A 54,984-nucleotide genomic window follows, 5' to 3' on the forward strand; every position below is an offset into this window, starting at 1 on the left:
GCTTCTTGGGGCATGCGGTCTCCAAGCAACTGAGCCCTGGGGCATCCGCCCGAGGACTGGCGAGGGAGACCGCTGTCGGATCGCCGGGTGGTCGGGACGGATGTCTCGGACACCGCGGGCGGACACGCAGATCTGTCGAGCAGGGAGTCTACGTCATTCCGGCGTCCCTGTGCTGACGGAGGCGTAACGCCGCCAGGCGTCTCGGATCGCCTGCTTCACCGAACCCGCGGCAGGGCCCAGATAGTGCCGGTCCACGGTCTCCAGGTACGGGCTGTCGTCCGCGGTCAGATCGGCACCCATCAGCAGAGACGACAGCCAGTCCCGGGTCAGTCCCGTCGCCGCCGTCGAGTCCACCGCGATCACCGTGGAGTCCGGCGGTTCCACGACCAGACTGATCGAGAAGTACGCGGCATGCGCGTGGGTCGTCGACTGGCCGGGCACTTTCGCGTAGCCGAGAACGATCAGGTGACGTCGAGCATCCATCGCACCATTCTTTCGCCCAGGTCGCGGCGTTCCGGACGGAATCAAGGCCCTCGCGGACGCGGGGTCGATTCGGGTGGTGAGGTCTGCGGTGGTGCCGGGCTGGGTAAGGGCGGTCGAGGTCGGCCTAGTGCCCGGGACCAGCAGGCCGGCTCAGGCCGCGGTGGTTCAACCACGAGCTGCCGCGGCCGCCCCGTACCTCAAGGCGTCGGTTCGGCGCCGTCGGCGGGGAGCTCGCGCAGTGCGATGACGTCGTTGGCGAGCGTGTGGAGTTTGGTGTTGGTGTTCTGCGAGTACCGCTTCAGCACACTGGTGGCCTGCTCCTCGTTGAGGTCGTAACGCTGCATGAGGATTCCGATCGCCTCGCCGATCTGGGTCCGGGTCTGGATCGCCTGGGTCAGGTTGTGCGCGTTGACCGCGGACCAGAGCGCGGCGGTGGCGTGCGCGGCGAACAGCCCGAGGACGGTCATGTCGCGGCTGGTGAACTGCTGCCGCGCGTGGCCGTACACGTTCAGGGCGCCGAGCCGGCGGCGGCCGGCCGTGTGCAGGCTGACCGACATGACGCTGCGGAAGCCGAGGTCCACCACGCGCGGTCCCCACACCGGCCATCGGTGGTCGACGGCCAGGTCGTTCGAGAGGCTGTTGGAGTCCTCGGTCGCGGCCTCGACACACGGGCCCTGGCGCAGTTCGTGCTGCAACTTGTCGCTGCGCTTGATCAGCTCCGAATCGCTGAGGCTGTGCAGGCTGCCGCCGGCGCCGATCATGGTCAGCCCGGCACCGTCCGCACCGATCACCGTGCAGGCTGTTGCGGCGATGTGCAGGACCGTCGCGGTCAGGTCGGCATCGTTGCGGGTCGTCTGCCAGGCGAACTCGGCGAACTGCTCGTCCAGGTCGGGTGTGGCCATCGAGTGCCCTCTCGTGTCCTTGCGACGTTTGGGGTTGGTCGTCGGCTCGCACCGGGCAACATCCCAACCCGAGTTCGGCCGCCCCTCGGAGCGGGGCTCTTTCACGGTAGCGCGACGATGCGCCCCACGACGCGTCCGGGAGGTGAGCCGGCGCTGTGAGCACGACAACTTGGTGGGGTGCGATCCATCACCAGCGACGGCCGCCGTGCCCTGGCGCCGACCGGGCCGCGGCCGAGGTCATGATCGGTGACCTCACCGTTCGTTCCGCTCCCGGATCGCGTACGTCAGGTAGGTCACCCCTCTCGGCGACGGTTCTGCACTGATCGGCTCCAGAGCGAGGCGGTCGGCGGCCACGCCTTCGAACAGGCGAACCCCGGAACCGAACAGGACCGGGGAGATCGTGATCATGAACTCGTCGACCAGGCCCGCGTTCAGGTACTCCAAGATCGTCGTGCCGCCACCGGAGATGCGGACGTCCCGGTCGCCGGCGGCCTGGCGGGCCCGTTCGAGTGCCGCCTCGATGCCGTCGTTGACGAAGTGGAACGTGGTCCCGCCGGGCCGTTCCCAGGGTTCGCGCTGCTCGTGCGTCACCACGAACACCGGGGTGTGGAACGGTGCGTCCTCCGGCCAGGACAGCTCGCCGGCGTCGAACATGCGCTTGCCCATGACGTTCGCGCCGATCCGTTCGTGGGTCTTCCGCGCGATGTCGTTGTCGAGCCCCTCCTCGCCGCCCTGGCCGAGCTTGAGGTTCTCCCGGAAGAACCGCTGCGGGAAGGTCGCCTGGTGCAGCTCGGACCACTGCGCCAGCCAACGCCGTACCCTCGGGTCGTCCGGCTTCCGCTTCGGGCCGAAGAGGTCCTCGGCGGGCACCTCCTCGGGAGCCACAAAGCCGTCCAGCGACATCGCCACGCTGAAGAACACCTTGCCGGTCATCGATCTGCCCGTCCCTTCTTCATGATCATGTTCAGGCGAGCGTGGTGGTCAGCAGCTTGCCGATCGCGTCGAGCAGATCGGCGGTTCCGGACTCGCGGCCGGCGGCGGCGTCCGGCCCCGGCCCGTGCACGCCGTCGAGATGGACGCCCTGCTCGGTGAAGGTGAGCCGGGTCCCGTCGTCGAGCGGTTCGAACACGACCGTGGTGATCGACGTCGAGGCGTGCGCCCCGTCGAGCCACATGTCGTAGCTGTAGACGATCCGCTCGTTCGGCGTGATATCCGTGTAGGTGGCCCGGAACTGGGACAGCGGGCCGTCCTCGCCGTGCCGCGCGTCGTCGATCACGAGGCCGCCGACCTGGAAGTCGTCGCTGCGTTCGACGTACACGAAGTCGTCGCTGCCGAACCACTGCTGCTTGATCTCGGGGTCGGCGAACGCGGCCCACACGCGGTCGACCGGAACCGGGTATTCGCGTTCCAGCACGAACGTGGCGTGGGTCTGGGTGCGGTCGGTCATGTCAGTCCTTCTGGTCTGGTGATGGTCGGGTGAGGTAGTCGCCGAGGCGATCGAGCCGGCTCTCCTGCGGCCGGCGCTGAGCCACGATCCAGGCATTGGCCGGGACCAGGGCATCCGGCACGAGTTGGTACGTCCGCACGCGGCCGACCTTCTCGGACGCCACGATCCGCGCCTCCTCGAGCACCCGGAGGTGCTGGACGACGGTGGGCAGCGCCATGGCGAAGGGCTCGGCAAGCTGGCTCACCGAGGCCGGTCCGTGCACCAACCGGGCGACGATCGCCCGCCGCGTGCCGTCGGCCAGCGCGCGGAACATCCGGTCGAGCCCCGCGTCGCCGCCGGTCTCCTCCGAATACTTAGCCATATGACTAAGTATTAGAGCGCACGCCGGGTCGTGTCAAGGCACGGTGGATTCGGCGGCACTCGAGCCGACGCCGAGATGATCTTGTTCCGGTGGCCTCGAACTCAGACCTTGAGCCGTACGACGACGTGGATCCAGGGGTGCTGGCGATCACCGGTGAACTCGTCGAGTGCGGTCGGCCGGAAGCCGAGCTTCTCGTACATCGACAGCATGCCCGAGTGGTCCATGGTCCTGGTCGTGACGGCGCAGCCGTTCACCCGGCCCACGCCGGGGATGTCCTTGGTCGGCCAGTGATCACGGAGATAGGCGGCGACCTCGGGTGATCGCCAGCCGTGCTCCCGGCGCAGCTTCGTCAGCATCGGGTCGCGGTGCGGGAAGGCGGCCGGGGTCGCCTCGATCCAGCCTCCGCCGCGTTGCTTGATCGCTGCGACGGCGGCCGCGAGGGCGGTGCCGGCGACGCCGCGGCGACGATGATCGATGCGGGTGAGCAGGCAGGTGATCCGCCACTGCGAGGACGGGTCGCGGGCGAACCGGCGTGGCGGGATCGAGTCGTCGCGGGGGATCGGGACCTCGTCCGCCCGGCCGAAGTGGCACCAGCCGACCGGCTCCCCCGCCGCGTAGACCAGGATCCCGTGCGCCCGCCCCTCCCGTACCAGCTTCGAGACCGCTGCCAACTCACCGGCCCGCCAGTCCTGACCCGTGAAGCGTCGGCCCTTCTCGGTCGAGGTCTCGGCCGGGCTCAGGTGCCGGCCGAAGAGATACAGCGCACAGGCGCAGCCGTTGACCTGCGAGAAGAACCGCTCGAAGTCGGGCAGTGTGCGCACCGACAGTTCGCGGGTGCTGTAGCGGCCTCCCTGCGTCGTCGCCATGGGGCCAGTCTGCGCCGTCGTACCGGACATCCTGCGTCCGGTACGGAAACGGACGGAGTCTTCGGTCCGGTACAAGACGGGCCGCGCAGCCGGGTGATTGACTCCGGCCCATGCGCAAACTGGTCGAATACGATCACCTCTCCATCGACGGGATGATGTCCGGCGACGCCTGGTGGGCCGGTCAGCAGGGGGTGGTCCCCAACGAGGACCACTTCGCCTATCAACGCGAACTGCTGTCCTCCGCCGTCGGCCTCGTGCTCGGCCGGATCACCTACGAAGGGTTCGCCCAGACCTGGCCGACGATGACCGGCGAGGTGGCCGACAAGATCAACTCGCTGCCCAAGCATGTGGCGTCGACCTCGCTGACCGAGACGACCTGGAACGCCGAGGTGCTGGCCGGCGATCCGGTCGAGGCGGTCGCCAAGCTCAAGGAGGCGGGCGACGGCACCTTGGTGAAGTACGGCAACGGCCCGTTCAGTCGCGCGCTGGTCGAGGCGGGCCTGCTCGACGAACTGCATCTCAGCGTCTCCCCGTTCGTCGCGGGATCGGGTGAGTCGCTGCTGTCCGGACTCGGTACGACCGCGGTGGAGCTGATCCGGGTGACCGATCTCGGCAACGGCACCGTGGTGCTGGCGTACGCCTTCAACCGGTAGCCGGCGCGAAGCCTCGGAACCCACCAGTCGACGAAGGGATTTGATCATGGCCGAAGGCGCGTACGCGTCCGTGAACGGCATCGACCTCTACTACGAAACGCTCGGTGCCGACCGGCCCGGTCCGCCGTTGATCATGCTGCACGGCGGTGCGTACACGTTCCATCTCAGCTTCGATGCCGTGCTGCCGGCCCTGACGGCCGAGCGGAAGGTGATCGGCATCGAGCTGCAGGGGCACGGGCACACCGCCGACAGCGACCGGCCGTTCACCCTGCGGCAGTGTGCCGAGGACGTGATCGCGCTGCTTGATCAACTCGGTATCGAACAGGCGGACTTCTTCGGGTACAGCCTCGGCGGCCTGGCCTCCACCGAGGTGGCCGTCCTGGCGCCGGAGCGGGTCCGCCGGCTGGTGCTGGCCGCCGCGCACTTCGGTGCCACCCGCTCGGTGGCGTACTACTCCGAGATCACCGATCTGCAACTGGACTCGCCGCGGATGCCGACCGAGGAGGAGGGTGCGGCGATGATCCATGGCTACGCCGAGGTGGCCCCGGATCCCGACGGGTTCTTCGCTTTCGCAGCGAAGGCCCAGGCCATGGTGCACGACTTCGAAGGGTGGACCGACGAGCAACTGAGCCGGCTGACCATGCCGGTCCTGATCATCATCGGTGACACGGACTTCGTCCGGCTCGAGCACGCGGTGGCGATGAAACAGCTGCTGCCGGACGCCCGGCTGGCGATCCTGCCGGACACCAAGCACCTGCAGGTCATCCGGCCCGACCTGGTGCTGCCCATGGTGACCCCGTTCCTGCAGCCCTGATCGGTCATCCTCCGTTCTCGTGATCTTCCGGCAGCCGCCCGGATCTCGGCGTAGCGTTGCTGTCAGGGCACGAGAGCTGGGGAGGCAGCGATGGCTGTCACGGTGGGCACGTTCAACCTCAACAACCTCTTCGACCGGTGGAACTTCGACGGTGCGGTCGAGGCGCTGTCCACGGGCAGCAAGGAGATCCCGGCGACGTACGAGTTCGCGAGCGAGTCGGAGCGAAGACTCCGGCTGGACTCGCGGGGAAAGTTGATCTTGGCCAAGAAGCCCGAGGACACGGCCCGGGTCGCCGAGCGGCTGCTGGCGGCCGACGTCGATGTCTGGATCGTGCAGGAGGTCGAGCACGCCGACGCCCTGAAGGAGTTCAATCGTGATCATCTGGATGGCGCCTACCGGCACGTGATGGTGATCGACGGGAACGACTCGGCCCGGTTCATCGATGTCGGGATCCTGTCCCGGCTGCCCATCGGCGGCGTGACCAGCTGGCAGCGGGCGTTCCATCCCGACGACCCGTCCGGGCCGATCTTCTCCCGTGATCTGATCGAGGTCGAGATCCTGGACCCGCGCGGCCGGCGCCTGCTCACCGTCTTCGGCACCCACCTGAAGTCGAAGTTCGTCCCCTTCGACGATCCGGACCCGGTGGCGGCGGACCGGCGCAACGACCTGCTGCGCACTCGGCAGGCGGACATGATCGTCCGGATCGTGGCGGCCAGGACGAACAGCCGGCAGCGATACCTGATCTGCGGCGACATGAACGACACGCCCGACTCCGGCCCGCTGCAGCCGATCGCGTCGGCCGGCCTGGTGAACGCTCTGGCGTCGCCGACCGAGATCGGCACGGTGAAGACCACCGTCGAGCTGCCGGCCAGTCCCGCCTGGACGTCGACCTTCAAGGAGTCCCGCAAGCCGCGTACGTTCGATCTGATCGACCAGATCTGGCTCAGTCCCGCCCTGGCCGGGAAGCTGACCGGCGCCTTCATCGGCCGGCGGCGCAGGCTGAGCCGGGACGGCACCGACCACGATCCCGCCTGGGTGAGTCTCGACCTCTGAGAGGTGCGAGCTGGTTGGCGGCGATCTGCTCCGGGTACGACAGGATCGTCTCGATGTCGACTCTGGAGGTCGTGGCCATGACCATGCACAAGGCTCCGATGATCGTCGCCGGCGTCACGGCGGTGGCGGCCGGCCTGATCGCCTGGAGACTCGGGGCCTCGCCGGGCGGCAAGGAGAACTATCGCCGGTTCCTGGTCCGGATGGACGAGTTGGCGGCGGAAGGCAGGCGGCGGACCGAGGAGGCGCAGCACCTGGTCCAGGAGAAGGCCGACGAACTCGCCGGCGCAGCCAAGGACCTGACGGTGGAGGCGCGGCACCGGTTCGAGCAGCTGGCCGGCCACGCCGGCACCGGCTGAACCGCGGGATCGGCCCGGGTCAGGCCCGCGCCCAGCCCTCGGCGGTGGTGATCGGCCGTTCGTCGTCGCGTCGTTCCACCGGGCGTCCCTCGTACTGCGTGGACAGCACGATGTGGGTCCGCATCTCGCCGTGCGCGCCCAACTTCTCGATCAGGCCCTCGAAATCGCCCAGCGACGAGGCGCGGACCTTGAGCATCGTGCAGTGCTCGCCGGAGAGCTTGTGCACCTCCACCACCTCGGGGTAGTCCTCTGCCGACGTGGTGCGCAACAGGCAGTCGGCGGGCCGGCAGCGTAACTGCAGGAACGCGAGCAACGGTTGCCCGGCCTTGGCGGCGTCCACCTTGGCGCCGTAACCGGCGATCACGCCGGCCGCCTCGAGACGCCGTACCCGCTCGGCGATCGCCGGAGCGGACAGGTGGACCCGGCGTCCGAGTTCCTTGTACGACAGCCGCCCGTCGGCCTGCAGTTCGCCGAGGATGTGCCAGTCCGTTTCGTCGAGTTCGGTCGACTGGAAAGTCTTCACCGCGAATCTCCTTTCGTCTGGAATCTCAGCTGGCCGATACGCCTTTACTGTCTCATTCTCTTTGCTGGTTGACTTTTCTAGCGTAGTTCCATGACGAACTCGAGGGGACGGCTGCGGGGCATCTGGGGGTTCGCCGCCCTCGGCGGCCTGGCCCAATCACTCGCCGGCGCCGCGGGCGGACTGCTGGCGCGCGAGCTGGGCGGCAGCGAGTTGGCGGCCGGGCTGCCGGCCACGATGTTGACGCTCGGCGCCGCCGGCATGGCGGTCCTGCTGTCCCGGATCACCCGGCGCCGGGGCAGGCTGCCGGCCCTCCGGCTGGGCGGCATCCTGGCGGCGGCCGGCTGTGCGGTGGTCGCCGTCGGCGGCATGCCGGGGGTCATGATCGGAAGCCTGCTGGTCGGCTCGGGCAACGCGGCGGTGATGCTGGCGCGCTACGCCGCGGCCGAACTCCGTCCCGGCGTCGCCCGGGCCCGGTCGATCGCGTCCGTGATGATCATGATCACGATCGGCGCGGTGGTCGGTCCCAACCTGCTGGCGCCCAGCGCGGTGATCGGAACCGTGATCGGCAGCTCGGGCCTGACCGGCGGGTACGTGGTCGCCGGCGTGATCTTCGTCGTCGCCGCCGTCGTGCTGGGCCGGGCCGCGCCTGGGTCGGTGATCTCGGTCGAGGCGCCGCTGCGGCGGGCCGGCCGGTGGTCGGCGTCGGCCCGGATCGGCCTGGTCGTGCTGGCCGTCGGCAACCTGGTGATGGTCGCGGTGATGACCATGGCGCCGTTGCACCTGCAGCACGGTGGCAGTGGACTCGCCGCGATCGGGCTGGTGGTGAGCCTGCACATCGCGGGCATGTTCGCGCCGGCCGTCGTCAGCGGCCGGATCACCGAGCGCCTGGGTGCGCGGGCGGCCGCACTCTCGGCCCTCGTCCTGCTCGCGGCGGCGAGCGTCTGGGCTGCGTTGGCCGGCACGGAGCCGGTCGCGCTCGGCGGGGCCATGATCGTTCTCGGGGTGGGCTGGAATCTCGCCACCGTGGCCGGGAGCGACCTGCTCACCGCCGACGTACCGGCGCCGGAGCGGCCGCACCGTGAAGGTCTGGGCGAACTGGGGATGGGGCTCGCCGCCGCGGTCGGTGGCGTCGGCTCGGGCGTGATCATGCACCTGCTGGGCTACCCCGCACTCGCCTGGGTCGGCGCCGCGCTACCGGCCCTGCTGGCCGTACTCGTCGTGTTCTCACGCATTTTCTGGACATCATCCACTGAGGAGATTGATCATGTTCGAACCACCGATGAGCCCGGACCTGCCCGGCCGGCTGTACGCCGAGCTGGTGCAGCGACGGGAGCAGGAACGCCTCGCCCGCCGGGTGGCCCGGCAGCGTAGGGCCGTCCAGGATCGGCCGACGGCCCAGGCAGCCGAGTCGTGCAGCCTGGAGGACTGCCGGGGGCGCGACCTGGCCGAAGCCTGACCGCCGGGGACGACCTTGGTTGCCGGCGTGGTGGTGGTCAGAAGGCGGGGTGCGGCGTCGCGGTGCCGGGCTGGACCAGCGGCTCCCGTCGGAGAACCCGACGGGCGAGGCGAGCGGCCAGCCGGGCGGCCTTCCGCTCCCGACGGACGCTGCGGCCGAGCCGGTCCTGCTGCGCGATCTCGATCAACTCGGCGTGCCGGTGCTGCTGCACCGCGGATCCCAGCAGGGCTTCGGTGCCGGTCATCGGTGCGAACATGATCAATCTCCTCGGTTCGGGGCCTGCGTTTGCTGTTACCCCTATCGACCGAGCTCGCGGCCAGGACTCATCGGCCAAGGCGCTACTTCATTCGAGGATCTTCGGTCGGGTCGTCGTACCGGGCCGGACAGCCGCGGTCGTCGGCGTCGTCCCGCAGCTCGTAGTGCCAGGGTTCGTTGTCGTAGATCTGGCAGAGGCCGTAGGCGGCGCCGTGCTCGGCCAGCCACTTCGTGGTCTTCGTCGGACCAAGATCAACAGCGTCGCCGGACACGTGCAGCGACTTGTCCGGTGCGGCCACCCAGCGCCTGGCCTCCTCCTCCGACCCGTACTTCTCGATCGCCTCCCGGAGCAGCTTGTCCTGGTACGCCGCCGACCGCCAGCCGCTGTTGACGACGAACTCGATCCCGTCCTCCTCGGCGTCACCGGCGGCCTCGTGGAGTGCCTCGAGCAGGTCCGGGTCGAGCTTGCCGACAGCCGGGATCTCGTCGTCGAAGACCGTCGTACCGTCCGGTACGGCACCGTCGGCGGTGCCGAGTTTCCCCTGCCCCTGGGCCTGGCCGCGGGGTTGGCGCTGGTTCTTGCTCTCCCGGGGCGGCGCCTTCGGCGGGACCTTGGTCTCGGTCCGATCGCCTTCCGGATCCGCCGAGGTGGTCCGGGCCGCCGGAGCCGCGGGCGGGGTGGACCGGGTCGCCGGAGCCTGACAGCCGAGGGCGCCCAGGAGGGCGACGCAGGCGAAGGAAAGCGCGGCGACGGCGATGGAGCGGGAACGGCGGTCTGCGGGTCTGCTGGAGAGCATGCCCTCGAGTCAAGGCAGTCTCCTGTTGCCGGTCCGTATGCGGTTTTCGATACGCCGGCGATAGGTCAGGCCCGCGGCGGACCGGCCCGGACCAGGGAACGCACCGCCAGCAGGTCGAGCGGGTGCGGGTCCTGGTCGGTGAGGATCCAGGTCGCGCCGGCGTCGACGTACGGCGCGGGGTCGGTGCCGGACTCGAGCGCCACCACGAAGTCGTACGGTCTCGTCGGCTCGTCGCGCAGCGCGGTGATGGCGGCGACAGCCTGGGCGAGCTCGTCCGGATGTTGCAGGTTGACCGGGAAGAACCCCTCGTGCCGGGCCGCCCGGCGCCGTGGCCGGAGCTTGCCGGGAAAGCCGGCGACCCAGACCGGGACCGTGTCCTGGACCGGCCTCGGCAGGAAGTCCAGATCGTCCACCGTGTAGTGATCACCGCGGTGGACCACCCGCTCGCCGGACCAGGCCCGGCGCAGCACCGCCAGCGATTCGTCGAGCATCGCGGCCCGGGTCGGCTCGTCGTCCACCTCTCCGGTCCGGGAGTACTCGTCGCCGAAGCGATCACTGCCGACCCCGACGCCGAGGACCAGCCGGCCGTCGCTGAGCAGATCGAGCGCCGCGGTCTCCCGGGCCACCAGGGTCGGCCGCCGCCGGGCCAGCGGGGTCACCATCGGGCCGATCCGGACCCGCTCGGTCGCGGTGGCGACGGCCGCCATGGTGATCCAGGGATCGAGGGCCGCCCGCACCGGTGCCCGCCAGTGGGTGTGGTCCCAGACGAAGAACCCGTCCCAGCCCGCCTGCTCGGCCTCGACCGCGAGCTCGACGACCAGCTTGGGGTCGGCCAGGGCATCGAAGAGCGGCAGCCAGATCCCGAAGTTGATCTTGGACGGAGTCGTCATACGGCGCAGATTACCTCAGCGGCCTGCGGAAATCCGGTTGCGCGAGCGGGGACGACTTGCCACCGTGACCTCATGATCACGCTCCGCCCGGCGACGCGGACCGATCTGCCCGTCATCGCCGACATCCTGGCGAACGTCCAGGTGCAGGCCGACCCCGCGCTCGACCTCGAGCAGCAGCGGACCGCGCTCGCCACGGACCTGGAGACCTGGTTCGGCCAGGACGAGCCGGAGAGCCTGCTGTCGATCATCGAACTCGACGGTGTCCCGGTCGGGCGGGTCCGGGTGGTCCGCTGGCCGGACCGGATCTTCCTCGGCGGGATCCAGGTGCATCCGGACCATCAGGGCCGGGGGATCGGCACCCGGTTGATCACCGAGTTGATCGAGGAGGCCCGGGCGACCGGGCGGCCGCTGCGCCTCAACGTCGACAAGATCAACACCGGTGCCCGCCGGCTGTACCAGCGGCTCGGCTTCGTCCTGGAGGCCGAGGAGGAGCACGAGCTGCGCCTCGTGATCAGGCCGGCTCCCGTACCGTCCGGCTAGGCCGGGATCGCGTCCCAGCCGGAGGCGAACCAGGTCACCTCACCCGTCGCCGGGTCGTAGCGCCGGCGCTGGATCGTCCCGATGTTGCCGCCGTACACGTGGATCCCGATGGTCGGCTCGTCGCCCTCGGCCACGACCGCGTGCACGTCGTCGTCGGTGGTGCAGCAGACCGTGACCTGGCCGGCCCGCCAGCGCGCCTCGCCGGCCGGCGTCAACGGCGCGCTGGGCGCCGAGTCGGAGGGCTTGAGGTAGCGGACCTCGTGCTCGATGCCGGAGTAGATGCCGACGACGCCCCAGGTCTCGTGGCCGTGCACCGGCGTTCGTTGATCAAGATCCCAGACCACCGACGCCAGCGACCAGCTGTCGTCCGGTGCGATGTAGAGCGGGTAGGTCATGTTGTGGTCCGGCGACGGCCGGGTGAACTCGTCCGGCAGCCGGTACCCGTCGGTCAACAGTTCGGCCATCAGCGGGGAGATCCGCTCCGTGAGTTCGTACTGATCATCGGTGTCGGCCACCACTCGGTCGACGTCCTCGATGAACCGCTGCAGTCGCTCGGTGATCATGATCCGCTCCTCGTCACGCGATACTTCAGGTGGGTCACGCCGGGTGCCTCGACGGCCCGGACCTGTTCCAGTTCGACGTCGCGGACGTCGGCGTCGAAGATCCGGGAACCGCCGCCCAGCAGGCGCGGGACGACGTGGAGCTCGAGCTCGTCGAGCAGGCCGGCGGCCAGGTAGGCGCCGATGATCCGGCCGCCGCCCCAGAGCTTGACGTCCTTGCCGCTGGCGGACTGCTTCGCCTGCTCCAGGGCGGCTTCGATGCCGTCGGTGACGAAGTGGTACGTCGTCCCGCCGGCCATCTCGACCGGCTGACGAGGGTGATGCGTGACCACGTACACGTCGTGGTGGTAGGGCGGGTTGTCGCCCCACCAGCCGGTCCAGGCGTCGTCCCAGGGCCCGCCGCCGATCGGGCCGAACATGTTCCGGCCCATGATGCTGGCGCCGATGTTCGCCTGCGACTCCTCCATCACCGGTGTGCTGGCGTTCACGTCGCCGCCTTCCTTGTCGTGCCCCTCCCGGAACGCGGCCAGCGGCACGACCCAGTCGTGCAGCTCCTCACCACCCACCCCGAGCGGGTCCTGCTCGCTCTGATCCGGACCGGCGACGTAGCCGTCCAGCGAGATCGAGATGTCGCACCTGAGCTTGCTCATCGTTGTCCCCTCACGCTTCGGCGCCGTCCTTCGGTGCCCTTGCCAACGAGCATGAACCGGATCCAAGATGACGTCTAATGCCAATTCGGCGACGAACTCATCAAGGTATTTGATCTATGTTCAACCTGACTCATCTCAAGGTGCTGGCGGCGGTGGCGCGGAACGGTTCGGTCACCGAGGCGGCCCGCGAACTGCACTACTCCCAGCCCTCGGCCAGCCATCATCTGTCCCGGCTGGAAGCGGCCACCGGGGTCAAGCTGGTCCAGCGGGTCGGCCGCGGGATCCGGCTGACCCCGGAGGGGCAGCTGCTGGCGAACCGCGCGATCGAGATTATCGGGCGGATCGACGCCGCCGCGACCGAGCTCGCTGCCCAGGCCGAGCTGCGCACCGGTCGGGTCCGGCTGGCCGCCAACGCCTCGGTGCTGAGCACCATCGTGCCGAAGGCGGCGGCCGTGCTCGCCGAATCCCATCCAGGGCTCGAACTTCAGGTGATCGAACGGCATCCGCTCGAGGCGCTGCAGGACCTGCGGCAGGGCGAGGTCGACGCGGCGCTGATCTTCCGTCACGCACACGCACCGCTCGCCGACGAGGAGTTCCGGCTGGTCCAGGTCGGCCGTGATCAGCTCCATCTGCTCAGCCGGCAGCCCGACGACAGCATCGACCACCATCGCGATTCGGCCTGGATCGGAGGCTGCGAACGCTGCCGGAGCGAGCTGACCGCGATCTGCGCGCAGCGCGGTTTCGCGCCGCGGATCCAGTCGATGAGCGACGACATCGTGGTGGTCCAGGCCCTGGTGGCGGCCGGCGTCGGCGTCGCGATCATTCCGGGGTACGCCCTCCAGGCACACCACCGGACCGGCGTGCAGGCGACCGCGATCCCGGAGGCGATCCGGCAGATCCACGTCGCCACCTACGGCGATCCGCCCGACCCGCCCGCGACCACCGCGCTGATCGAGGCGATCCGGACGTCGGTCCGGTCCTGATCCGGGCCTCTCCCCGGATCCGGACCAAGGATGTCCGGTACGGCTTGCCACACTGGCCCGATGGGACAGCGCAGCTCACCGAACGTCGAGGTCGTCGATCTTGCTCCGGGGCTCTGGCTCTGGCGGCTGGAGCACCCGTCCTGGAGCGCGGGACACGACTGGCCGGAGGTGGTGACGAGCGTCTGCGTCGATGCGGGCGAGGAACGCTGGTTGATCGATCCGCTGCTTCCACCGGACGACGCGCGGCCGGTCTGGGATCGCCTGACCGAACGCCCGCCGACGGCCGTCGCCGTTCTGCTCGGTGATCATCTGCGGGAGACCTGGGACGACCGGAAGGTGTGGGGCAGCGACGCGCTGGCCGAGCGGTTCGGCTGCCGGGTCTTCGGCCCGAATGCGTACGACACCGACATGCTGGACAACGTCGGACCGGTTCGGGCCGCGGTGAACAAGATCGTTCCGGGCCGAGAACTGCCGGGCGGCCTGCTCCCGTTCCGGGACGTTCGCGGTTGGCACGAGACTCCGCTCTTCCTTCCACGGCAGGAAACCCTGGTGTTCGGCGACGGGATGACCGAGCGCGACGGAACGCTGCGTGTCTGGATGTCGCCGACCCACGAGGAGCGTGCCGTGCCCGAGCTGCGCGCCATGCTCGACCTGCCGTTCGAGCGGGTGATCATCTCCCATGGCGAACCCGTACACACCAGGGCCGAGTTCGAGCGGGCACTGCAGTTGCCGCCGTGGCCAGCCTCGTCGCTGCACATCGCCGCCTGGCGCGGTGATCTTGATCAGGTACGCAGGTTGGTCGAGCGTGGCGCCGACCTGGCGGCCCGTTCCGACACCGGACACGAGACCCCGCTGGAATGGGCGATCAAGGCGACCCGGAACGACTGGTCCCGCCAACCGGGACACGACGACGTGATCGCCTACCTGCGGGCGGCAGCCGCGGCGAGGAGTCCGCGCTAGGAGCGGGCGTGGCCCTCGACCTGGCCGCGAAGGGCCGGTATAAAGGGAAGGACAACTGCACAGCACCATGTTCAGGGACTGAGGCGGGCGAACTCAGGTGAGGTCTGCCCATGATCAACTCGTCCCGAACGGCTGCTGTCCCGCCCCGACGCAACGTCAACCGGCTGTGGTTCGCCCAGTCGGTGTCGCTGGTCGGGCTCCAGACCGGATCGGTCGCGGTTCCCTTACTGGCGGTGGATGTGCTCCACGCCGATGCCTCGCAGGTGGCGCTGATCGGGACGCTGTCGAGCGTTCCGTGGCTCGTCGCCCCGGTGATCGGAACGATCGCCGACCGGACTGATCGGAAACGCCTGCTCGTCGTCTCCCACCTGGCCCGCGGCCTGCTCTGGCTCAGTATCCCGGTGGCGTTCCTGCTCGGTGTCCTGACGCTGCACCAGGTGTGGCTGGTCGCCGCGCTGGTCGGCCTGCTGGGGGTCGTCTTCGGCGTCGGCTACCGCACCTTCCTGCCGACGATCGTCAGCACGGAGGAACTCGGTGCGGCGAACGGGAGGATGGCGGGCACCGACGCCGTGGCCCGGGCGACCGGACCTGCTCTGGCCGGCGCGCTGGTGCAACTGCTGGGCGCCGTCGCCACGATCGTGGTCCAGGCCGTGACCTCCCTGCTGGCCGGAGTCTCTACGGCCACCATCCGCACCGGGCCGACCCGGCGCCCCGTTCCTCGTCGGCGGCGGCGCGTGGCGCGGCTGGGTGAGTGGTGGCGGAGCATGATCGCGGGGTTCCGCTGCCTGTACGGGATCAAGCCGTTGCGGTGGCTCACCGTCGGCGACACGGCGTACCTGTTCTGTTTCGATCTCTGCTTCGCCCTGGTCGTCGTGTTCTTCCGCGAGCGGCTCGGCCTCAGCTCTGTCATGATCGGAGTGATCTTCTCGGTCGGCAGTTTGGGCGGCATCGTGGGCGCCGCCCTGGCCGACCGGCTGCGTACGCGCGCCGGCTTCGAACCGACCATCAGGTCGGCGGCCGTCCTGCGCGGGGTCGGCCTGATCGCCTTCCCGCTGAGTCTGCTGGTGCCCGGTGGTGTCGTCGTCGCCGTGCTCGTTGCCGGCCGGGCGATCAACGCCTGCGCCTGGAGTGTGTACGAAGTCCTGTCCGACACGTACCAGCAGACGATTCTGCCGGATGATCATCGGGGCAGTGCCACGGCCGCGAGCCTGTGGCTGGGCAACGGGGCGGCGACCCTGGGGGCCGCGACCGCGGCGGTGTTCGCCACCGTCGTCGACACCGCCGCGCTGCTCGCTGTCGCCGGGGTCGGAGCCGTGGCCGCCGGCTTGATCAGCCTCCTGGTCGACGCCGGCCGCCGCGACGAACGACTCAAGGCCGGGCGACGATGATCAACTCGTTCCCCTCCGGATCGGCGACGACCTGCCGGCCGTCGTCGCTGCTCAGGATCCGCCCGCCGGCATCGACGGCCGTCGCGACGCGGGCGGCGGCCCGGTCGTGCGGCACCAGCAGTTCGAACCGGATCCGGTTGCGCTGTCGCCGCCGGTCATGATCATCGGGATCGAGCTCCTGGAAGAAGATCACCGGGAGCAACCGGTACGGGTCGTAGAGGTCGGTCAGGAAGTCACGCGGGTCCCGGAGCAGCCCGAGCGCAGAGATCCAGAAGTGTTGCAGGGCGGGGATGTCGACCGCGTCGACACCGAACTGGACGAACCGGGGCCGGGCCGGATCGGCCGTCAGTCCGGCTCGGCGCGCCTCGGCCTGCACCCGGCCGGCGAGCGCGGCGAACCGCTCGGGCTGCTCCTCCCAGCGGTCCTTGCCGCTGTCGATGGTGACGCCGCCGGGACCCAGGTCCACCAGCAGCGGAATCCCGGTGGCCTCGCCGAGCGTGGCGACCGTCGCAGCGAACTCTGCGGCGGCCGGCGCCGAGGTGACCGGGTAGCACGCCATCGCCCCGAACACCGTCTGCCAGTCGGTGGTGTCCGGGCCGTCCGGCAGCCGCCCGCCGGGCACCAGGTCGAGCTCGTTGCCCTCGGGATCGGCGAGGGTGACCCCGAAGGCGCCGAACGGCTCGCGGCGCAGCTCGGCCCGGACGGCCGCGACGGCGTCGGGCGGCCGGACCACGTCGACGTGGATCCGGTTCCGCAGCGGCCGGGGCTCGGGCAGATCGTCCACGATGATCATCGGGTCGCGCCGGGACGGGTCGACCAGGCCGACGCCCTCCGCCCGGTAGCCGAAGGTCGTTCGCCAGAACGCCTGCACGGCCGGCGGGTCTGCCGCGGCGACCCGGACCCGCAGCACGGACAGCCCGGTCGGGTCGGCGGCCAGGCCGAGTTCGCCGGCGAGGGCCGAGATCGCCTCGGCGAGGCCAGGCTCGGCGACCGTGACCCGTACCCCTGCGGTCCGGAGCCGGACGTCCGGCAGGGTGTCGCCGAGCGCGGCGAGCCGCCGGACGAACTCGGCTGCGGCGTCCGGGGCCGGCGCGTCGAACCAGGCGGTGAGTCCGGCGTCGAGCAGCCGCCAGTCACGCGTGATCATGGTCATGGCCCGACGATAGTCCTGGTTCCGGACGCTCGCCGTCCTGAACAGGAGGAGCGCGGTACGGGCCACGACCAGGAGGCCCGTACCGCACGACTCAGGGGATCAGTCCCGACTGACGCGACCCTGACGCGTCACTGACCCGCCGCGAGGGCAGCGACGACCAGCTCGAGCACCTCGTCGGGATGGGTCGCCACAAGATCATGTCCGGCCGGCACCCGGTGCACCGTGATCGACGGCCGAGCCGAGGCCAGGGCGTCGACGGCGTCCCGCCAGGCCTGATTGAGCTCCAGGGCTCGCTCACCCTCGGTCCCGGCCATGGACTCGGACATGATCATGGTGATCGGACCGTCGATCCGGTCGAACCGCGAGGCCGCGGTCCGGCGGTGCTGGTCGATCTGGTCCTGCAGCCGGAAGATGTCATCGCCGGAGAGCGCCACCTGGTGCGGCGTTCCGGCCTGGGAACGCTGCAGCTCGAGCGCCTCCTCGCTGCCCATCGCCTGCCGCATCCCCTCCAGCTCCTCCGGCGTGAGCAGCGACGCCGACAACGGGGTACCGCCGTCGATCAAGATCAACCCGCGTGGCGCCTGCGGCAACATGGCGGCCTGGTCCACCAGCAGATCGGCACCCATCGAATGCCCGATCAGCACCAACGAGTCCGCCCCGCCGAGCGCCGCCAGGACGGCGGCGGTGTCGGCACCGAACGTCGCGTAGTCGTACGGCTCGCCTTCGCCGCTCAGCCCGTGCCCGCGATGATCGAACGTGGCCAGCCGAAGATGGCGGCGCAACCCGGCGAACAGCGGCCCGAGTTGAGCCTGGGTCCCGCTGAGCCCCGGCACGAACACCGCCGCCGGCCCCTCCCCGGCCACCGTCACCGGAATCGTCGCTCCATCACGCCGGACCGTCAGGCTCTCCATACCGACGAAGTCTTTCACGCCCACCCGGCCGTGATCATGACGGTCTGACATGATGTTGATCATGCTCAGCGAGGACGGGGTGCGGCCCAAGGTCTCGGCCTTCGTGACCCGGTCCGACGGGCGGCTGCTGGTGTTCGCCCACCCGGATTCGCCCGACGCCGGTATCCAGGTGCCGGCCGGAGGCATCGATCCGGGCGAGGAACCGGCCGCCGCCGCGGTCCGCGAGACCGAGGAGGAAACGGGCTTCACCGGGTTCGTGGTCGAACGGCTCATCGATCGTCAGCAGCTGCAGGAGCGGCGCCGGGGTCGGCTGGAACGGCACGACCGCTGGTTCTTCCATCTCCTCGCGCCGGACGGCCTGCCTGATCGGTGGCGGCACGGCGAGGGCTCCGATCCCGCGGCCGACGACTGGATCCCGTTCGACTTCTTCTGGATCGACCCGGACTCCGAGCCGCTGCCACTCACTCCTGATCATGCAGCGGTGTTCCGCCGTCTCCGGGACGACCTGGCGGCCCGATGAACCGACGCCTCTGGGACGCCACCTAGCCGCGGTCGGCCGGATCCGCCGTCAGCGGCCGGCTGCTGTCGATCTTGACGTCGGTCAGCCAGTACGTGCTGTCGGGATCCCAGCCGCCGATCAAGGAGTCCGACCCGTCGGGCAGCTCGAGCGCCCGGCCGGCCGCGCTCAGGTAGCCCGCGACGGTGAGGTGCACGGCGTCGACCTCGGCGGCGACGGCCGCCCAGTCGGGCAGGCACCAGCGGCCGGTCCGGCCGGTCGCCCGATACCAGTCGTGCCGTCGATCGGCGGAGACGTCGATCGGGTGCCGGACGCACAGGGCGATCCAGTCCGTCGCGCCGCGGAGCTCGAGGATCTTGGGGGCCGGACCGGCGGCGACGGAGCGCGCCGTCGCGGTGTCCGGCTGAACCTCGTCCTCGGCCAGCCACCAGGTCGCCGGGCCGCCGGCCGGCAGCCACCGGCTGGTCCGCGGCAGGTCGTTCGGTGGCGTGGACCACCAGGTGCCGCTGATCGGCTCGCGCGGATCGGCCGGCCGCTCCCGTACCGCACGGGCCTCGTCGGCGAGCGTCTCCGAACGCCAACGACGCAACCGTTCCGCCGCCCTCGTGCCGCTGATCGACGGACGGCCCGGGCGGTCGACCAGCCATTGGTCCGTCAGGTCGATCGGCGCCGCCCACCACGCTGAGTGCGGGGACGCGAGCACCGTCGTCGCGACGCGGATCAACGCCTGGCGGACCGCGGGCTCGGCGGCGACCACGTCCGCCCCCTCCAGCTCCTGCCAGGGCCGGGCGCTCGCCACCGTATCGGCGAGGGCGGTCCGGACGACCGGCTCCGCAAGATCGTCGAGCGGCACTGCCTCGATCAGACCCGCGATCTGCTCCGGCGTCGCCGCAGTCCGGGCGCCCGCGTGGGTCAGCCGAGCGCCGTCGGGCTCCCGGGCGGCCGCGGCGAAGAACAGCGCCGTGGTCAGGTCCTCCCCGTCCGGACGACTGCTCGCGATCTGGCGTACCAGTTCCAGGCAGAACCGTCGCCCGCGCGGGCCGGCCAGCAGATCCTCCGCAGTGATCACCACGGCCTCACTGTAGGTCACCGTTCCGCCTCGCGGATCCCGTCCGGCGTCGTCGCGGGCCGGGTGGGATGATCATGAACCGGGAGGCACCGTGATCAGCAGGACGGAACGCCGGGTCGCCGCGGCGGACACGATCGAGCAGTTGCGCCGGATCGCCAGGCGCCGGACGCCGCGTGCGGTGTTCGACTACACCGACGGCGCGGCCGAGGAGGAGCTCACGTTGCGCCGGGCCGAGGCGGCGCTGCGGGCGGTCGAGCTGCGGCCCCGCGCCTTCGGCTCGACGGCCGGGATCGACACCAGTACAGAGATTCTGGGCCGCAGGGCCGCACTGCCGCTGGTGCTGGCACCGACCGGTTACACCCGGATGATGCACCACGAGGGCGAGTTGGCGGTGGCCCGGGCGGCCCGGACCGCCGGGCTGCCGTACACGCTGTCGACGATGGGGACCCGGTCGATCGAGGAGGTGGCCGCCGCGTGCCCGGACGTCGATCGCTGGTTCCAGCTGTATCTCTGGCGGGACCGGGCCGCCAGCGAGGACCTGGTCGACCGGGCCCGCCGGGCCGGCTACCGGACCCTGATGCTCACCGTCGACACCGCGGTCGGCGGGTTGCGGCTGCGTGACGTCCGCAACGGGCTCACCATCCCGCCGGCGCTGACCGCGCGGACCCTGTTCGACGGCGCCCGGCATCCGCACTGGTGGTTCAACTTCCTCACCACCGAGCCGCTCAGTTTCGCGTCGATGAAGGCCTGGACCGGGACGACCGAGGAGCTGCCCAATCTGTTGTTCGACCCGACGGTCACCCTGACCGACCTGGCCTGGCTCCGCAGCGCCTGGGACGGCCCGTTGTTGATCAAGGGCATCCAGCACGCCGACGACGCCCGCGCGGTGATCGACGCCGGCGCCGACGGCGTGATCATCAGCAATCACGGCGGCCGCCAGCTGGACCGGGCCGCGACGACGATCGACCTGTTGCCGGGGATCCGGGCCGCGCTCGGCCCGGAGGCGACGATCTTGATCGACGGCGGCTTCCGGTCCGGCGCCGATCTTGCGGTCGCCCTGGCCCGCGGCGCCGACGCGGTGATGATCGGGCGCCCGTACCTCTACGGACTGATGGCCGGCGGCGAGGCGGGCGTACGGCGAGCGCTGGAGATCTTCGACTCGGGCCTGCGGGACACCATGCGCCGCCTCGGCACCGGCACGGTCGCCGAGCTCAGCTCGGCAGCGACGGGTCGGTGAGCGAGGCGAGGTAGGCGAGACTGCGCGGCACCTGGGTGGCGATCGACGGACTCTCGTCCTCGATGTAGTAGTGGCTGATCGCCGACGCGCCGGCCGCCCGCAGGATCTCCGGGAGATCCAACTGCCCGTCGCCCAGCGCGACGTCGTTCTCCCGCGCCGTCTGGCCGGTCAGGTCGCCGACCACGCCGCGGCGCAGGTCCTTCAGATGCATCAGACGGAATCGCTCGGGGTAGCTGCGGAGGAGCTCCGCCGGATCCGCGCCCGGGAAGTGGGCCCACAGGATGTCCAACTCGAAGGCCACCGCCGCCGGGTCGGTCTCCTGGACGATCAGATCGAACAGCGTTCCGTTGCCGTGCGGGGCGAACTCGTAGCCGTGGTTGTGATAGCAGAACGTGAGTCCGTGATCTCGCAGTGCGGAGCCGACCCGGTTGAAGGTCTCGGCCGCCGCCTCGGCGTCGGCCAGGTCGAACGGCGCCTCGTGGGGGATCCAGGCGATCCGGACGAAGGAGGCGCCCAGGACCTCGGCCTCCTCGGCGACCTCGTCGATCCGGTTCAGCAGGTCGGCATGTCCGACGCCGTACGAGGAGCACCGCATCCCGCGGTCGTCCAAGAGGCGCCGAAGATCCGCGGCCGTCCGGTCGAAGAGGCTGGAGAACTCCAGGTCGGTGATCCCGAGTTCCCGGATCTGGTCCAGCGTCGCGCTCACACTCTGCTGGAACTCGTTCCGGTACGTGTACGAGACCATGCCCGGCGGCATCGAGAACTGTCGCGAGCCTGCTGCCGACGCCGCCATAGCTGCTCCCCAAGATCATCGTGACGCTGGGCCTGTCCGACGGCCCAGTCTGCCGCATCATGATCGAGGGCCCGCAGCCACCCCGGCGCCGGCATCGGCTCGGTCAGGCGAATTCGGGCATGATCTTGTCGTGGATCAGCCGCAGCTGGGTGTTCACGTCGGCGACACCCTCGATGTCGCGGCCCATGAACGTCTTCACGAGCGTGGCGTCGGTGATCGCCAGGATCAGGTGGTTCACGCCGGCGGCGGCGATCTCCTTGAGCTTGGCGACACATTCCTCCGGTGTCCCGGCGACCGACAGCGTGTCGCCGATCTCGGGGGTGGTGGCCTCGATCGATCCGGCCAGGTCGCCCGCGCCGAGCTTGGAGATGATCGGCGCCATCGCCTCCGGCGCGATCCCGTTGCGCTCCAGCTGCTCGGCCGGCATCGCCGACGCGTACAGGCCGACCATGGACCGGGCGGCGTCCTTCGCGATGCCTGAGTCCTCGCCGGTCGCGAACACCACCCAGGCGCCGATGTCGAGACTGTCGACGTCCTTGCCAGCCCGGTCGGCGCCGATCTTCATGTTCTCGTACATGTACTCGTACGCCTCGCGGGTGTAGCTGAGCGCGTGATGGCAGCCGTCGCTGAACTCGGCGGCGACCTGGAACGACTTCGGACCGCGCATCGCGCCCAGCTTCACCGGAAGATGATCTTGCACCGGCCGGGCGAACGAGAACAGCCCCTGGTAGTGGTAGAAGTCGCCGTCGAACGAGATCGCGCCGTCGTCCAACAGGGTCCGCACCACGTGCGCCCCCTCCTTGGTCCTGGACAGCGGCTTCTGGGTCGACCAGTCGATCCCGTACTGCGCGAGCAGGCCGAAGTTGCCCGACGACAGCACCACCTCGGCCCGCCCGCCGGTGAGCTCGTCCAGGGTGGCCGCGGCCTGGGCGATCAGGGTCGGTTCGCGCAGCGCGACGGTCGAGACGCTCGGGCCCATCCTGATCTGCTTCGTCTTGTCCGCGGCGGCGGCGAAGATCAACCAGAGATCCTTGTGCCAGGTCTCGTCGGCGGCATAGACCGCGTGGAAGCCGAGCTCGTCGGCGAGCTTGATCGACTCGAGCGACTCGGCGACCGGATAGTCGGGCAGGGTGACGTAACTGAACTTCATCGGGTGACCTCCTGATCGTTCACGGGTGGTGCGGGTTGCGGGAACAGGGCCGAGTCGGTGGTCGCGTCGCCGTACGGCGTGCTGCCGCTGCGGTACGGTCGCCCGGCGAACAGGTAGACGGCGCCGAGGCCGACCACGATCGCCGCGCCGAGCACGACGATCCAGTTGTCGTACCAGGGCGCGTCGGGGGTGCGCGGCCAGGCGATGTTGATCATGGCCAGCACTCCGTACGCCAGCGCGCCGATGGTCACCGGCAGGCCCCAACCGCCGAGCCGGAACGCGCCGGCCGGCCGCCAGCCCTTGAGCCGGGCCCGCAACGCGGCGAAGACGACCATGTGGAAGCCGAGGTAGATGCCCAGCGTGGCGAACGAGATGATCTTGGTCAGGGCCTCGGCGGAGGCGATCGAGACCAGGATGATCAAGGCCGGCACGGCGGCGGCGACCAGCATCGCGTACGGCGGTACGTGCCGCTTCGGCAGCACGACCCGGAGAGCCCGGGAGCCGACGATCATGTCGTCGCGGGCGTACGAGTACATCAGCCGGGACGCCGCCGCCATCAGGCTCAGCGTGCAGGACAGGAACGAGATCAACACCACGGCGAGGACGATCTTGCTGCCGACCGGGCCGAACGCGGTGGTCAGGATGGTGCCGATCGGATCGGGGTCGGTGCCGCCGATCACCGCCGCGTAGTCCTGCACGGCCAGGATGAGCGACAGGCAGACGAACATCGCCGCCGCGCCGCCGACGTAGATCGTCATCCGCATCGCCTTGGGGATCCGGCGGGTCGGGTCCGGGACCTCCTCGGCGACGTCGCCGCACGCTTCGAACCCGTAGTACTGGAAGATGCCGATCAGCCCCGCCGCGAGGAAGGCGCCGACGTAGGAGCCGCCGGAGCCGGCGCCGAACGAGTCGAACAGCACCTCGAGGCCGTGGTGCCGCTGGCTGATCAACAACCAGCCGCCGACCACCAGGGCACCGAGCAACTCCGCGACGAAGCCGATGATCGCCGCGTAGGCGAGCCACTTGGTGCCGCCGAGGTTGATCACCAGCGCGGCCGCGATCAAGATCAGCGCGCACAGCACGGTCGTACCGGTGCCGGCCTCGAAGTCGAAGAGGGCCCCCAGGTAGGGCCCGGCGCCATAGGCGACGCCGGCGATCGTGGCCAGTAGGGCGAACAGGTAGACCCAGCCGGTCATCCAGGCCCACTTGCGGCCCCAGAGCCGACGCGCCCAGGGATAGATGCCGCCGGCCACCGGATACTGCGAGACGATCTCGCCGAACACCAGTGCCACCAGCAACTGGCCGAGCCCGACGATCACCAGCGACCAGAACATCGGCGGCCCGCCGGTGGCCAGCGACACCGCGAACAGGGTGTAGATGCCGACGACGGGGGACAGGTACGTGAAGCCGAGGGCGAAGTTCGCCCAGAGGCTCATGTCCCGCTTGAACTCCGACCGGTAACCGAGCGCCGCCAGCTGCGCGTCATCGTCAGTGACGCCGATCCCCGAGCCGCTGGTTCCCCCGTTCCCTGAGCCGCTGGTTCCCCCGTTCCCTGAGCCTGTCGAAGGGCCGAAGGAGGTGTCGCCCTTCGACAGACTCAGGTCGTCCGTGGCGCGGCGAGGCTGTGGCTCATCGGTGGGGGTGGTCATCGTCCACCTCGGCCAGCAGCTCGGAGCCGGTGATCACGCGTTCGGCGAAGTGCCGGTGCATCCAGTCCAGATGATCATGGCGGGCGTTCATGATCCGCAGCGAATCCCAGTTGGGGAAGGTCTGCTGCAGGACCCAGCGTTCCATCAGCCGTGGATCGACCTCGTAGAGGTGCGGGTGGGTGGTCACGGCGACCTCGCTGACCCGCTCGGCCGGTGGTGGGGTGGACTGCTCGGCGTACCGGTAGCCGAGGTCCCGGGGATCGAGTCTGGCCATGATCAACCACGCCCTCTCAGCGCGTCCAGGGCGGCCAGCGGATCGCCGGCGTAGGCCGCGTCCAGCAGGTACTTGCCCGGGTTCATGATGTTGTTCGGGTCGAGGGTCCGCTTCAGGTCGAGCATCACCTGGTAGCCGCGACCGAGCTCGTCCGGCACCAGGTCGACCTCGCCCTCCCGGCAGGAGCCGTGGCAGGCGCTGATCGAGCCGTGGTTGGCGAGCGCCACGGCGGCGATGTCCCGCTTCGCCTTGACCCATTCGGCCCAGGCGGCGTCGCCCAGCTGCTGCTCCCAGATGCCGATGTCGATCTCGGTCAGGTAGTCGACGCCGGTGTCGGCAGACGTGTAGGCGAACATGCCCCAGTCGTCGAACACGTCGGTCTTGCGGCGCAACTCGGCGACGATCTCGTGCCAGGCCTTCGTCACCGCCGGCAGCCGGGTGTAGTTGATCGCGGCGTCCTCGCAGTGCCAGCTCATCGGCACCACCTGTCCGGTCCGGGTCCGGCCGTGCAGCGGGGTCGCGTAGCGATCATGGCGGGCCGCCCAGTCACCCTCGGAGATCTCGTCACCGAGATAGCGGGCTCCGTGTTCCTTGGCGATCTTGAACAGCCGTCGCCCGGCCGGCCGGACCTCGTCCTCGTAGCCGTACATCACGGCGCAGACCAGCGCCCGGACGTCGTTCGGCTGCGGGATGTAGGCCTCGTCGTCCCGCCTGAGGTACGCCACCTTCCACTCGTCGAACAGCACGGCGCCGGCGAAGGTGGCGACACCGGCCCGGGCCAGCGCGCCGACGCAGCGGTACGCGTCGTCGTAGTTGTCGAAGGACCAGAAGGGCGACAGCTCCGCCTCCGGCTTCGGATAGAGCTTCAGCGTCGCCCGGGTGGCCACGCCGAGGGTGCCCTGGTGCCCCATGAACAGGTGCTTCAGCTGGTAGCCGGACGAGGACTTGCTGATCTTGTGGCCGAACCCGTCGCCGACATGCAGCACCTCGCCGGTCGGCAGCACATGATCGAACGAGAGCACCAGGTCCCGGCTGTGGCCGTACCGGGCACCGATCAAGGACCAGCCCGAGGTGCCGATCCGACCGCCGACCAGCGAGCACGGATAGGACGCCGGGTCGTCGGGATAGATCAGCCCGTGCCGGCCGAGTTCCTCGTTGAGCTTGAGCATGTTGATCCCGGTGCCCACCGTGACCGTGCGATTCTCCAGGTCCAGTTCATGGATCTGGTTCATCCGCTTCACGTCGAGGACGATGCCGCCACGCAACGGCACCGCGCCGTCGGTCAGCCCGGTGCCGCCGTCCCGCGGCACCACCGGCACCTTCAGCTCGTTGGCGATCGTGATCACCTGGGCGACCTGTTCGGTCGAGGTCGGCAGCACGGCCAGATCGGGCACCCGCTCGGCCCACCGGTGCACCGGGAACGGCGCCGGCACCCGGGCCCGGTTGAACCGGTCGGTGCGGCTGGTCAGGATCTGGTCCTCGGCCAGTACGGCGCGCAGTCGCTGCACCACCTGATCGAGTTGATCTTGACCGGGACGCTCGGCGACGACGGTCATGATCACTCCTTCCCGCAACCGCAGGTGCCGCCGCCGCAACCGCCCGCCCGCCGGTCGCCGACCTCGCCGCGGCTGCCGCCGACCTCGATCCCGACCGACTCCGCCAGCAGCTCGTGGATGTCGATCACGTCGATGTCCTTGGCGTCACCGGCGGCGGACAGCGGCCGCTCCGACCACGGGCAGGCGCTGACCAGCAGGTCGGCCCCGGTCTCGGCGGCCTTGGTCAGGCGGCGTTCGCTGATCGCGGCGGTGAGCTCCGGCTTCTCCACCGGCAGGCCGCCACCGCCACCCGAGCAGTACGACCACTGGGTGACCCGGTCCACGTCGTTGAACGTCAGGCCGGGGATCGAGCGCAGGATCTCCCTGGGCTCCTGCCAGATCCCCTTGCGCTTGTTCAGCCGACAAGGATCGTGGTACGTGATCGTCCGCTCGATCGGCACCGTCGGGGTGAGCCGGCCGTCCTTGATCAACTCGGCCAGCAGCTCGACCACCAGCACCACTTCGATGTCGTACGCATCCCCGAAATACTTGGGATAGTCCTCGGTGAACGTGATGTAGTCGTGCGGGTCGAGCACCAGCACCCGCTTCGTCCCGGTGCCGCGCCAGTTGTCCAGGTTGTGCTGGGCGAACCGCTTCGCCTGGTCCACATACCCCATCTCCGCGGCCGGCCCGCCGCAGCACCACTGCTCGCCCATCAGCCCGAACTCGTACCCGGCCTTGATCAGCAACTGCGCCACCGCGCGCGGCACCGAGGTGCGGTAGAAGGCGGCCTCACAGTCGACGAAGAGCACCGTCTCGCCGCCGATCGGCAGGTCGAGCCCGTCGGCCCAGTCGCGCACGGTCTCCTGGCTGACATCGACCTCGCCGAGCACCGGCTCATGGGTCTGCGTGTTGGTCCGGGCGTTCCAGGTCTGCCAGCCGGGCTGGTGGATGCCCTGGTCCACGGCGAGGGCCCGGACCGCCTTGACGACATCCACGGTGCGAGTCCGGAAACGGTAGAAATCCCCGGTGAACAAGGTGTTCGGGCAGCGCAGCTCACAGGCGCCGCACTGGGTGCAGTTCACGTAGTCCGCCGCGATGTCGGCGACCTCGAGCTGTCCCTGCTCGAGCGCGATCACGTTGGCGTGGAAGGCGGTCGGCGTCCAGGACTCGTTCCGGGTCACCTGCATCACGGGGCAGACCTCGCGGCAGAACTTGTGGCCCGACGAATAGCAGTTGTACGAGGCGTTGCGCCACTGCTCGACGAACTCGCGGGTGGTCGGATCGGGCAGCGGAACCGGCTCCGGACGGGCCAGCGTCTCCGGGAACTCGGCGAGCCCCGGGTCGTTCGTCGGCGCTCCCGGTGTGAACGGCCGGGCCAGCGCATCGTCGCGCACGGGAATCTCCGGGGGCTTCGTTCTTGGGTCGGTCTGGGTCACGAGGCCTCCTCGTCGACTGTGACGTGTACCACGGGGTTCCGCTAAAACATATAAGATCATAGGATTAACGGACTCTCAAGGGCGCGGAGCCGAGGAGGACACATGTCTGGTGCCGAATCCCCCTACGCGGTGATCAACCCGGCGACCGGTGAGCGGGTCGCCGACTATCCGACCATCTCCGACGCGGACCTGCGGGCCGCGATCGATGCCGCGGCGGCGGCACATCGGGCCTGGTCGGCGACGCCGGTGGCCGAGCGGGCGGCAGTGATCGGTCGGGTCGCGGACCTGCACGAGGAACGCCGTGATCGGCTGGCGGCGATCATCGTGCGGGAGATGGGCAAGCCGGTCGGCCAGGCGCTCGGCGAGGTCGACTTCTGCGCCGCGATCTATCGCTACTACGCCGACAACGGGGAGAAGTTCCTCGCCGACGAGCCGATCGAGTTGCTCGACGGGGACGGCTCGGCGCTGGTCCGCCACTCGTCGGTCGGCGTGCTGCTCGGGATCATGCCGTGGAACTTCCCGTACTACCAGGTGGCTCGGTTCGCCGGCCCGAATCTCGTTGCCGGCAACACGATCCTGCTCAAGCATGCGCCGCAGTGCCCCGAGTCGGCGGCGGCGCTGCAGCAGCTGTTCGACGACGCCGGGCTGCCGAGCGGGGGCTATGTCAGCATCCTGGCCAGCAACGACCAGGTGACGACGGTGATCGCCGATCCGCGCGTGGAAGGCGTCTCGGTCACCGGCTCGGCCCGGGCCGGCGCAGCCGTCGCCGCGACCGCCGGCCGGTACCTGAAGAAGGTGGTGCTGGAACTCGGCGGATCGGACCCGTTCCTGCTGCTGTCCACCGATGATCTTGACGCGGCGGTGCAGGCCGCGGTCGACGCGCGGCTGGAGAACAGCGGTCAGTCCTGCAACGCCGCCAAACGGTTCATCGTGCTGGATCCCTTGTACGACGAGTTCCTGGAGAAGTTCACCGAGCGCTTCACCGCGGTCCGGCCGGGCGATCCGGCCGATCCCGAGACCGCGCTCGGTCCGCTCTCCTCGGCCGCCGCCACCGAGCGGTTGCAGCATCAGGTCGCCCGGGCCGTGGAGCAGGGCGCCGAGCTGGCCTCCGGCGGCGAACGGAACGGCAACTTCTTCCCGCCCACGGTGCTGACCAAGATCACGCCGGAGTCGGAGGCGTTCACCGAGGAGTTCTTCGGACCGGTCGCCTCGGTCTACCGGGCAGCCTCGGAGGACGAGGCGGTGGAGATCGCCAACGGCACCCCGTACGGCCTCGGTTCCTACGTCTACTCCAGCGACGAGGAGCAGGCGCTCCGGGTGGCCGATCGGCTGCAGGCCGGGATGGTCTTCGTCAACGTGGTCGGCGCGGACAGCGCGGAGCTGAGCTTCGGCGGCGTCAAGCGCTCCGGCTTCGGCCGTGAACTGGGCCGGCTCGGCATCGGCGAGTTCGTCAACAAGAAGTTGATCAGAGTCGTGCCCACGAGCCCTGAGCCCGATTCCCCCACGAGCCCTGAGCCTGTCGAAGGGCCAAGATCATGACCGCGACCCCGCTGGTCGGCGGCCCGGCCCTCCCGCAACGCCGAGAGCTCCGCACCGAGCTGCCCGGCCCGAACTCTCGGGCCCTGCTCGACCGCAAGGCCGCCGCCGTCGCACCCGGAGTCGGGCTGAGCCTTCCGGTGTTCGTCGCTGCGGCCGGCGGCGGCGTGCTGGTCGACGTCGACGACAACGTCCTGATCGATCTCGGCTCAGGCATCGCGGTGACGACCATCGGCAACTCCGAGCCGGCCGTGGTGCAGGCGGTCACCGAGCAGGTGGCCCGGTTCACCCACACCTGCTTCATGATCACCGGGTACGCGTCGTACGTCGAGGTGGCCGAGGAACTCAACCGGCTCACTCCTGGTGATCATGTCAAGACGACTGCCCTGTTCAACTCCGGTGCCGAGGCGGTGGAGAACGCGATCAAGATCGCCCGGCGGCACACCCGCCGCCCGGCGGTGGTGGCGTTCGACCACGGCTACCACGGCCGGACCAACCTGACCATGGCCTTGACGGCGAAGGTGATGCCGTACAAGGACGGCTTCGGCCCGTTCGCGCCGGAGGTCTACCGGGCGCCGGCTTCGTACCCGTTCCGGGACGGGCTGTCCGGCGAACAGGCGGCGGCCCGGGCGATCGGGCAGATCGAGAAGCAGGTCGGGGTCGACAACCTTGCCGCGATGATCATCGAGCCGATCCAGGGCGAGGGCGGGTTCGTCGTACCGGCACCGGGATTCCTGCCCACGCTGGCCTCCTGGGCCAAGGAGCACGGCGTCGTCCTCATCGCCGACGAGATCCAGACCGGCTTCGCCCGGACCGGGGACCTGTTCGCCTGTGAGCACGAGGACGTCGTGCCGGACCTGATCACCACGGCCAAGGGCATCGCCGGCGGTCTGCCGCTGTCCGCCGTCACCGGCCGGGCCGAGATGATGGCGGCGGCCCATCCGGGTGGTCTCGGCGGGACGTACGGCGGCAGCCCGGTGGCCTGTGCGGCCGCGTTGGCGGCGCTGCGCTGCTACACCGAGCAGGATCTGGCCGGCCGGGCCCGGGCGGTCGAGGCGATCATCCTCGACGGGCTGTCCGTACTGCGAGACGACCCGCGGATCGGCGAGATCCGGGGTCGCGGAGCCATGATCGGTATCGAACTCGTCGGGGCTGACGGCCGGCCCGATGCCGACCTCACCGCCCGGATCGCGGCCGCGGTGCACGCCCAGGGTGTGGTGTTGCTGACCTGCGGAACCTACGGCAACGTGATCAGGCTGCTGCCGCCGCTCTCGATCCCGGACGAACTGCTGCGGGAAGGCCTCGCGGTCCTCCGCGAAGCCGTCCGTTCGGTCTAGGTCGGTCTGGTCGGTCTAGGCGGGTCGGGACCTCCGATCGTGGTGGACAATGACGCCGTGAGCACGACGCATGCGCGCGGCTTGGTGCCGTCCCGGATGCGCAGCGCCATCTTGTTGCCGGTCGGCGACGAGGGCAGGGTCGAGCAGGTGGAGCAGCGGCTGATCCAGGCCGTGACCGGAGGAGTGCTGCGGACCGGAGAACGGCTGCCGTCGGAGTCCGAGCTGGCCCGGGTGCTGCGCGTCTCGCCGGTCACGGTGCGCGAGGCCCTGGGCTTGTTGCGCGACCGTGGCCTGATCACGACGAAGCGGGGCCGGTCCGGGGGCAGCTTCCTCACCGAGGCTGCCGATCCGGTGGTCTTCGCGCGGGACCGGCTGCGCGGGCTGACCCGGCTCGCACTGCGTGATCTCGGCCAGCACTACGCCGCGATCGGCTCGGCCTGTGTCGGGTTGGCGGCCCGGCGAGCGCGGGCCGAGGAGGTGGACGCGATCCGCCGCCGGCTCGCGGCCGCGACCGCCCATGATGATCATGAATGGTCCCGGCACCTGGACGAGGCGGTGCTCGAACTGACCGCCCTCGGCCAGTCGGCCCGGCTGACCCGTGAGCAGATGCGGTTGCAGGCGGAGTTCTCGCCGCTGCTGGCGTTGATCGACGGTGATCGCCGGAAGGAACGGGAGAAGGCGTTCCGGCGGGTGTTGACCGCGGTGGAACGGGGCGAGGCGCGGGCCGCCGCCGATCGGTTCGCCGGCGCGACCGAGGCGGACCTGGTCAGCCTGATCGAGATCCAGCAAGATCTACAACGGTGATCACGCAGGAGTGATCATGGAAGGGGAACCGTACCGTGGGGAATCGCACTGAGCGCCGTCCCGCCGTGGCACGGCTGGTCTGTGACTTCTTCGACACCGCCTTCGACGTCCTGGAGCGCTGGAAACCCGCTCTGGCCGGCGAGTTGGCGACGGCCACCGCCGACGACACCCGGCTGACGTCGGCCCGGCTGGACGACCTGGTCCGCCCGTACGCGGCGGAGACGCTCAGCGAGACCAGGATCCCGGTGTACGGAGCCGGCTTCATCGCCGCGATCGGCCTGCTCCGGGACGCCCGCGGCCACCTGTCCTGGTGGCAGGGCCCGGACCGCGAGCAGCTCTCCCTGGCCTGGTCGATCATCAACAAGGAGCACCTCGACTACAGCGAGTTCGAGTGGTACCGGGTGCCGATGATCACCGGCAAGGCGCACCTCAGTGGGCCGAGCGTCGACTACCTGTGCAGCGACGAGTACACGATGACGATCGCGACGCCGGTCACCGTCCGGGACCGGTTCGTCGGCGTCGCCGCCCTTGACCTGTTGGTGGACAGCGTGGAACGGCACCTGGTGCCCCGGCTGCGCAAGGAGGCCGAACGGGCGACCTTGATCAACAGCGCTGACCGGATCATCGTCTCCACCGACCCCGGCCTCGCCGCCGGCGACCCGCTCAGCCGAGCCGGCGTCGACTCCGCCATCCGCCACTCCTGCGGCTCCCTCGCCCTGCTGATCGGCTGACCCGGATCGACGCGCCGCTCTGACGGGGCCGATTTCAGCGGCTGGCGCGCCGGTGCGCTCCCGGTGCTCCCCGCCGACGCCGTGATCACCGGCGTGACGGCACTCTGGCTGCACGGGGTCGAGCTCCGCTCGCCGAGCCGATCCGGGGGCGACCGCGACCAGGGCTCAGACCGTCCGACGAGAGATCCGGCTGAGCCGCGTCGGGCAACTCCCCCCGAGTCCCGACAGCGCGTCGCGACGCCGTCGGCCGCCTGCACGGAGGTCGATCTGGTCGATGCGATGGCGACGGCTGCAGTCCGGAACTGTCGGTTGGCGCGGCGAGCCTGGCGCGGTCGGAGGTCGATCACCGAAGAGTCCGAGCTTCGGCTGCTGCTGGTCCTGGCCGGACTGCCGGAGCCCCGTTGCAATCGGCATCGGCACCGCCAAGTCACCAACGGCCGGATGCTGCATCCCCGCGAGATCGCCGAGTGTGAGGTTGCGTACCCGGAATCCGCCCGAATCGTGGTCTCGAACTCGCACTCGATGAACGCGCACTGGAGTCAGACGAGGTCCTCGGCGGCGCGGCAGAGGGCTGGGGTCCAGGACGGTACGTCGTTGTCGACGCTCCAGCAGGCGTTGAACAGGTGGTTGATCATCCGGTAGAGGCGGACTCGCTGCTGGTCGATCTCGCCCGGGTAGGCGGCGAGCATCCTCGGTTGCAAGACGGGGTGGATGGGGTCATCGGCCGGGCCGCCCATCGAGAACGTCGCGACGTCGAACAGCGGGTCGCCGACGATCGCCGCAGCCCAGTCGAGCAACCCGGTCACGGCGCCGGTCGCCGGATCCACGAGGACGTGGGACAGGCCGAGATCACCGTTCAGGATGCTGCCCGGCAACCGCTCCGGCACGGCCTCGTCGATCGCCGCGTGGGCCGTCGCGACGAAGTCCGCGGACAGCCGTGTGCCGAGCTTGCCCGAGGTCTCGGTCACCTGCTGCCGCAGCCACGCGCGCCACGAGGTGGACGTACCGCGGCCGTCGTCGCCGATCCAGCCCCACCCCGGCGCGGAGACGGTCGCCAAGATCGACAACAGCCGGGCGACCTGGCCGACGACGGCGTCCAGCCGTTCCGGTGATGCGTTGCTGGCATCGAAGCCGAGGCCGGGCAGTCGGCGCATCACCAGCCAGCTGCCGCCGGGTAGCCGATCATCGACGCCCTCGCCGACGATCTCCGGCGCCGGAACTCCGGCGGCGCGAACCCGCCGGGCGACCATCGCCTCGGCGACCGTGCTGCGATCACCGTTGGCCTTGAGCAGCAGGCCGTCCCGCTCGACCACGACCGAGGCGCCCCAGGTCTCGTGCACCCGGACCGCGCCACGAGCTCCGTACTGCTCCCGCAGGATTCCGGCTGCGATGTCGGTGATCATGGTCGTCGAGTCTCGTCCGAACACTGAGACGGATCAACCGGATTTCGGGTCAGAGCAACTGGCGTTCCAACGAGTCGGCGACGAACTGCTCGAACTCGGCCGGCTTCCAGCCGGACTCCGCCACCAGCTCCTGGTATACGCCAGGCGCGGCCAGGGCCCGGTAGACGGCCTGCGCGCGGCGGAGCGGGATCTGGAGCTGATCTTGGAGCGAGGCGATGATCTTGTCCATCACCTGGTTCCGGCCGGCCAGCTTCGAGCGCAGCAGGGCCCTGGTCTCCGCGCTCTCGTCGGTTGCGGCCTCGAAGATCAGCACCACGTCGAACCCGGCCGAGTACAGCGTGGTCAGCCAGCCGGCAGCGCCGCGCAGCCGTTCTCGGGGGTCGTCGAGCGCGAGCACCTGCTGGGCCAGTTCGATCGCATTCGCGTCGCTGAGCCACCGGTCGCAGATCAGGGACAGGATCTCCCGCTTGGCGCCGAAGGCCGAGTAGACCGTCCGGGTCGCGACGCCCGCCTCCTGGGCGATCGCCTCGATGCTTGTCGCGCCATAGCCATGCTCGGCGAAGAGCCGCCGGGCGGCGTCGGCGATCCGGAACCGCGTCGCCTCCGCCTGCTCCTGGCGGTAGGTCTTGACAACCTTGGGCACGGAGTCACACTATCAATGCGTTGAGTGCAGAGATACTGCATCGAGTGCATGAGTAGTGCGCTCAGCTGGAAGGAAGTGATCACCATGTCCGATCCCAGCCCTTCGGCCGTGCTGGAACGGATCCTGATCGAGGGCTTCGGCACCGGCAACGCTGATCTCGTCGACGAGGTGTGCGCGCCGGACCTGGTCGAGCACCAGTTCGGCCTCGCCGGTGTCGGTGAGCAGGCCCGGAGCAATGTGAAGGCGGCCATCCGCCAGGTCCACGCGATGATGCCGGACGTCGTCTACACGGTCGAGGACTCGGTCACCGTCGGCGACGTCGTCTGGGTCCGCGGCAGCGCCCGAGGTACCGCGACGGGAGGATTCTTCGGGCCGCCCAGCAATGCCATGATCGACATCGCGGTCTTCGAGCAAGCCCGGGTGGTCGACGGCTGGATCGTCGAGCACTGGGGCTGCCCGGACCGCTTCGCCCTGCTCGCCCAGACCGGAGTCCTGGACCAGTTGCAGCAAGCGGCTCCGGCTTGAGGGCGCCCGTCGATCCTTGCTTGATATCGATTTCGCGTCGAGACTCCCGGAACCGGGCTTCTAGGCAATAGGGTCCTGCGTGGACCAGGGTCGGTCCGGACACCGTCCGCACCAGGTCGTGCGGCCTTCCCGAGGAGCACCTCATGAAGCGACGCAGCTTCGTCGGCCTGGCACTCGCCGCGCCGCTGGCGGCCTGCAGCACCGGCACGCCCACAGGTACGGTCAGCAGCCCGGCGCCGAGCAGCGCGCCCTCCACGCCGGTCGCCCAGAGCGCGAAGCTGGTCGTCTGGGCGGACGGGTCGCGGGCGCCGGCCGTGAAGGAGATCGGCAAGCAGTTCTCCACCGACAATCCCGGCGTCACGATCGAGGTGGTGACCAAGAACTTCGCCGACATCGGCCCGCAGTTCTCCACCCAGGTGCCGTCCGGCAAGGGCCCGGACATCGCCGTCACCCCGCACGACGGGATCGGCAACTTCATCAAGTCGGGCGTCGTCGCGCCGATCGAGCTCGGTGATCTTGCCACCAGGCTGACCCCGCTGGCGGTGTCGGCGTTCAGCCAGGACGGTCAGTGCTACGGGCTGCCGTACTCGATCGAGAACATCGGGCTGGTCCGGAACAACGCGCTGAGCAAGGAGATCCCGCAGACCTGGGAGGACTTGATCACGGCCGGCAAGGAGGCCGGGAAGAAGTACCCGCTGCTGCTCGGGGTCGGGGAGGGCGGCGATCCGTACCACACGTTCCCGTTGCAGTCCTCGTTCGGCAACACGGTGTTCAAGATGAACGACGACGGCACCTTCTCCGACACCCTGACCATCGGCGACGAGGCCGGGCTGAAGTTCGCCACCTGGCTGGGAAGTCAAGGAAAGAAGGGGAACAAGGTCCTGGACACGTCGCTGACCGGCGACATCGCCAAGGAGCAGTTCCTCAACCAGAACTCGCCGTTCTTCATCACGGGGCCGTGGAACACGCCCGACTTCGAGAAGAAGAAGCTGGACGTGACGGTGCTGCCGATCCCGTCCGCGGGCGGCCAGCCGGCCCGGCCGTTCGTGGGCGTGCAGGGGTTCATCCTGTCGGCACGGAGCAAGAACGCCTTGCTGGCCACGGAATTCCTGGTCAACTACCTGGGCACCAAGGAGGTCCAGCTCAAGCTGTTCGAGCAGGGCGACCGGGTGCCGGCCCTCACCGAGGCGGCCGAAGACGCGACCGTGACCGGCAACCCGCTGGTGCAGGGTTACGCGGAGGCGGGCCAGGACGGCCTGCCGATGCCGTCGATCCCGCCGATGGCCCAGGTCTGGACGTTCTGGGGCGGTGCCGAGGCGGCGATCGTCGGCGGCGCCGATCCGGAGAAGACGTGGACCACGATGGCCAAGAACATCGAGGCGGCGATCAAGAAGGCCGGCTGATGCCCGGGTTCCTGATCAAGCTGCTGCTGATCGCGCTGGTCAACGCGTTCGGCATCTTCCTGGTGGCCCGCGCGGTCGCCACCGATCACCTGGTGATCGCCGGCGTCTGCGTCGTGCTGGTGATCATCGCCGACGTCGTCTACTTCGCCCGCCGGGCGTTGCCGCTGCGCTACCTGCTGCCCGGGTTGATCTTCCTGCTGGTGTTCCAGGTGTTCAGTATGGGCTACACCGGCTACGTCGCGTTCACCAACTACGGCGACGGTCACCTGGTCACCAAGACCGAGGCGATCGACTCACTGCTGGCCCAGAACGAGAAGCGGGTGGAGGGTTCGGCGCAGCTGCCGGCCTCGGTGATCCGCAATCTGCAGAACCCCGCCGAGTACGGGCTCGCGGTGATCATCGACGGGCAGGTGCGGTCGGGCACGGCCGGCCAACCGCTGCGCGCCGAGCCGGCCGCCACGATCACCGGATCCAAGATCACCGCCGTACCGGGCTGGCAGGTGCTGACCCTGACCGACCTGCTGCCGATCCAGGACCAGATCAACGCGCTGCGGGTGCCGGCCTCGGCGGACGCGGAGGACGGCGCCTATCGGACCACCGACGGGTCGCACGCCTATCTCTACAAGTCGTTCCTGATCTACGACCCGGCCGCCGACACCCTCACCGACACCGAATCGGGCACCGTCTATCGGCCGAACGACCGGGGCTCCTTCGCCGCGGCCGACGGCCGGGAGCTCGGCACCGGCTGGGCCGTCCCGGTCGGCACCGAGAACTTCACCCGGCCGTTCACCGACGCCCGCTACTCGACGATCATGGGCCAGGTCCTGCTCTGGACCGTGGTCTTCTCGATCTTGTCCGTGGTGACCACGTTCCTGGTCGGGCTGGCGCTGGCGATCACCATGAACGACCGCCGGGTCCGCGGCCAGCGCCTCTACCGGTCGTTCTTCATCGTCCCGTACGCGTTCCCGGCCTTCATGTCGGCGCTGCTCTGGTCCGGCATGCTCAACACCGACTTCGGGTTCATCAACCAGACCTTCTTCGGCGGCGCGTCGATCCCGTGGCTGACCGATCCCTGGCTGGCCAAGCTGTCCGTGGTGCTGGTCAACCTGTGGCTCGGCTTCCCGTACATGTTCCTGATCTGCACCGGCGCGCTGCAGTCGATCCCGGCTGAGCTGATCGAGTCGGCCCGGATCGACGGCGCCTCCTCGTTCCAGATCTGGCGGCTGGTCACGCTGCCGCTGTTGCTGGTGTCGGTGGCGCCGCTGCTGATCGCCTCGTTCGCGTTCAACTTCAACAACTTCAACATCATCTACCTGTTGACCCGGGGCGGTCCGCCGTTCCCGGGCGCGCCGGTCGCGGTCGGCCAGACCGACATCCTGATCTCGATGGTGTACCAGATCTCCGGCCTGGCCGGGCAGGGCGGCACCCGCCAGTACGGCCTGGCCAGCGCGCTGTCGATCATCATCTTCCTGATCGTCGGGGCGATCTCCTTGATCAGCTTTCGGCAGACCCGGCGGCTCGAGGAGATCAACTGAGATGGTGCAACTCCAGGAACGGCCCCTGAGCCTGTCGAAGGGCAAGGAGTTCGACAAGCTGTCCGGGATCCGCTGGTGGCGGGAGATCGGCTGGCGGCACATCATCGGCGTGATCGTGATCGGGTACGCGATCTTCCCTGTCGTCTTCGTGATCTCCGCGTCGTTCAACGCGACCGGCAGCCTGGTCGGCAGCAGCCGGCTGTTCAGCTCGTTCTCGCTGGCCAACTTCCAGGCCCTGAACGAGACCCAGTTCTGGTCCTGGATCGTCAACAGCCTCTGGATCGGCGCGGTGACCAGCGTCGGCTCGGTGCTGATGGGCGCCGCCGCCGCGTACGCCTTCTCCCGGTTCCGGTTCACCGGCCGGCGGGCCGGCCTGATGACGCTGCTGATCGTGCAGATGTTCCCGCAGCTGCTGACGTTCGTCGCGATCTTCCTGCTGCTCACCGCGCTCGGCGACCTGCATCCGCTGCTCGGCCTGAACAGCCGGATCGCGCTGATCATGGTCTACCTCGGCGGCGCGCTCGGGATGAACACGTTCCTGATGTACGGCTTCTTCAACACCGTGCCGAAGGAACTGGACGAGGCCGCCAAGGTGGACGGAGCGAGCCACCTGCAGATCTTCTTCGTGATCATCCTGCGCCTGGTCGCGCCGATCCTCGCCGTGGTGGGCCTGCTCGGCTTCATCGGCACCTTCTCCGACTACCTGCTGGCCGGGATCATCCTCACCGACGAGAGCAGGTGGACCGTCGCCGTCGGCCTGTTCCAGTTCGTCTCCGAGCAGAACTCGGCCCGCTGGGGCCTGTTCGCCGCCGGCGCCGTGATCACCGCGATCCCCGTCGTGGTGCTGTTCCTGGTGCTGCAGCGCTACATCGTCTCCGGCCTCACCGCCGGCGCGGTCAAGGGCTGACCGTCACGGGGTCCGCCCGAGGACAGGGTCGGTCTCCGGTGGCGCGGCGGTCCGGTCGGGCGCGAGGGAGCGGTCGGGTAGCCAGAGCACGAAGGTGCTGCCGGCACCCGGCCGGCTGAACAGCACCAGCCGGCCCTCATGGCTCTCGGCGATCTGCCGTGCGATGGCCAGACCGAGGCCGGAGCCCGGCGTGGACCGGGTGGACGGATCGCTGCCCCGGTGGAACCGGTCGAAGACGCGGTCCTGTTCCTCCGCGGCGATCCCCGGCCCCTCGTCGCGGACGGCGATCCAGGCCCAGCCCTCCCGGCTGCCGGTCGCGATCATGATCGTGCTGCCCTCCGGCGCGAGCCGGACGGCGTTGGACAGCAGGTTGGACACGGCACGTTCCAGCGACTCCGAGTCGCCGTACACGGTCGGTCCGTCGTGTCCGCGAACCTCGAGACGGATCGAACGGTCCTCGGCGACCAGCCGGTACGCGTCGGCGACGTTGCGGCCCAGCCGGGCAAGATCAAGTTCCCGGTCGACGAACGCTGCCGAGCGCTTCCGCGCGGTGGCCAGCAGATCCTCCAGCAGTCGGGTCATCCGGGCCGTCGCGTGGGTCACGACGGCGGTCGCCTCGCGGCGCTCCTGCAGCGTCGCGGATTCGTTGCCCAGCACGGCTTCCACGTTCGCCTGGACCACGGCGACCGGGTTGCGCAGCTCGTGCGAGACGTCCTCGACCAGCGTGCGCTCGGCCCGGAACGCGGTGTCCAGCCGGTTCAGCATGTCGTCGATCGTGTCGGCGAGTGTCCGCAGCTCGTCCGGCGGTCCGCTCGCGCCGATCCGGCGGGACAGGTCGGTCGCGGTGATCTCCCGCGCCGTCGTGGTGATCAACTTCACCGGGCGCAGTGCGCGGCCGGCCACCCACCAGCCGATCACCAGACTGAGCCCGAACATGATCACCAACGCCAGCACCGAGTAGTCGCGCACCGTCTGCAGCACGGCGAAGTTGACCGCCTTCTGGACGCTGGCCAGGTCCGCGGCCTGGAACTGCTCGCCGGGCCGGTACACGATCGTGCCGTCCGGATTCTTCTCGAACCGCTTCACCGTCACCGGATCCAGCGGCTCGGCGACGATCGTCTGGGACAGCGCAACGTACAGGCAGACCAAGATCAACGCGGTGATCCCGAACAACAGTGCCGAGTACGTCAGCGTGAGCCGGACCCGGATCGTGCGCGCCCCGTCCGGCAGCCGCAGCCAGGCCCGACGGAGCAGTCGTCCGGCCGTGGTCCGCGGCACGACGAGCTGATCGGCCATGATCACTCCCCGGAATCGTGATCACGGAGCCGGTAGCCGCGCCCGACCAGCGTCTCCAGCAGTTGCGGCTCGCCGTCCACGGTGAGCTTGCGCCGCAGGGTGCCGACGGTGACCCGTACCGTCTGACTGAACGGGTCCGCGTTCTCGTCCCAGACGTGCTGCAACAGCTCCTCGGCCGAGACGACCGCCTCCGGCTTTGTCAGCAGATAGCGGAGGACGCCGAACTCCTTGCGGGTCAGCCGCAGTTCGCGCTCGCCGCGGTGCGCCAGCTGCCGGGCCGTGTCCAGCCGGACCGGTCCATGGCTGAGCACCGCCGTGACACCGCGGACCTCGCGGCGGAACAGCGCCCGGATCCGCGCGGTCAGCTCGGCCAGCGCGAACGGCTTCACCAGGTAGTCGTCCGCGCCGACGTCGAGGCCACGGACCCGGTCCTGCAGCTGGGTCCGCGCGGTCAGCATCAGGATCCGGACGTCAGGCCCGGACATGCACTCGACCCGGCCGTGCCGGATCGCCTCGGCCAGCGAGAAGCCGTCGCCGTCCGGGAGGTTCGCGTCGAGCACCAGCAGGTCGTACTCGGCGGTGCCCAGCTTGAACCGCGCCTCCGCGCAGGTCAGGGCGACGTCGACCGCGTACCCCTGATGGGCGAGGCCGACCTTGAGGGCGCTGGCCAACCCCGCTTCATCTTCCACGATCAGCACACGCATGCGTCAAAGCTAGACGTACCGCGAAAATCCCGCCTCCCCTTCTTTCGCTCGATTTTCGGCTGCACTTCCGAGGGCTTTCGGCCCTGCGTGCTGATCTTGGAACAGGCCCGCACCACCGCGGAGCCGTACGACGGAAGGACATCGAGACCTCATGACTGCACCCGCCAAGCGCCGCCTGACCATCGCTGCCGTCATCGCCGGAGCCGGGATCGCCATCGCGACCGCGTCCGGCGTGGCCTTCGCCGCGTCCGAGTCGGCCGAACCGATCTGGGCGACCGTCGTCGACGGCACCGGCACGCCCGACCCGTCCGCAGCGCCGGACGACGGCACCGGGGCCGCCGCCGACACCGGCAAGAACTGCCCCGACGGACCCACCTCGGGCTCCGCCGGTGCGAATCCGCAGAACGAGAACGGCGGCGACCTGTGAGGGCCGACCAGACCTCGGCCGACACCCTGACCGAGACGGTCGGCGACCGCCGGCTGGCCCCCGTCGGGATCCTCGAACGTGCCCTGTTCGAGATCAAGCGCGTCGTGGTCGGCCAGGACCAGATGGTCGAGCGGATCCTGGTCGGGCTGCTGGCCCGCGGCCACGTCCTGATCGAAGGCGTGCCCGGCGTGGCCAAGACGCTGGCCGTCCGGACGCTCGCGGACGTGGTCGGCGGCCAGTTCGCCCGGCTCCAGTTCACCCCCGATCTGATGCCCGCCGACATCGTCGGCTCCCAGGTGTGGCGGCCGGCCGACCAGAGATTCGGTACGGAGCTCGGCCCGATCTTCGCCAACATCGTGCTGGCGGACGAGATCAACCGGGCCCCCGCCAAAGTCCAGTCCGCACTGTTGGAGGCGATGGCGGAGGGCCAGGTCAGCATCGGCGGCGCGACGTACCGGCTGCCGGAGCCGTTCCTGGTGCTGGCCACCCAGAACCCGATCGAGACCGAGGGCGTGTACGCGTTGCCCGAGGCACAGCGGGACCGGTTCCTGCTCAAGGTCGACGTCCGGCACGCCGGCGAACTGGAGGAGCTCACGATCGTGCAGCGGATGAGCGTCGCGCCGCCGCGGGCCCAAGCCGTGCTCAGTCTGGCCGAACTGCAGGCCCTGCAACAGGAGGCCGACCAGGTGTTCGTCCACCACGCCGTCGCGCTCTACGCGGTGCAGCTGGTGATGGCGACCCGGCAGCCGCACCGGTTCGGGCTCGGCCAGCTGGACCAGGTGCTGGACTACGGGATCAGCGCGCGCGGGACGCTCGGCCTGGTGGCGGCGGCCCGGGCGATGGCCCTGTTGCGCGGCCGGGACTACGTGCTGCCGGCCGACGTCGCCGACGTGGCCGCGGATGTGCTGGCGCACCGGCTGGTGCTCAGCTACGAGGCGATCGCCGAAGGCGTCGACCCGCGGCAGGTGATCGGCGCGGTGCTGGCCGCGGTGCCGAGTCCTCGGGTCGCACCCGACGACGAGTCTGCGGAGCGGGCCGCGTGACGAAACGGAACGCCCGAGGGCGAACGCGCACTGAGCTCGTCGAAGTGCCGAGCCGGATCGGGCTTGGCCCCCTTCGACAGGCTCAGGACGACGCTTCGACAAGCTCAGGGAACGTGCCCAGCGGCTTGGGCCGCTTCCGTCGGCTGGATCTGACCGTTCAGCGGCGACTCGACGGGCTGCTGCACGGTGATCATCAAGGCTCGCGACTCGGCCCGGGCGACGACCCGGAGGAGCTGGTCCGCTACCAGCCCGGTCATGACGTGCGGCGGATCGATCAGCACGTGACGGCGCGGGCCCGGGAGCCGTACGTCTGGCTGACCAGGGCCCAGCATCCCTTGGACAGTTGGGTTCTGCTCGATCGCTCGGCGAGCATGGCGTTCGGTACGGCCGCCGACGAGAAGGACGACCTGGCCCAGAATCTGTCGGCGGCGATCGGCCTGCTCACCGATGCACCCGGCAACCGGTTCGGGCTCGCGGAACTCACCGCGGACGGATTGCGCTGGCGGCGTCCGGCCCCAGCCCGGATCGGCGCCCAGCTGGCACTGCGGACCGAGCCGCCGCCGCGGTCCGGTGCGGCACCGGTCGGGCTGGCCGAGGCCCTCCGCCAGTTGTCGGTACGCCATCGGCGGCCCGGACTGCGGGTCGTCGTGTCCGACCTGGTCGACCCGGACGGCCGCAGCGAGCGGCCGTTCGACTGGGAGGCGCCACTGCGCCGGCTCGCCGCCCGGCACGAGGTGATCATGATCGAGATCGTCGACCCGCGGGAACTGCAGCTGCCCGAGGTCGGGCTGCTCGTCCTGGTCGATCCCGAGTCCGGGCGGCAGCGCGAGGTGGACAGCAGTGATCGCCGACTGCGCGACTCCTATGCCGAGGCCGCCGCCGCTCATCGGCGGGCGACAGCGGCGGCCGTCGCCGAGGCCGGCGTTGATCATCTTCTGGTCCGGACCGACGGCGACTGGGTCGCCGAGCTCTCCCGCTTCGTTCAGCTCCGCCGGCATCGGCCGGCCCGTCGTCGGAGGACGCAATGACCTTCCTGTCACCCCTGTGGTTGTTGATCTTGGTCCCGGTGGCCGGTATCGCGGTCGGGTACGTGCTGATGCAGAGACGCCGGCGCCGCTATGCGGTCCGGTTCGCCGCGCTGCCGATGCTGGACAAGGTGGTGCCGCGACGCCCGGGCTGGCGGCGCCACGTGCCGGCGATGTTGATCTTGGTCGGCCTGGTGGCCCTCGGCCTGGCCGCGGCCCGCCCCGAGCTGGCCCTCCGGGTGCCGTACGACCGGGCCACCGTGATCGTGGCGGTCGACATCTCCGGCTCGATGGCGGCGACCGACGTCAGCCCGAATCGCTTGTCGGCAGCCAAGTCCGCGGCAGCCGCGTTCGTCGCCGACCTGCCCGAGACCGTGAACGTCGGCGTGGTGACCTTCGCCGGCAACAGCACCGTCGTCGCGGCGCCGACCACCGATCACGAGAGCGCGCGCCGGCAGATCGAGTCGTTGACGACGGCCGGCGGCGGTACGGCGATCGGTGAGGCCGTGTTCTCCTCGATCGACCAGGTCGCCCGGCTGGCCGAGGAGGGAGCCGAGGGCGTACCGGCCCGGGTGGTGCTGCTGTCCGACGGCGACAACTCGGCCGGTCGCGATCCCGGTCAGGCGGCGCGCGCCGCGGCCGAGAGCGGGCTGCCGGTCTCGACGATCGCGTACGGGACCCCGGATGGGGTGCTGACGAACGGCCGCGGCGTCAGCCAGGCGGTCCCGGTCGACGAGGAGGCGTTGCGCGCACTGGCGCAGCAGACCGGCGGCACGGCCTACACGGCGGCCAGCGGCGAGGAACTGGCCGCGGTCTACTCCGACATCGGCTCGTCGATCGGCTGGCGCGTCGAGCCGCGCGAGATCACCCCGTACCTGGCCGCGGGGGCCTTGATCATCGTGCTCGTCGCCGGCGCCTTCTCGCTGCGCTGGTTCGCCCGGATCGTCTGACCGGCCAGGGAAGGAGAACGACCCATGACGTACCCGAACCATGATCAGAACCAAGGACCGGCGGCCGGCTGGGCGGGCCTCGGCCGGCCCGCCGGACCGCCGATGGAATCGCGCCGGCCGGATCCGGCGGTGCCGGTCACCCCGCCGCCTCCGGTCGGTCCGCCGCTCGCCGTTGCCCCGCCCCGGCGCGGTCGCTCCGGCACGGTCGCGGTCGCCGCGACGATCGCTCTCGTGGTCGGCGGCCTGTCCGGGATCGGCGCAACGCAGCTGATCGATCGGGCTGCGCCGGTCACCCAGCTGGTCCAGGGCCAGCGGCCCGCCCCGCGCTCGGTCGGGGAGACCGCGGCCGAGCAGGCAGCGGACGTGATCCTGCCCAGTGTGGTCCAGGTCCGGGCCGGCCGCGGCAGCGGTTCCGGCGTGGTGAGCGACGACGCCGGCCACGTGATCACCAATCACCATGTCGTCGACGGCTCGTCGACGGTCCGGCTGGTCCTCGCAGGAGGCCGCTCGGTCGAGGCGCGCGTGGTCGGCTCGGACGCCGCCAACGACATCGCCGTCCTCCGGGCCGACAACGCCGACGCCCTGCCGGCCGCCGAACTCGGCGACAGCGACGAGTTGCGGATCGGCCAGTCGGTCCTCGCCGTCGGCTCCCCGCTCGGCCTGAACGGCACCGTCACCGCGGGCATCGTCAGCGCCATCCAGGGCCGCGGCACGCCGCGCGCGATGATCCAGACCGATGCGTCGATCAATCCCGGCAACTCCGGCGGCCCGCTGGTCGACCTGGACGGCCGGGTGGTCGGCATCAACACCTCGATCGCGACCCTCGGCGGCCGGACCTCGGGCAACATCGGCATCGGCTTCGCCGTCCCGATCGACCGCGCGATCGCCGTCGCCGAACGGATCCTGGCCGGCTGACCTGTCGCCATTCCTCCACGTACGGACTGGTCAAACGTTGAGATCGCGTCCAGCGTTCGACTGGTGGAGGTTGAGCGACATCAACCGGTCTCGACCCGAGCCAGTAGCCTGGTCTGGGTGAGCGACGAAGCCGTCGAGTGGCTGCTCGCCTCGGACGAGCCGGCGATCCGGGCGCTGACGCGGCGTGAACTTCTCGGCCTGGACCCCGGCGAGGACGACGCAGCCGTGATGGCCGGGGCGAAGGTGTCGGCGCTGCTGGAGACGATCGTGCCGGCCGGGTCCCGCGGCGGCTGGACCGGAGCGCTGTGGGGCCTGCTCGCCCTGATCGATCTCGGCGTGCCGCTCGGCGACGACCCGCGCGCCGAGGCCGGCTATCAGCACTACCTCGGCCGCATCCTGGAACGCCCGCAGCACAACGGTCATCCGACGGTGATCAACGGGCTGCATCGGTTCTGCGCCAACGTCGAGGGGCACGCGTTGATCATCGGGTGTCGGCTGGGCCGGGCCCGTACCGATCCACGGCTGACGGACCTGGCCGAGAAGTTGATCGAATGGCAGTGGCCGGATGGCGGCTGGAACTGTCACCGGAACGCGTCCGGGCGGCGCTCCTCATTCCACGAGTCCATCGCCCCGATGCTCGGCCTCCATGAGTACGCGCGAGCCACTGGTGATCATGATGCCGCGGCCGCCGCCGACCGTACCGCGGAGTTGTTCCTCGAGCACCGGCTGATCTTCAGTCTCGGCACCGGCCAGCCGAGCCGGTTCCGGCCCAAGCCGCTGGGCCGCCGACCGCCAGTGGTGGGTGCCGCCGGGCCATCGTTTCGCTGAGAATCAGGGCGAGGCGGTGGACTGGGGCGCTGCGCGACAGCCGAGCGCGATGATCACCTTCCACGCCTCGCGGATCCTCAGGCTGGCCGGCCGCCAGACTCCCACGGATTGATGACTTCCAGGCCCAGACCTTCGAAGTGGCGAACGTTGCGGGTTGCGACAGCCGCTCCTGTCGATGAGCAGATTCCGGCGATCATTCCATCTTCGGACGAGAACTGTCGGCCCGTGCCTCATGTTCGGCCCGTTCGGGGATCGGAAGCGGATCGCCGCGAAGGAATTCGGCCGCGTCGAGCCACTCCTCGACCCAGTTGCGTCCCCCGTCGTTGACGGCGTCCTCGAGAATGCTGTGAGCCTCGGCCTCCATCGAACGGTTGTTGCGAGCAGCGGGCCTATGGTGACGGTCAACCAATCTCGACCCGGGACAGGTGGGTCTCCGGGTCGTAGAGGATCGTGACCCGGCCGCCGGGGGTTGTGTACTTCAGGTTGGGGCCGTCGCGGACGCCGCCCTCGCCGTAGTTCTCCTCCCAGGAGTAGTTCAGCGCGATCTTGTACTCGTAGGTCCCGGCCGGGATGCCGGTGAAGGTCTTGGACCAGAGGCCGTCGTCGCCGAGCTCGAGGCGGGCGGCGGCGCAGTCGACCTGCCAGTCCGAGGCGCAGCCCATCGCGGCGTTGTGAGTGCCCGGTACGGTGACGATCCCGTCGCCGGGGTCCGGGACGGAGAGATCGACGGCGAAGCCGACCGAGCCGTACGACGAGGCGGCGGACCGGTGGCCGGCCACGTCGACGGTGACGGCGCGGTACTCGATCAAGGTGCCCGGAGCAAGATCGGCGACGTCGTGCCGTACGGAGGGTGCCGTCAGGTCGCTGGTGCCGAGCGGCCGCCAGTGCTTCGCGCCGGCCACCCGCCAACCGAACGAGGTCTCCTGCCAGCGGGTCGCGTCGACCGCGGCCGTCACCGGGGCGAGCCCGGTCAGCGCTGCCCCGGGGGTCGGCCCGCCGACCTTGATCGACTGCGCCGCGGCCGGGGCGGCGACCTCACGGTCGGCCTTGAGGACCACCGTCGCCAGCGCCGGTACGGTGAGCGTCACGGACCCGTCCGCGTCGGCGGTCACCGGCTCGGCATCGCCGTACAGCAAGGAGAATCGCGCGCCCGGTGTCAGCGTCGCGAAGGTCACCGTGCGCGGCTCGGGCGCGTTGTTGAGCGCGACCAGGTGCTCGATCCGCTGATCACGATCGACCCGGCTGAACGCGTACACGCCGGGACCGTCGTCGGCGAACCGCTCCCGTTGCGCGCCGGTGGCCAGGGCCGGATGCTCGGCCCGGAGCCGGCCCAATGCGGCCAGCTCGGCATAGAGCGCGCCGTCGGTGTCGTAGCGATCCCGCTGGCCGACCGGTTCCCCGGTGATCAACTTCTGCTGCGCGTACCCTTCGACCTGGGTGGCGAACATGTCCTGCCGGCCGGCCACGTCGGTCCACAGGTCGCCGCCGCCGGTGAAGCCCTGCTCGTCGCCGTAGTAGAGCACGGGTTGGCCGCGGCTGAGCAGCATGAGCTCGTGGGCCAGCCGGTCCCGCTCCGGCAGCCGGTCCACGTCGCCGAGCAGCCGGCCGATCCGGCCGATGTCGTGGTTGGAGACGAACGTCTCCAGATCGGACGCCGACGAGTGCGGTGTGGTGTAGAGATCGTCGGTGGCGAAGAACGCGGCCAGGCCGCGCGCTGTCGTACCCTTCGCGAAGTTCACCGCGTTGCCGGCGAAGGCGAAGTCGAGCACACCGCCCAGCTCGGTGTCGCGGACATACGGTGCGAGGTTCTTCGGGTCGCCGTCGAACACCTCGCCGAACATGAAGAAGTCGTCGTTGCCGATCTCGCGGGCGTGCTTCATGATCGCGGTCGACCACTGCTGCCAGAACTCGAAGTTCACGTGCTTGACGGTGTCGATCCGGAACCCGTCGACACCGAAGTCGACCCACTGCTTGTACACGTCGATGTAGCCGCGAACCACCTTCGGGTGCTCGGTCATCAGGTCGTCCAGGCCGAAGAAGTCGCCGTAGGTGACCGATTCGCCGGTGAAGGTGGAGTCACCGCGGTTGTGATAGAGCCGCGGATCGTTGAGCCAGTGCGGCTTCTTCGCGTTGCGCTGCGCGGCCGGCACCTCCGGCACGTACGGGAACGACGTCTTCGGGTCCAGCGGCGGGAAGTCGGCTTCGCCGGCGATCGCCGCGATGTCGATCACCTTGCCGTGCCGGTCCGTGTACGGGTGGTCGGCGATCGGGACGTAGTCGGACGTGCCGCCGGCATACCTGATCACGTCGGCCGTCGTGTTGATCTCGATGTCGAAGTAGATCTTGATCCCGCGCCGGTGGGCGGACTTGATCAACCGGCGCATGCCCTGTTCGGTGCCTAGATGGGCGTCGATCGTGGTCAGGTCGAGGGTCCAGTAGCCGTGGTAGCTGCCCAGACTGAGCTCGCCGACGGTCTGCACCGGAAGATTGCCGAACGGAGGCGTGATCCAGATCGCCGTCGTCCCCAGGCCGGCGATGTAGTCGAGCTTGGCTTCCAGCCCGGCCAGATCACCGCCGTGGTAGAAGTTCGCGTCGGTCGGGTCGTAGCCGGAGCTCAGTTTGTCCGGCTTCCGGCCGCCGGTGTTGTTGGTCGGGTCGCCGTCCGCGAACCGGTCGGTCAGCGCGAAGTAGAACTGCTGGCCGGTGCCGGGCGCCCGGGCCGGCTCGCCGATCAGGCCGGCGTCGCCGGGATCATGATCACCGGGCAGGTCCAGCGGCGTCAGCCCGATCCGGTGCACGGCGTCGTCGTAGCGAACCGTCAGCCGGATCTCGCCCGCGATCGTCAGGGGTACGTTCTCCGGCCCGCCGTTCAGTCCCCAGCTGACCTCCCAGCCATGATCGATCGCCACCTTGTACGCGTACGTCCCGGCCGGCAGCGTGAACGTCGCCGCCCAGCGACCCGGCTCGCCGGTGGGCCGCAGCTCGGTCTGCGGACACGCCGGGTCCCAGTCCGTGGCACAGCCGAGCTCGGTCTGCAGGTCGCCGACCAGCGTGACGGCTCGCGGAGCCTCCGCCGCGGCCGGCGCGGCACCGAACCAGCCCGCCACCAGCGCCAAGATCAACAACAAGCCCCAACCGCGTCGCCGCATGGGCACACCACCTCACTGTGGGGAACTTCCGGCCGCGATATCCCGGCTCGAGCTTCCCCAATCTTGTCACGGAGAACCGGGTAGCGTTCCGATCATGACGCATGCCGTGGGGCGACCGCTGCCCGCCGGGTCGACGGTGCCGGAGGGCTGGATCGCCCGTCAGGCCAGGCAGAACCTCGACGGCTTCGTCGGCGCCCTGCCGCGGATCAGCGCCGAGGTGGGCGGCGAGGTGTTCGCGGCGGGCCGGCTCGGCCCGGACTCCGCGGCCGCCGGCGAGAACGTCGGCGCCGTGCAGTGGTGGAACGGCGAGAGCGAGGGCAACTGGCTGCTCGGCTATGCGGGCCAGGTCCGGATGGTCGGTAGCGATCGGGAGCGGGCCGACGTGGCGGCGCGGATCGCGGCCGCGGTCGGGCACCAGGACCCGGACGGCTACCTCGGCATGTTCACTGCCGCGGCGCGACAGGCGAGTCCGTGGCTGCCCGGCGACTGCTGGACGGCGAGCCGGCTGTTGCTGACCATCGAGGAGTGGGCCCGGGCGCACGATGATCATGACCTGCTGATGGCTGTGGACCGGGCCGTCGCCTGGCTGGGCGCCCGGTTCGATGCGGCGGGGCCGGCCGCCTTCGCCGATGCCGAACCCGAGACGGCTGTCCGCGGCCATGATCTCCAGCTGGTCGATCTGCTGCTCGACGTGGCCCGGCGGACCGGCCGCCCCGAGCCGGTCGAGTTGGCCGGACGGCTGTATCGCCGGTTCAGCCTGGCGCCGCTGAGCTGGGTGGAGGACGACGGCCAGCTCGATCAGCTGCGGTCCGACGACCCGTTCCACGGCCACGGGCCGCATGTCGCGGAGAACCTCAGGATCCCGCTCCGGCTGTACGAGTTCACCGGTGATCAGGAGCTGCTCGCCGCGGCGCAGGCCGGCTGGGCCAAGCTGCTGGCCGCGGTCGGCGTCACCGGCGCACTGCGCAGCGACGAGACCGTCGGTGCGCCCGGCCAACGGCCCTGGTCGGTACCCGAGGCCGGGTACGAGTACTGCGCGATCACCGAGTTGGCGATCACCGCCTCCGAGTTCGCCCGGATCCTCGACCGGCCGGACGCCGCCGACCTGGCCGAGTCCCTCTGGCTGAACGCCGCCCAGGCCGCGCGGGCCGGCGACGGGACCGGCGCGGCGTACTTCTTCGCCGAGAATCAGCCCGCGGCAACCAGGGCCATGGGCGCCCGCTGGGACATCTCGCCGACCCACGACGACGCCGCCGTCTGTTGCGTGCCGAACGCCGGCCGGATCCTGCCGGCCATGATCGACCGTGCCGTGATCATGATCGACGGCGGGCTGCGGATCGTCCAGTACGGCCCGATGATCACCACGGTACGGCTCGGTGATCACCAGGTCACGTTGCGGCAGCGGACCGAGTTCCCGTTCTCCGACACGATCGCCCTGGAGCTGGACGGGCTGCCGCCGGACTTCGTCCTGGAACTCAGGGTTCCCGGCTGGTGCGAGAACCTGGAGTTCGTCGCACCCGCCATCGAGACGCCGGACGCGGGCACGGTGGTCCGGATCGCCGCCACCTGGCCCGAGCAGGCGCGGCTGGCGATCCGGCTCCCGATGCGGGTCAGCACCAAGCGCTCCGTCGACGGCCGGGTCGCGCTGATGGGCGGCCCGTTGATCATGGCCCGGGAGATCGAGCACCGGGCCGAGCCGACCCGGACCTACCCGGGCAGCGACCTGGCCGACCGTGATCTCACCCCGGCCGACCCGCGGTCGCTGCACGCCCCGTACCTGCTGCAGTCGGGGATCGACACCGCGACGGTGATCATGAAGGAGCCGGGCGAGGACCCGTGGGCAGAACCGAGCCTCACGATCGAGGTCGAAGGACTGGACCCGAATCCGCGCGCCGAGGCCCTCGGCGGGGCCGGCACCGGCATGCTCCGGCTGGTCCCGATCGGCTGCACTATGCTCCGACACACCTGCCTGACGGTGCTGGAGGGATGATGGCGCAGAACGTTCCCGAGCGGACCATGACGGCGCTCCGTTGGTGGGGTCCGCGCGACGTCCGGGTGGACACGATTCCGGTGCCGGCCGACCTTCCGGACGGCTGGGTGTTGATCGAGATCGAGGCCTGCGGCATCTGCGGCACCGATGTCGAGGAGTACCTCAACGGCCCGATCGTGGTGCCGCTCACCGAGCACCCGCTGACCGGTGCGAAGTCGCCGCTCACCTTCGGCCACGAATCCGTCGGCACCATCCGCGAGTCCCGGGATCCGGCCGCGCCGCCGGTCGGCACCCGGGTCGTCGTCGAGGGCAATCGCTTCTGCGGGCAGTGTTTCTGGTGCCGGCGCGGCGAGTACCCGCTCTGTGCGCAGGTCGCCTCGCTGGGCCAGATGGACCACGGCGGGCTGGCCGACTTCATGATCGCTCCGGGCTTCATGTGCCTGCCGCTGGACGCCGAGCTGCCGCCCACCGAGGCCGTCCTGGTGGAGCCGCTCTCGGTGGGCGTCCGGGCGCTCAGCCGGCAGCCGGAGGTCGCCGGCTCGTCGGTGGTGATCTTCGGCGCCGGTACGGTCGGCCTGCTGGCCGGCCAGGCCGCCCGGGCGATGGGCGCCGCCGACGTGATCATGGTCGACGCCAACCCGGCCAAGCGCGAGGTGTCGCTGGCCTGCGGTGCCAGCACCTTCCTGACCCCGGACGAGCTCGGCGTCATTCCGCAGCGGTACGAGGCGGGCGGGCCGGACCTGGCCATCGAGTGCGCGGGGTCGACGGCCGCGGCCCGCAGCGCGATCGACGTGATCCGGCGCGGCGGCACGGCGATCCTGCTCGGCGTGCACGACGACGCGTTCGAGGTGCCGATGCTGCCGTTCGTGCTGGACGAGAAGACCGTCACGTCGAGCCGTTCGCACGCCTGGGACACGGACTTCCCGCGCGCCCTGGACCTGCTCCGCTCCGGCGCGATCGTCACCGCGCCGCTGATCACCCGAGTGATCCCGCTGAGCCGCACGGTGGAGGACGGCTTCGTCCCGCTGTCCAGACCCGGCCACAGCGAGATCAAGATCGTCGTCGTACCCGATCATCTGTACCCGACCGGAAGTTGATCATGATGGACCTGGCTACCGCGAGCGACACCGAGATCCGGCACTACCTGACCGACCGCGGCGTGCACGCGGGCGGACTGGCCCGGGTCGAGCGATTGCCCGGTGGGGTGTCCGGGATCGTGGTGCGGGTGGACGTCACCGACGGGCCGGTGGTCTGCAAGCAGGCCCTGGAGCGACTCGCCGTGCCCGGGCCCTGGCAGGCCGACCGCCGCCGGATCCTGACCGAGGCCCGGGCTCTCGAGGTGTACGGGAAGCTGACCCCGGAGCTGGTGCCGCAACTGATCGACGTCGACGCCGACCAGTTGATCTTGACCATGTCCTGCGCCCCGGCCGAGTGGTGGCCGTGGAAGGAGCGGCTGCTGGCCGGCGAGCAGGCGAAGGTGGCGACCGAGGTGGCCGACCGGCTCGGCCGCGGGCTGGCCCGGTGGCATGCGGGCACGGCCGGCGACGCGGCGCTGCTCGCCTCGTTCGATGATCAGGAGACCTACCGGCTGCTGCGCACCGATCCGTTCTACCGGGCGCTGGCCGACGTTCATCCCGATCTCGGGGACCGGCTCCACGGGCTGGCCGACGACCTGCACCGCGACCACGTCTGCCTGGTGCACGGCGACTTCTCACCGAAGAACGTGCTGGTCGGCGACGGCGGCCTGTGGGTCGTCGACCACGAGGTGGCGGTGGCCGGCCGCCCCGTCTTCGATCTCGCCTTCCTGATCACGCATCTGACCCTGAAGGCCGTGGAACGGGAGCGGCGCTTCCTGCTCGAAGCGGCCGCCGCCTTCTGGAGCACGTACCGGCAGGCCTGGCCCGAGTCCGGCGTCACAGCCGAGGCGCTCGGTGATCATGTCGCGGCGCTGATGCTGGCCCGGGTCGACGGGGTGTCGACGGTGCACTACCTGTCCGAGCGGCAGGAGGGCCTGGTCCGCGAGGTGGCTCGTGATCACCTGGCCGGCGGCGGCACGATCGAGGACCTGTGGCAGCGGGTTCGTGAGCTGAACGGGGCCTCATGATCAGGACCACGATCGAGCAGGTCCAGGCCTGGGAGGCGCTGGATTCCCGTGGTCGGCCGACCGTCGCGGCCCGGGTCCGGCTGACCGGCGGGGCGACCGGAACGACCCGGGTGCCGTCCGGCGCGTCGGCCGGTTCGCACGAGGCGCGTGAGCTGCGTGACGGCGGGGATCGCTACCAGGGTCACGGAGTACGGGCCGCGGTCGCCGGCGTGGTCGAGGCGCTCGAGCCGGCCGTCCGGGGTCTCGACGCGAACGATCAGGCGGCCGTCGACGCAGCCATCGAGGAGGCCGCGGCCGGTGCCGGCGCGGACCGGGTCGGTGCCAACTCGACCCTCGCGGTCTCGATCGCGACGGCGCTCGCGGCGGCCGACGAGGAGGGCGTCGACCTGGCCCGCCGACTGGCCGGCGACGGCCCGCTGCTGCTGCCGATGCCCATGATCAACATCGTCTCGGGCGGTGCCCACGCCGGCTCGGCGATCGACCTGCAGGACTTCCTGGTGGTGCCGCACGGGGCCGGCTCGTTCGCCGAGGCGATCGAATGGGCCCAGGCCGTACGCCAGCGCGCCGTCGAGGTGGCCCGCCGGCGCGGCTTCGACGAGGCGGTCCTGGTCGCCGACGAGGGCGGCCTCGGGCTCCGGCTGGAGTCCAACGAGGCCGCGATCGGACTGGTGGTCGAGGCGATCGAGGCGGCCGGGCTGACCCCGGGCGAGCAGGCCTCGGTGGCGATCGACGCCGCCGCGACCGAGTTCCACGCCGACGGCGTCTACCGGCTGGCGGCCGAGGACCGAGTGCTCACCGCCGAGGAGTTGATCACCGAGTACGCGGGCTGGCTGGACCGCTACCCGATCGTGTCGATCGAGGATCCGCTGGCCGAGGACGACTGGTCCGGCTGGCAGGTGATCACCGAGCGGCTGGGCGAGCGCTGCGATCTGATCGGCGACGATCTCTTCGTGACTCAGCGGGACCGGTTGGACCGGGGGATCGCCGAGCGTTCCGGCAACGCGATCCTGATCAAGGTCAACCAGAACGGCCTGTTGAGCCGGACCCAGGATGTGATCACGGCCGCCCAGCGGGCCGGCTTCCGTACCGTCGTCTCGGCCAGGTCCGGCGAGACGGAGGACTCCTGGGTGGCCGATCTCGCGGTCGGCTGGCGCGCCCGACAGTTCAAGGTCGGCTCGACCCATCGGTCGGAGCGGACCGCGAAGTGGAATCGGTTGCTGGAGTTCGAGGCCACCGCCGACACGGAGTGGGCCGGTTGGCACTGACGGTGTGTGAGCTGGCGCGGCGTCGGTCGTGCCGCTAGCCTGCCGAATGTTTGCATCCTCGGGGACGGACGCTTCACGTACGATCCAGAGGACGGCCATGCTCCGACGATCCCTGCTGACCCTCGGCTCGCTGCTGCTCGCCACCGCGCTGATCTTGGCCGGTGCCGGCCCTGCCGCGGCGGCGCCGGCGGGCTGGGCGACCTGGGAGCCGCTGGCGGGCAGCTCGCGGGACTTCACGACGACGATGCAGCAGCAGGCGGCGGGCTTCCCGGCCGCGTCGGTGGCCACGAACTCGGTCGGCGGCTCGGCGGTCGGCGTCCAGTCCGGCGCCTCGACCTTCCTGGCTCCGCAGACGCCGCCCGGCGAGAAGTACGGGTCGAGCCAGGGGCAGCCGTACCTCAATCTCCGTCCCAACGGCCTCAGCGCCGCGCCGCCCTCGACGACGACGTACACCTTCGAGCGGCCGACGCCCGCCTCCGGCTGGACCTTCGTGCTCGGCGACGTCGACGCGGACGCCGTCACGATCAGCGCGACCGGTGCCGACGGCTCGCCGTTGACCGGGGCGCAGCTCGGGTTCCAGGACACGTTCAACTACTGCGCTCCGGGCGTCTCGCCGAAGCCGTCCTGCTCCGGTCCGGGCAACGACGGCTCGGACCTGCCGACCTGGGATGCGGGCACCCTGACCCTGACCGGCGGCGGTGCGGACACGGCCGGCGCGAGCGGCTGGTTCGAGCCGACCGTGCCGATCTCCACGCTGACCTTCGTGTTCAGCCGGACCTCCGGCAGCCCGGTCTACCAGA

58 protein-coding genes (2 of these 58 running past the window's edge) are annotated in these 54,984 nt (G+C 70.1%); 30 read left to right on the forward strand and 28 right to left on the reverse strand.

Going from position 1 to position 54,984, the window contains the following annotated elements; all coding sequences use genetic code 11:
* The 7 genes from AC6CCG_RS11205 to AC6CCG_RS11235 all read right to left on the reverse strand — a co-directional run.
* Positions 1–14, reverse strand: partial view of an MBL fold metallo-hydrolase gene (locus AC6CCG_RS11205; RefSeq protein WP_496654619.1) — the beginning only. The gene continues 820 nt to the left of window position 1, outside the view; 14 of the gene's 834 nt are visible here — the first part of the coding sequence; it begins with the start codon at positions 12–14; its stop codon lies off the left edge, out of view.
* 139 nt (positions 15–153) lie between these two features.
* Positions 154–483 carry a DUF3870 domain-containing protein gene (locus tag AC6CCG_RS11210; RefSeq protein WP_496654620.1) on the reverse strand — a complete coding sequence of 110 codons (330 nt, stop codon included), beginning with the start codon at positions 481–483 and terminating at the stop codon, positions 154–156.
* A 197-nt stretch (positions 484–680) separates the two neighbouring features.
* Positions 681–1,385, reverse strand: a complete 705-nt coding sequence (locus AC6CCG_RS11215) for a GAF and ANTAR domain-containing protein (RefSeq protein ID WP_496654621.1) — start codon at positions 1,383–1,385, stop codon at positions 681–683.
* 252 nt (positions 1,386–1,637) lie between these two features.
* Complete coding sequence (locus AC6CCG_RS11220; protein ID WP_496654622.1) at positions 1,638–2,318, reverse strand: dihydrofolate reductase family protein; 681 nt, start codon at positions 2,316–2,318, stop codon at positions 1,638–1,640.
* A gap of 31 nt (positions 2,319–2,349) precedes the next feature.
* On the reverse strand, positions 2,350–2,832 hold the full coding sequence (locus AC6CCG_RS11225) for an SRPBCC domain-containing protein (protein ID WP_496654623.1): 483 nt from the start codon (positions 2,830–2,832) through the stop codon (positions 2,350–2,352).
* Position 2,833: 1 nt separating this feature from the next.
* Entirely contained in the window at positions 2,834–3,193 is a 360-nt protein-coding gene (locus tag AC6CCG_RS11230; protein ID WP_496654624.1) for an ArsR/SmtB family transcription factor, read from the reverse strand.
* Between the two features lie 101 nt (positions 3,194–3,294).
* Positions 3,295–4,059, reverse strand: coding sequence for a hypothetical protein (locus AC6CCG_RS11235; RefSeq protein ID WP_496654625.1), 765 nt, complete (start codon positions 4,057–4,059; stop codon positions 3,295–3,297).
* Positions 4,060–4,169: 110 nt separating this feature from the next.
* Here AC6CCG_RS11235 and AC6CCG_RS11240 point away from each other — a divergent pair, with 110 nt between their 5' ends.
* From AC6CCG_RS11240 to AC6CCG_RS11255, 4 genes are all read left to right on the forward strand, one after another.
* On the forward strand, positions 4,170–4,712 hold the full coding sequence (locus AC6CCG_RS11240; protein ID WP_496654626.1) for a dihydrofolate reductase family protein: 543 nt from the start codon (positions 4,170–4,172) through the stop codon (positions 4,710–4,712).
* 46 nt (positions 4,713–4,758) lie between these two features.
* Entirely contained in the window at positions 4,759–5,526 is a 768-nt protein-coding gene (locus tag AC6CCG_RS11245; protein WP_496654627.1) for an alpha/beta fold hydrolase, read from the forward strand.
* Between the two features lie 90 nt (positions 5,527–5,616).
* Positions 5,617–6,579 carry an endonuclease/exonuclease/phosphatase family protein gene (locus tag AC6CCG_RS11250; protein ID WP_496654628.1) on the forward strand — a complete coding sequence of 321 codons (963 nt, stop codon included), beginning with the start codon at positions 5,617–5,619 and terminating at the stop codon, positions 6,577–6,579.
* A gap of 53 nt (positions 6,580–6,632) precedes the next feature.
* Positions 6,633–6,935, forward strand: coding sequence for a hypothetical protein (locus tag AC6CCG_RS11255; protein ID WP_496654629.1), 303 nt, complete (start codon positions 6,633–6,635; stop codon positions 6,933–6,935).
* A 19-nt stretch (positions 6,936–6,954) separates the two neighbouring features.
* On the opposite strand, the gene AC6CCG_RS11260 is transcribed toward AC6CCG_RS11255, so the two are convergent.
* A complete protein-coding gene (locus AC6CCG_RS11260; RefSeq protein ID WP_496654630.1) occupies positions 6,955–7,458 on the reverse strand; it encodes an Lrp/AsnC family transcriptional regulator in 504 nt (167 codons plus the stop codon).
* Positions 7,459–7,548: 90 nt separating this feature from the next.
* Between AC6CCG_RS11260 and AC6CCG_RS11265 the strand changes: the two genes are divergently transcribed.
* The gene (locus AC6CCG_RS11265) at positions 7,549–8,829 is read left to right on the forward strand and encodes an MFS transporter (RefSeq protein ID WP_496654631.1); all 1,281 of its coding nucleotides are present in this window, start codon (positions 7,549–7,551) and stop codon (positions 8,827–8,829) included.
* A gap of 122 nt (positions 8,830–8,951) precedes the next feature.
* Here AC6CCG_RS11265 and AC6CCG_RS11270 read toward each other — a convergent pair whose 3' ends face one another.
* The 3 genes from AC6CCG_RS11270 to AC6CCG_RS11280 form a co-directional block, all read right to left on the reverse strand.
* Complete coding sequence (locus AC6CCG_RS11270; protein ID WP_496654632.1) at positions 8,952–9,170, reverse strand: hypothetical protein; 219 nt, start codon at positions 9,168–9,170, stop codon at positions 8,952–8,954.
* 82 nt (positions 9,171–9,252) lie between these two features.
* Positions 9,253–9,966: a M15 family metallopeptidase gene (locus AC6CCG_RS11275; RefSeq protein ID WP_496654633.1), complete on the reverse strand. Its 714-nt coding sequence runs from the start codon at positions 9,964–9,966 to the stop codon at positions 9,253–9,255.
* A 65-nt stretch (positions 9,967–10,031) separates the two neighbouring features.
* Positions 10,032–10,856 carry an LLM class flavin-dependent oxidoreductase gene (locus AC6CCG_RS11280; RefSeq protein WP_496654634.1) on the reverse strand — a complete coding sequence of 275 codons (825 nt, stop codon included), beginning with the start codon at positions 10,854–10,856 and terminating at the stop codon, positions 10,032–10,034.
* Positions 10,857–10,928: 72 nt separating this feature from the next.
* On the opposite strand from AC6CCG_RS11280, the gene AC6CCG_RS11285 reads away from it, so the two are divergent.
* Positions 10,929–11,396 (forward strand): GNAT family N-acetyltransferase, encoded by a 468-nt coding sequence (locus tag AC6CCG_RS11285; protein ID WP_496654635.1) that lies wholly within the window; start codon positions 10,929–10,931, stop codon positions 11,394–11,396.
* On the opposite strand, the gene AC6CCG_RS11290 is transcribed toward AC6CCG_RS11285, so the two are convergent.
* Both AC6CCG_RS11290 and AC6CCG_RS11295 read right to left on the reverse strand, forming a co-directional pair.
* Entirely contained in the window at positions 11,393–11,959 is a 567-nt protein-coding gene (locus AC6CCG_RS11290; protein ID WP_496654636.1) for a cysteine dioxygenase family protein, read from the reverse strand. The two genes, AC6CCG_RS11285 and AC6CCG_RS11290, sit on opposite strands and share 4 nt — an antisense overlap.
* Positions 11,956–12,606: a dihydrofolate reductase family protein gene (locus AC6CCG_RS11295; protein ID WP_496654637.1), complete on the reverse strand. Its 651-nt coding sequence runs from the start codon at positions 12,604–12,606 to the stop codon at positions 11,956–11,958. The genes AC6CCG_RS11290 and AC6CCG_RS11295 overlap by 4 nt, the downstream gene beginning before the upstream one ends.
* Before the next feature lie 116 nt (positions 12,607–12,722).
* Here AC6CCG_RS11295 and AC6CCG_RS11300 point away from each other — a divergent pair, with 116 nt between their 5' ends.
* The 3 genes from AC6CCG_RS11300 (at position 12,723) to AC6CCG_RS11310 (ending at position 15,937) form a co-directional block, all read left to right on the forward strand.
* Positions 12,723–13,589, forward strand: a complete 867-nt coding sequence (locus AC6CCG_RS11300) for a LysR family transcriptional regulator (protein ID WP_496654638.1) — start codon at positions 12,723–12,725, stop codon at positions 13,587–13,589.
* Positions 13,590–13,649: 60 nt separating this feature from the next.
* Positions 13,650–14,549 (forward strand): MBL fold metallo-hydrolase, encoded by a 900-nt coding sequence (locus tag AC6CCG_RS11305; protein ID WP_496654639.1) that lies wholly within the window; start codon positions 13,650–13,652, stop codon positions 14,547–14,549.
* A gap of 110 nt (positions 14,550–14,659) precedes the next feature.
* On the forward strand, positions 14,660–15,937 hold the full coding sequence (locus AC6CCG_RS11310; RefSeq protein ID WP_496654640.1) for an MFS transporter: 1,278 nt from the start codon (positions 14,660–14,662) through the stop codon (positions 15,935–15,937).
* Here the strand turns inward: AC6CCG_RS11310 and AC6CCG_RS11315 are convergent.
* Both AC6CCG_RS11315 and AC6CCG_RS11320 read right to left on the reverse strand, forming a co-directional pair.
* Positions 15,918–17,090 (reverse strand): VOC family protein, encoded by a 1,173-nt coding sequence (locus AC6CCG_RS11315; protein WP_496654641.1) that lies wholly within the window; start codon positions 17,088–17,090, stop codon positions 15,918–15,920. The genes AC6CCG_RS11310 and AC6CCG_RS11315 overlap by 20 nt on opposite strands.
* Before the next feature lie 128 nt (positions 17,091–17,218).
* Complete coding sequence (locus tag AC6CCG_RS11320; RefSeq protein WP_496654642.1) at positions 17,219–18,052, reverse strand: alpha/beta fold hydrolase; 834 nt, start codon at positions 18,050–18,052, stop codon at positions 17,219–17,221.
* A gap of 10 nt (positions 18,053–18,062) precedes the next feature.
* Here AC6CCG_RS11320 and AC6CCG_RS11325 point away from each other — a divergent pair, with 10 nt between their 5' ends.
* Entirely contained in the window at positions 18,063–18,521 is a 459-nt protein-coding gene (locus AC6CCG_RS11325) for an NUDIX hydrolase (RefSeq protein ID WP_496654643.1), read from the forward strand.
* A 22-nt stretch (positions 18,522–18,543) separates the two neighbouring features.
* Here AC6CCG_RS11325 and AC6CCG_RS11330 read toward each other — a convergent pair whose 3' ends face one another.
* Positions 18,544–19,590: a hypothetical protein gene (locus AC6CCG_RS11330; protein WP_496654644.1), complete on the reverse strand. Its 1,047-nt coding sequence runs from the start codon at positions 19,588–19,590 to the stop codon at positions 18,544–18,546.
* 88 nt (positions 19,591–19,678) lie between these two features.
* Between AC6CCG_RS11330 and AC6CCG_RS11335 the strand changes: the two genes are divergently transcribed.
* Positions 19,679–20,824, forward strand: a complete 1,146-nt coding sequence (locus AC6CCG_RS11335; protein ID WP_496654645.1) for an alpha-hydroxy acid oxidase — start codon at positions 19,679–19,681, stop codon at positions 20,822–20,824.
* On the opposite strand, the gene AC6CCG_RS11340 is transcribed toward AC6CCG_RS11335, so the two are convergent.
* The 6 genes from AC6CCG_RS11340 to AC6CCG_RS11365 form a co-directional block, all read right to left on the reverse strand.
* On the reverse strand, positions 20,799–21,617 hold the full coding sequence (locus AC6CCG_RS11340; protein ID WP_496654646.1) for a sugar phosphate isomerase/epimerase family protein: 819 nt from the start codon (positions 21,615–21,617) through the stop codon (positions 20,799–20,801). The genes AC6CCG_RS11335 and AC6CCG_RS11340 overlap by 26 nt on opposite strands.
* Before the next feature lie 103 nt (positions 21,618–21,720).
* A complete protein-coding gene (locus AC6CCG_RS11345; RefSeq protein WP_496654647.1) occupies positions 21,721–22,767 on the reverse strand; it encodes an LLM class flavin-dependent oxidoreductase in 1,047 nt (348 codons plus the stop codon).
* Positions 22,764–24,203, reverse strand: a complete 1,440-nt coding sequence (locus AC6CCG_RS11350; RefSeq protein ID WP_496654648.1) for an APC family permease — start codon at positions 24,201–24,203, stop codon at positions 22,764–22,766. Before AC6CCG_RS11350 ends, AC6CCG_RS11345 begins: the two co-directional genes overlap by 4 nt.
* A gap of 193 nt (positions 24,204–24,396) precedes the next feature.
* Complete coding sequence (locus AC6CCG_RS11355; protein ID WP_496654649.1) at positions 24,397–24,690, reverse strand: hypothetical protein; 294 nt, start codon at positions 24,688–24,690, stop codon at positions 24,397–24,399.
* A gap of 2 nt (positions 24,691–24,692) precedes the next feature.
* The gene (locus AC6CCG_RS11360; protein WP_496654650.1) at positions 24,693–26,246 is read right to left on the reverse strand and encodes an FAD-binding oxidoreductase; all 1,554 of its coding nucleotides are present in this window, start codon (positions 26,244–26,246) and stop codon (positions 24,693–24,695) included.
* Positions 26,247–26,248: 2 nt separating this feature from the next.
* Positions 26,249–27,622, reverse strand: coding sequence for a (Fe-S)-binding protein (locus AC6CCG_RS11365; RefSeq protein WP_496654651.1), 1,374 nt, complete (start codon positions 27,620–27,622; stop codon positions 26,249–26,251).
* Between the two features lie 144 nt (positions 27,623–27,766).
* On the opposite strand from AC6CCG_RS11365, the gene AC6CCG_RS11370 reads away from it, so the two are divergent.
* The 4 genes from AC6CCG_RS11370 to AC6CCG_RS11385 are packed head-to-tail and all read left to right on the forward strand — an operon-like array spanning position 27,767 to position 32,072.
* Positions 27,767–29,203: an NAD-dependent succinate-semialdehyde dehydrogenase gene (locus AC6CCG_RS11370; RefSeq protein ID WP_496654652.1), complete on the forward strand. Its 1,437-nt coding sequence runs from the start codon at positions 27,767–27,769 to the stop codon at positions 29,201–29,203.
* Entirely contained in the window at positions 29,200–30,537 is a 1,338-nt protein-coding gene (gene gabT, locus AC6CCG_RS11375; RefSeq protein WP_496654653.1) for a 4-aminobutyrate--2-oxoglutarate transaminase, read from the forward strand. Before AC6CCG_RS11370 ends, gabT begins: the two co-directional genes overlap by 4 nt.
* A 57-nt stretch (positions 30,538–30,594) precedes the next feature.
* Positions 30,595–31,341: a FadR/GntR family transcriptional regulator gene (locus AC6CCG_RS11380; RefSeq protein WP_496654654.1), complete on the forward strand. Its 747-nt coding sequence runs from the start codon at positions 30,595–30,597 to the stop codon at positions 31,339–31,341.
* Between the two features lie 35 nt (positions 31,342–31,376).
* A complete protein-coding gene (locus AC6CCG_RS11385) occupies positions 31,377–32,072 on the forward strand; it encodes a cache domain-containing protein (protein WP_496654655.1) in 696 nt (231 codons plus the stop codon).
* Positions 32,073–32,611: 539 nt separating this feature from the next.
* On the opposite strand, the gene AC6CCG_RS11390 is transcribed toward AC6CCG_RS11385, so the two are convergent.
* The gene (locus AC6CCG_RS11390; RefSeq protein WP_496654656.1) at positions 32,612–33,475 is read right to left on the reverse strand and encodes a phosphotransferase family protein; all 864 of its coding nucleotides are present in this window, start codon (positions 33,473–33,475) and stop codon (positions 32,612–32,614) included.
* Positions 33,476–33,524: 49 nt separating this feature from the next.
* Complete coding sequence (locus tag AC6CCG_RS11395; protein WP_496654657.1) at positions 33,525–34,118, reverse strand: TetR/AcrR family transcriptional regulator; 594 nt, start codon at positions 34,116–34,118, stop codon at positions 33,525–33,527.
* Between the two features lie 48 nt (positions 34,119–34,166).
* On the opposite strand from AC6CCG_RS11395, the gene AC6CCG_RS11400 reads away from it, so the two are divergent.
* From AC6CCG_RS11400 to AC6CCG_RS11415, 4 genes are all read left to right on the forward strand, one after another.
* Positions 34,167–34,643, forward strand: a complete 477-nt coding sequence (locus AC6CCG_RS11400; protein WP_496654658.1) for an ester cyclase — start codon at positions 34,167–34,169, stop codon at positions 34,641–34,643.
* A 143-nt stretch (positions 34,644–34,786) separates the two neighbouring features.
* Positions 34,787–36,046, forward strand: coding sequence for a sugar ABC transporter substrate-binding protein (locus AC6CCG_RS11405; RefSeq protein ID WP_496654659.1), 1,260 nt, complete (start codon positions 34,787–34,789; stop codon positions 36,044–36,046).
* Positions 36,046–37,581, forward strand: a complete 1,536-nt coding sequence (locus tag AC6CCG_RS11410) for an ABC transporter permease subunit (RefSeq protein ID WP_496654660.1) — start codon at positions 36,046–36,048, stop codon at positions 37,579–37,581. Before AC6CCG_RS11405 ends, AC6CCG_RS11410 begins: the two co-directional genes overlap by 1 nt.
* Position 37,582: 1 nt before the next feature.
* Positions 37,583–38,488, forward strand: coding sequence for a sugar ABC transporter permease (locus AC6CCG_RS11415; RefSeq protein ID WP_496654661.1), 906 nt, complete (start codon positions 37,583–37,585; stop codon positions 38,486–38,488).
* A gap of 3 nt (positions 38,489–38,491) precedes the next feature.
* Here AC6CCG_RS11415 and AC6CCG_RS11420 read toward each other — a convergent pair whose 3' ends face one another.
* The gene (locus tag AC6CCG_RS11420; RefSeq protein ID WP_496654662.1) at positions 38,492–39,784 is read right to left on the reverse strand and encodes a sensor histidine kinase; all 1,293 of its coding nucleotides are present in this window, start codon (positions 39,782–39,784) and stop codon (positions 38,492–38,494) included.
* 2 nt (positions 39,785–39,786) lie between these two features.
* On the reverse strand, positions 39,787–40,488 hold the full coding sequence (locus AC6CCG_RS11425; RefSeq protein ID WP_496654663.1) for a response regulator transcription factor: 702 nt from the start codon (positions 40,486–40,488) through the stop codon (positions 39,787–39,789).
* 151 nt (positions 40,489–40,639) lie between these two features.
* Here AC6CCG_RS11425 and AC6CCG_RS11430 point away from each other — a divergent pair, with 151 nt between their 5' ends.
* From AC6CCG_RS11430 to AC6CCG_RS11455, 6 genes are all read left to right on the forward strand, one after another.
* Positions 40,640–40,915 (forward strand): hypothetical protein, encoded by a 276-nt coding sequence (locus AC6CCG_RS11430; RefSeq protein ID WP_496654664.1) that lies wholly within the window; start codon positions 40,640–40,642, stop codon positions 40,913–40,915.
* Entirely contained in the window at positions 40,912–41,958 is a 1,047-nt protein-coding gene (locus AC6CCG_RS11435) for an AAA family ATPase (protein WP_496654665.1), read from the forward strand. The genes AC6CCG_RS11430 and AC6CCG_RS11435 overlap by 4 nt, the downstream gene beginning before the upstream one ends.
* Positions 41,959–42,071: 113 nt before the next feature.
* A complete protein-coding gene (locus tag AC6CCG_RS11440) occupies positions 42,072–42,986 on the forward strand; it encodes a DUF58 domain-containing protein (protein WP_496654666.1) in 915 nt (304 codons plus the stop codon).
* Positions 42,983–43,933 (forward strand): VWA domain-containing protein, encoded by a 951-nt coding sequence (locus tag AC6CCG_RS11445; RefSeq protein ID WP_496654667.1) that lies wholly within the window; start codon positions 42,983–42,985, stop codon positions 43,931–43,933. The genes AC6CCG_RS11440 and AC6CCG_RS11445 overlap by 4 nt, the downstream gene beginning before the upstream one ends.
* A 24-nt stretch (positions 43,934–43,957) precedes the next feature.
* The gene (locus AC6CCG_RS11450; protein WP_496654668.1) at positions 43,958–44,848 is read left to right on the forward strand and encodes a S1C family serine protease; all 891 of its coding nucleotides are present in this window, start codon (positions 43,958–43,960) and stop codon (positions 44,846–44,848) included.
* Between the two features lie 117 nt (positions 44,849–44,965).
* The gene (locus AC6CCG_RS11455) at positions 44,966–45,676 is read left to right on the forward strand and encodes a hypothetical protein (RefSeq protein WP_496654669.1); all 711 of its coding nucleotides are present in this window, start codon (positions 44,966–44,968) and stop codon (positions 45,674–45,676) included.
* Positions 45,677–45,869: 193 nt separating this feature from the next.
* Here AC6CCG_RS11455 and AC6CCG_RS11460 read toward each other — a convergent pair whose 3' ends face one another.
* Both AC6CCG_RS11460 and AC6CCG_RS11465 read right to left on the reverse strand, forming a co-directional pair.
* Positions 45,870–46,085, reverse strand: a complete 216-nt coding sequence (locus tag AC6CCG_RS11460; RefSeq protein WP_496654670.1) for a FitA-like ribbon-helix-helix domain-containing protein — start codon at positions 46,083–46,085, stop codon at positions 45,870–45,872.
* Positions 46,078–48,825: an alpha-amylase family glycosyl hydrolase gene (locus AC6CCG_RS11465; protein WP_496654671.1), complete on the reverse strand. Its 2,748-nt coding sequence runs from the start codon at positions 48,823–48,825 to the stop codon at positions 46,078–46,080. The genes AC6CCG_RS11460 and AC6CCG_RS11465 overlap by 8 nt, the downstream gene beginning before the upstream one ends.
* A gap of 94 nt (positions 48,826–48,919) precedes the next feature.
* Here AC6CCG_RS11465 and AC6CCG_RS11470 point away from each other — a divergent pair, with 94 nt between their 5' ends.
* The 5 genes from AC6CCG_RS11470 to AC6CCG_RS11490 form a co-directional block, all read left to right on the forward strand.
* Positions 48,920–50,815, forward strand: a complete 1,896-nt coding sequence (locus AC6CCG_RS11470) for a beta-L-arabinofuranosidase domain-containing protein (protein ID WP_496654672.1) — start codon at positions 48,920–48,922, stop codon at positions 50,813–50,815.
* Positions 50,812–51,912 carry a zinc-binding dehydrogenase gene (locus AC6CCG_RS11475; protein ID WP_496654673.1) on the forward strand — a complete coding sequence of 367 codons (1,101 nt, stop codon included), beginning with the start codon at positions 50,812–50,814 and terminating at the stop codon, positions 51,910–51,912. Before AC6CCG_RS11470 ends, AC6CCG_RS11475 begins: the two co-directional genes overlap by 4 nt.
* A gap of 2 nt (positions 51,913–51,914) precedes the next feature.
* Positions 51,915–52,919 (forward strand): phosphotransferase family protein, encoded by a 1,005-nt coding sequence (locus tag AC6CCG_RS11480; protein ID WP_496654674.1) that lies wholly within the window; start codon positions 51,915–51,917, stop codon positions 52,917–52,919.
* Complete coding sequence (gene eno, locus AC6CCG_RS11485; protein ID WP_496654675.1) at positions 52,916–54,184, forward strand: phosphopyruvate hydratase; 1,269 nt, start codon at positions 52,916–52,918, stop codon at positions 54,182–54,184. Before AC6CCG_RS11480 ends, eno begins: the two co-directional genes overlap by 4 nt.
* A gap of 97 nt (positions 54,185–54,281) precedes the next feature.
* Positions 54,282–54,984: the start of a carboxypeptidase regulatory-like domain-containing protein gene (locus AC6CCG_RS11490; RefSeq protein ID WP_496654676.1), read on the forward strand. It continues 1,085 nt past the right edge of the window; 703 of the gene's 1,788 nt are visible here — the first part of the coding sequence; the start codon lies at positions 54,282–54,284; its stop codon lies beyond the right edge, outside the window.

The sequence above is a fragment of the Microlunatus sp. YIM B11417 genome, assembly GCF_059617205.1.

Coding starts and splice junctions, on each gene's coding strand:
- AC6CCG_RS11210 (WP_496654620.1), bottom strand. CDS start 483: ATGGATGCTCGACGTCACCTGATCGTTCTCGGCTACGCGAAAGTGCCC.
- AC6CCG_RS11215 (WP_496654621.1), bottom strand. CDS start 1,385: ATGGCCACACCCGACCTGGACGAGCAGTTCGCCGAGTTCGCCTGGCAG.
- AC6CCG_RS11220 (WP_496654622.1), bottom strand. CDS start 2,318: ATGACCGGCAAGGTGTTCTTCAGCGTGGCGATGTCGCTGGACGGCTTT.
- AC6CCG_RS11225 (WP_496654623.1), bottom strand. CDS start 2,832: ATGACCGACCGCACCCAGACCCACGCCACGTTCGTGCTGGAACGCGAA.
- AC6CCG_RS11230 (WP_496654624.1), bottom strand. CDS start 3,193: ATGGCTAAGTATTCGGAGGAGACCGGCGGCGACGCGGGGCTCGACCGG.
- AC6CCG_RS11235 (WP_496654625.1), bottom strand. CDS start 4,059: ATGGCGACGACGCAGGGAGGCCGCTACAGCACCCGCGAACTGTCGGTG.
- AC6CCG_RS11240 (WP_496654626.1), top strand. CDS start 4,170: ATGCGCAAACTGGTCGAATACGATCACCTCTCCATCGACGGGATGATG.
- AC6CCG_RS11245 (WP_496654627.1), top strand. CDS start 4,759: ATGGCCGAAGGCGCGTACGCGTCCGTGAACGGCATCGACCTCTACTAC.
- AC6CCG_RS11250 (WP_496654628.1), top strand. CDS start 5,617: ATGGCTGTCACGGTGGGCACGTTCAACCTCAACAACCTCTTCGACCGG.
- AC6CCG_RS11255 (WP_496654629.1), top strand. CDS start 6,633: ATGTCGACTCTGGAGGTCGTGGCCATGACCATGCACAAGGCTCCGATG.
- AC6CCG_RS11265 (WP_496654631.1), top strand. CDS start 7,549: ATGACGAACTCGAGGGGACGGCTGCGGGGCATCTGGGGGTTCGCCGCC.
- AC6CCG_RS11270 (WP_496654632.1), bottom strand. CDS start 9,170: ATGTTCGCACCGATGACCGGCACCGAAGCCCTGCTGGGATCCGCGGTG.
- AC6CCG_RS11275 (WP_496654633.1), bottom strand. CDS start 9,966: ATGCTCTCCAGCAGACCCGCAGACCGCCGTTCCCGCTCCATCGCCGTC.
- AC6CCG_RS11280 (WP_496654634.1), bottom strand. CDS start 10,856: ATGACGACTCCGTCCAAGATCAACTTCGGGATCTGGCTGCCGCTCTTC.
- AC6CCG_RS11285 (WP_496654635.1), top strand. CDS start 10,929: ATGATCACGCTCCGCCCGGCGACGCGGACCGATCTGCCCGTCATCGCC.
- AC6CCG_RS11290 (WP_496654636.1), bottom strand. CDS start 11,959: ATGATCACCGAGCGACTGCAGCGGTTCATCGAGGACGTCGACCGAGTG.
- AC6CCG_RS11295 (WP_496654637.1), bottom strand. CDS start 12,606: ATGAGCAAGCTCAGGTGCGACATCTCGATCTCGCTGGACGGCTACGTC.
- AC6CCG_RS11300 (WP_496654638.1), top strand. CDS start 12,723: ATGTTCAACCTGACTCATCTCAAGGTGCTGGCGGCGGTGGCGCGGAAC.
- AC6CCG_RS11305 (WP_496654639.1), top strand. CDS start 13,650: ATGGGACAGCGCAGCTCACCGAACGTCGAGGTCGTCGATCTTGCTCCG.
- AC6CCG_RS11310 (WP_496654640.1), top strand. CDS start 14,660: ATGATCAACTCGTCCCGAACGGCTGCTGTCCCGCCCCGACGCAACGTC.
- AC6CCG_RS11315 (WP_496654641.1), bottom strand. CDS start 17,090: ATGACCATGATCACGCGTGACTGGCGGCTGCTCGACGCCGGACTCACC.
- AC6CCG_RS11320 (WP_496654642.1), bottom strand. CDS start 18,052: ATGTCAGACCGTCATGATCACGGCCGGGTGGGCGTGAAAGACTTCGTC.
- AC6CCG_RS11325 (WP_496654643.1), top strand. CDS start 18,063: ATGCTCAGCGAGGACGGGGTGCGGCCCAAGGTCTCGGCCTTCGTGACC.
- AC6CCG_RS11340 (WP_496654646.1), bottom strand. CDS start 21,617: ATGGCGGCGTCGGCAGCAGGCTCGCGACAGTTCTCGATGCCGCCGGGC.
- AC6CCG_RS11345 (WP_496654647.1), bottom strand. CDS start 22,767: ATGAAGTTCAGTTACGTCACCCTGCCCGACTATCCGGTCGCCGAGTCG.
- AC6CCG_RS11350 (WP_496654648.1), bottom strand. CDS start 24,203: ATGAGCCTCTGGGCGAACTTCGCCCTCGGCTTCACGTACCTGTCCCCC.
- AC6CCG_RS11355 (WP_496654649.1), bottom strand. CDS start 24,690: ATGGCCAGACTCGATCCCCGGGACCTCGGCTACCGGTACGCCGAGCAG.
- AC6CCG_RS11360 (WP_496654650.1), bottom strand. CDS start 26,246: ATGACCGTCGTCGCCGAGCGTCCCGGTCAAGATCAACTCGATCAGGTG.
- AC6CCG_RS11370 (WP_496654652.1), top strand. CDS start 27,767: ATGTCTGGTGCCGAATCCCCCTACGCGGTGATCAACCCGGCGACCGGT.
- gabT (WP_496654653.1), top strand. CDS start 29,200: ATGACCGCGACCCCGCTGGTCGGCGGCCCGGCCCTCCCGCAACGCCGA.
- AC6CCG_RS11390 (WP_496654656.1), bottom strand. CDS start 33,475: ATGATCACCGACATCGCAGCCGGAATCCTGCGGGAGCAGTACGGAGCT.
- AC6CCG_RS11400 (WP_496654658.1), top strand. CDS start 34,167: ATGAGTAGTGCGCTCAGCTGGAAGGAAGTGATCACCATGTCCGATCCC.
- AC6CCG_RS11405 (WP_496654659.1), top strand. CDS start 34,787: ATGAAGCGACGCAGCTTCGTCGGCCTGGCACTCGCCGCGCCGCTGGCG.
- AC6CCG_RS11410 (WP_496654660.1), top strand. CDS start 36,046: ATGCCCGGGTTCCTGATCAAGCTGCTGCTGATCGCGCTGGTCAACGCG.
- AC6CCG_RS11415 (WP_496654661.1), top strand. CDS start 37,583: ATGGTGCAACTCCAGGAACGGCCCCTGAGCCTGTCGAAGGGCAAGGAG.
- AC6CCG_RS11420 (WP_496654662.1), bottom strand. CDS start 39,784: ATGGCCGATCAGCTCGTCGTGCCGCGGACCACGGCCGGACGACTGCTC.
- AC6CCG_RS11425 (WP_496654663.1), bottom strand. CDS start 40,488: ATGCGTGTGCTGATCGTGGAAGATGAAGCGGGGTTGGCCAGCGCCCTC.
- AC6CCG_RS11430 (WP_496654664.1), top strand. CDS start 40,640: ATGACTGCACCCGCCAAGCGCCGCCTGACCATCGCTGCCGTCATCGCC.
- AC6CCG_RS11445 (WP_496654667.1), top strand. CDS start 42,983: ATGACCTTCCTGTCACCCCTGTGGTTGTTGATCTTGGTCCCGGTGGCC.
- AC6CCG_RS11450 (WP_496654668.1), top strand. CDS start 43,958: ATGACGTACCCGAACCATGATCAGAACCAAGGACCGGCGGCCGGCTGG.
- AC6CCG_RS11465 (WP_496654671.1), bottom strand. CDS start 48,825: ATGCGGCGACGCGGTTGGGGCTTGTTGTTGATCTTGGCGCTGGTGGCG.
- AC6CCG_RS11470 (WP_496654672.1), top strand. CDS start 48,920: ATGACGCATGCCGTGGGGCGACCGCTGCCCGCCGGGTCGACGGTGCCG.
- AC6CCG_RS11475 (WP_496654673.1), top strand. CDS start 50,812: ATGATGGCGCAGAACGTTCCCGAGCGGACCATGACGGCGCTCCGTTGG.
- AC6CCG_RS11480 (WP_496654674.1), top strand. CDS start 51,915: ATGATGGACCTGGCTACCGCGAGCGACACCGAGATCCGGCACTACCTG.
- eno (WP_496654675.1), top strand. CDS start 52,916: ATGATCAGGACCACGATCGAGCAGGTCCAGGCCTGGGAGGCGCTGGAT.